This is a genomic window from Psychrobacter sp. Sarcosine-3u-12 (assembly GCF_002836005.1).
GTDB classification, from domain to species: Bacteria; Pseudomonadota; Gammaproteobacteria; order Pseudomonadales; family Moraxellaceae; genus Psychrobacter; species Psychrobacter okhotskensis.
On record NZ_PJBY01000108.1, the window covers coordinates 1 to 57671 of the forward strand.

Below are 57671 nucleotides of genomic sequence, written 5' to 3' on the forward strand. Positions count from 1 at the left end.
ATTGATACAGAAAAATTAATTCAGAAGAATGTTGCTATAAAACAACCAGAAAAGTCGATAAATAATAAAGCACTGCTTAATAAACCTAAGGATTTATTAAGCAGTGCTTCTGTAATAATAGATAATGCGAAAAAAAATGTCCACATAGATAAGAAAAAAGCGTTCAAAGACTACTTTGATGAAGTTGTTGTTTTTACTGAACAGTATGATGTTAATAGTTTGAAACTAGATGGAGAAAATATCTGGCCACACTTTAGAAATAACTTATGGATTCATATGAATTTTGTAGCCATTGGTAAAAACAACTATAAAAATATAACCTCTGTTCATATCCATAATTCTCACCGTATTCAAATTTCTCAGGCTTATAGAGTAAAAGCTATAGATCAATATGGCGCAAAAGAAGTAGAGCATTTGGGAGACGATGATAGAGCGGATGTTCTATTCATGGTAGCACTCAATGCTAGTGAGCAAGTACATTTAGACTCTGGAATATATCATAGAGTTTGCGATCCATTTTATGAAGCTGCATCAAAAATTACCACTACAAAAAAGATTGAGTTGATTAAGTCTGCATCACCAGCTATTTCTAGGAATAAAGAGTTTATACATCCAGCAACACTAATCTTGCCTCCTGTTATTGAAAAACTAGGATATAGTGAAAAACTTGAATTTGATAAGAAAATATTTAGTTGTATGAAGCAATTCATGCCTTCACTTAATACTTTAGATACTAAATCTCTGAAGGAAATTTTTGATTATGACATGAATATGAAAGATTTTTATACAGAAATTTTCAAAAGGGTGAAGCCAAAAGTTGTTTTCTTTTATGCTTTTCATTATAACGCGCCTATGATTGAAGCAGCAGATGAGCTTGGAATTATAACAGTAGACATACAACATGGGTTACAAGTTGGTTGGAATCCACTTTATACAAATTATGATGAGATGCCACCTGAAGGTTATCGCCAAATCCCAGATTTTTTTGCCGTATGGGGTGAAAAAGAATATCAAAGTATTATTAATTCTTTTCCTTCAAAAAAACACCGTCCAATTTATATGGGCAATCCTTGGTTAGAAAAGATAAAAACCTTTCCTACGACTTTTTCTAGAGGTGTTTTAGCTGAATTAGAGTCTGATAAATATGATAAAAAAATCCTTATAATAATGCAAAATCAAACTGATATTCCACAAACTTTTATAGATATAATAGAGCAAACAAAAAATGATAATATCTTATGGATAATTCGACATCATCCAAAAGGAGAAAGATATAAGGCAGAAGATTTTTCTATAAATAACCATAAAATTATTTTGAGTGATGAGATTGATAAAGTTTTATTTAGTGAGCTGTTCAAGTATGTAGATATTACAATTTCTGAAGGATCGACATTAGCAATTGAAGCTAGTTATTTTGGAGTTACCAATATAGTTACCAGTGCGATGGGGGCTGACAACTATAAGCAAGAACTTAAAGATAACGTGTTTTACTATTTGGAAAGTAGTGCAGATTTTCATGAAATTATGGAAAGCATTGATACTAACCAAAACCAAGTGGATACTAGTTATTTATTCAAGAAAGTTGATATAGAGAGTGTCATCCAAGAGCTATTAGATTCTGCAAATGAAAAAAAATCAAAACTGATAGTTAAAGATGTAAACGAAGTTACCAAGGAAAGGCGTCTCAAAAATACCATAGAAGCAGAAATTTCTGCTCAAATTGAAAAATCTTTCTATCTAGCAGACAACTATGACATAGATAATGCAATTGCTTCATTTAAGGAAATTAGAGGTCTATTAACACTTCTTCCTACCGCTAAAGGTAATTACAACGAGGAAGAAATGCGTAATGTTAAAGAAGCTAGAGTATTTCAAAGAAAAGTTAAAGATGAATTTGACATTGTATTTGGTAATGAAGAAGTTTTACTTATTGGTGATTCATTAATCTTACCACGACCACTAGAAACTAGAAATATTAACTATGGAATGACACGCTCTTACGCATATATGTTTAATAAAAATAACCATGGCTTCAAACTATTACCTTGGGCTCAGCGTAATCTGAACACTTCTAAGCTCTTAGATCAATGGGATAACATAGGAAGTAATTTAGCTAATAAGCATATTGTAATTCAATTAGGTAATAATGATTACAAGAAAAATATTTTCTCAGAAACACATTCAGCTGCAATAAATTCTTTGTCAGTTGACCTCAAAAAAAGAGTATACGAGTTTGCTGAATTGTATAGAAAGGATATTATTAAGTCGCAAGATGATCTTAATAATGTACCATTCAATCAGTTTAGAGAAAATGTAGAATCTATTGTTAAACTTGTTTTAGAACAGGGTGTTAAGTCATTAACCTTCATAAGTATCATGGCGGCACCTCAATCTGGTGAAATTAATTTTCCTGGTTCAGTTAAAGACTATCAGCGTTATAACTCAGTATTTAAAGCAGTATCTGAAAAATCGAGTATTGTAAGGTTTTTGGATGTTAATGAATTATTGAGTAACTTAAAAAGGCATCCGGGTATATTAAGCGATAATGTCCATTTGAGTATACCAGGTCACCAAGCATTAGCATCTGCTATTTTTTCAAAACTATCTATAGAAAGTGATGATGAAAAGACTTACAGAGTCGCTTTGATCGGTGTGGGTAATCAAGGTAATATGCATTTGCAAGGTCTAGTAAAATCTAATAACAATCTTGTAATTGAGTGCTTTGATCCAAATCGAATTAGCATGCAAAGTGCTATGGAAGAATTTAAAGCACTGGTTGGTGATGATAAAATAGTTTTGCGATTTGTAGATAGTCGTGAAAGCTTGTCAAACAATCTTGATTTAGTCATAGTTGCAACGAATGCTAATATTAGATCACAAATTGTTGAAGAGTTATTAAATACTAAAAATGTTAAAAACTTAATTTTAGAAAGAGTTTTATTTCAAGATACCCTTTCTTATGATAAGGTAAAAAGTCTGATTGAAGATAAGAATGTAAAAGTTTGGGTTAACCATTCGAAAAGAATGAATGATATTCATAAGATTTTTTTAAAGGAGATTAGGGAGTCAAAAAAGATTTCCTTTCAAGTTTCTGGAGTAAACTGGGGTTTAAGAAGTAAGGGGTTAGATTTCTTAGACTTATTTGTATGGATTACTAATACAGAGCAAAAAGATATTCAGATAGAATGGAATAGGATAGGTCGAGATACTACTCAGACAAAGGATTCAAAGTTTAAAGAGATCTTTGGGACTATTTCAGGTAGTCTCAATGAGGATGTAAATTTTTCAATAACGTCTTTAAAGCCTTCTAGTGATGAAGTTCAACTACCGACAATAACTATAGTATCTGAGTCTATAAAGTTATTCATTGATGAATACAATAGTGTTATTAATTATGCTCTCTCTAATGATGGTTGGCAGTGGCACAAGCTGGAAAGCAAGTTTTCGATCCCATTGCAGAGTGAAATAACGTCAAGGTGTATTGATGATATTTTAGAAGAAGGTAAATGCTTATTGCCGTCTTTTGACACAGCAACTTCCTTGCATCTTGCCTTCGCTAAAGCGATTAAAGAGGGTATTGAACACATATAAGGAAGAGTAATTAATCAGCATCCCATTAATTGACTCCTTGAAGTAAAAGATCTTATGGAAATATTTTGTAGAGTTAAGAGTTATCAAAAATGATAAAAATGAAAGCCTTAATTATATCTGATTATGATTCAAGAATTTCTTGGAGCTGTGGCTTTGCGGCTAGACTTAAGGTAAATGGCTTCTCTAATACATTTGTTTCGTTAAATCCCAATGATAACATCGATAGTTTGAGAATTTATCGTTACTTGGATGAAATATATTATGTGCAATCACTTCAAGAGCTAAGTACGCTCTTAAGTGATGAATTTAGTTTAGTTATACTAGCGGTTGGTGGAACTATGCATTTAAAAATATATGATATATTTCAGGCAGTTTATTTTTTATCTGAGATTCGTCCTATCTTAATTTCTGGTTTTAATGGTATAGAAGATGTATCTGACCCCGAAGGTGTTTTTTGTAGAAGTATTTCTGATTACATTTGTGTAAACAATAGTGACTTTTACGAATATGCTTCAAAGATTTTAAAAGATAGGAACTTGTCATCTCAGCTCTTTCGAACTGGTTTTATCAGAGATTACTGGGATACGGAATTTGAAAAGGCTCACAATATAACTAATGTAATGTTTATTCTTCAGCCAGGTATTTTAGATCATCATAAACAACTTGAGCATTTAGGAATGTGGTTATTAGATTATAGTCAAAGATATCCTAAGCGTAATATTATTTTGAAGGCTCGTGGTCGAAAAGGTATTGAGCATGTAAACTCTAAACACGAAAAAAACTATTTTCATGATTTTTGGAATGATTTTTGTGGAAATTTAGATAGTAGAGTTTCTATAGTTTATGGCGAAATGGAAGATATTCTTCCTAATGTAGATTTAGTTATAAGCTATACTTCTACGAGTCTACTCGAGGCCTTAATTGTTGGTAAAAAAACTGCAGCAATTTCAGACTTTGGGATATCTAAAAGTATTGGAAACGTATATTTATCAGATAGTAATCTTTTAATCAGTACCAATGATGTACTTGATGATAAAATACCTGAAGTTAATTTAAACTGGTATCAAAGGTGGTGTTGTTACAATGGTGACTTAGTTGATGAGCTAATAGATCGAAGTTACAAAGACTTTGAAGCCCAGTATAAGCATGGCAAATTAAATTTTATTGATGGGTATTATTCTGAAAAGAATCATCCTTACCTTTTTAGATTCAGGTACTTTGATACTGAGTCAAAATCATCTAGCGATCCAGGTATGAAAAATATACTGAATAGGATTAAAATTTTTTTTAAAGATATTTTCTGACGCCCCTCTCTTCATAATTAAGGTTTTTCTGATAGCTAGCAATCAAATAAAACTGCTGTCTTCTATCAAGAGTTTTATTTGATTTTTTGCTAATTATCAACTGACTATAAAACGGTCGCCCCAATACAGTAACCTTTTTGCTTCTCAACAATGCCTCAAACCCTCCTAATGACGTAATCGTATACACATGGTCTACCGTTTCTAATGCATCGACTATATGAATAGGCTGGGTGAGTATAAGACAATCTAACTCAGTGAGCGTACTGACTATAGAGGGATCATTAAGCGTCATTGGATGCGGTTTCACGATAATTTGTGCATCAGGATTTTCTTCAATTGCTTTATTAACCACATCAAGCAGCGTAATGCTGACACCACCACCATATTTCAACGAATCATCATGGGGCACTTGTCCTAATACCAATACCCGCTTTTTATTCTTCATCCCATATATGGGTACGACATCGACATAAGATTGATGATTGTATTTACTCACCCGATGCGAGACATAATAGTCCAGCATCTCCTGTGCCAACGCCTCATCATAGCCGTCTTGATTAAAGTCAAAATTAGCGATGAGATCAGTCAAATCGTTCGGGCGAGTGGTATCGAAGTAGGGCGCTTGACTGTCCATCACGATAGAGAGTGGCGGAGCGCTACTATCGTCATCAGGGCCTGAACGAATAAAGCCATCTTCTAAAAAGAAGATATCTAGACCTTGCTCGCGTATATACTCAATAAAATAATCAGGTGCTTTATAACCCCAGATATAAATAACTGGATTAACGCGATTGATAAATGGCTTTAACCACAGCTCAAAGTAGCATTGATTGAAGTGCCGTTGTATTTGGATATGTGACGACTCTAATACCCAGCCACCGACCAAATCCTGCCATGGCAGCATACCAACGACTAAGGCTAAACGCTGGTTTGGCTGCCGATACTGTTTATAATAGCCTAATAATAGTGGCTTAATGTAAGCGTTAAATTTCATAATATGATGGCTGGCTTAAATTGGTAGCAGATGTGCAAGATTGGGACATTTACGTTGGCAATGTTCTATCGTTACCAGTATAGTTGCATTTACGAGTAAAGACGAATACCTACTTCGAAAAACCATAGTTTCGAAAAACCATAGTTTCGAAAAATAATGAGTCAGTAAATGAATAAAAAAATATTAGTCACAGGTGGTGCTGGGTATATTGGTACTCATACCTGTATCGCATTGCATGCAGCAGGCTACGACATAGTAGTATACGATAACTTATCCAATAGTAGTCGTGAAGCGATTAATCGTGTCTCTACTCTTATTGGGCAATCGATTGATTTTATCGAAGGCGATATCCGCGGGGCTGAGTCACTTAGACAAGTATTTTCAGCACATCAGTTCTTCGGCGTCATTCACTTTGCAGGATTAAAGGCGGTTGGTGAATCCGTTGCGCAACCTCTAAAGTATTACGATAATAATGTTAGTGGTACCATTACCTTATTAGAAGTCATGTCAGAGTACGATGTTAAGAATCTTGTTTTCTCTTCATCTGCGACTGTTTATGGTGACCCTGAAAGGCTGCCTATTGACGAGAATTCACCGCGTTCTTGTACCAACCCTTATGGCCAAAGTAAACTGACGGTCGAGCATATTCTAGAAGACTTAGCGGTATCCGATGCTAGCTGGAACCTTATTCCTTTAAGATATTTTAATCCGGTAGGCGCACATTCTTCAGGACAAATCGGTGAAGATCCGAATGACATTCCTAATAACTTAATGCCCTATATCTCACAAGTAGCTGTTGGCAAGCTTGAAAAACTCAGTATCTTTGGCAATGATTATCCTACAATAGATGGTACTGGCGTGCGTGACTTTATTCATGTCACTGATTTGGCGCAAGGTCATGTCGCAGCGCTGAATTATTTAGAAAGTCAAACAAGGACAGCAAAGACAGATTCCATAGGATTTTTACCGATTAACTTAGGTACGGGTAAAGGGACTTCTGTTTTAGAGTTAGTAGCAGCATTTTCCAAAGTGTCGGAGCAGGACATTCCTTATCAGTTTGCAGACCGCCGCGCAGGTGATATCGCCAGCTGTTATGCCAGTGCTGATAAAGCGAAAGATCTGTTAAAGTGGCAAGCTGAATTATCAATTACTGAGATGTGCCAAGACACGTGGCGTTGGCAGAGTATGAATCCGAACGGCTATAACGCCACTTAGATTTTATAAAATATTCTTTTTTAATCTTCCTTTAAGACAGTTTAAACATTATGAAAAAAATCACCCACGCCGTCATCCCTGTTGCTGGCTTTGGCACACGTATGTTGCCATTGTCTAAATCCGTGCCAAAGGAGCTGTTGCCACTTGGCAATCGTCCCGCTATTCATTATGTGGTTGAAGAGGCGATTGCTGCTGGTATTAAGCATATTGTATTGGTCGGTCATGCACAAAAGAGCGCGATTGAAAACTACTTCGATATCAATGCTGAGCTCGACAACCAGCTGCGCCATAAAGGTAAAGATGAGCTGGCCGATAGCTTAAACTGGCTACCGGACGATGTGACGGTATCGATGATACGTCAAGGTAAGCCATTAGGTTTGGGTCATGCGGTACTCGCGGCGCGCCCCGTTATTGGTGAGCATGATTTTGCCGTATTATTGCCCGACGTGGTGCTCGATCCTTTTACGGGTGATATGACTGCTGATAACTTAGCTTTTATGATTGATGCTTTTGCTAAAGACAGTCATTCGCAAATATTGGTCGATAAAGTGGCGGATGAAGACGTGCATAAATACGGTATCGCCCAATTAAATGAAACGTATAGCAATGCGGGCGATATCAATGATAAAACAGAGGTTAATGCTAGCTTTAAAGTCGCTGGCTTTGTAGAAAAACCTAGCTTAGCAGATGCACCTTCACGCTTAGCAGTGGTTGGTCGTTATGTGTTTAGCAATCAAATCTTTGATTATTTGGTAAATACCAAAGCCTCCGTCGGTGGTGAGATTCAGCTGACCGATGCTATTGATGCCTTGATCAGTGAATACGGCGTCAATGTGACGACCATGCGCGGCGATAGTTATGATGCAGGCGATATGCGCTCATATATGCAGGCTTTTATTTATTTTGCCCAGCAGCAATTAGCAGAAGATGAATAGCTGATGGATGAGATAAAACACTATAAGATTTATAGCAGTGCTCGCCGCTCTCAATATTGGCAGCAGTTGCAAAGTCTGGCTAAGCAGCCGTGGTCACTGGCAGCCTTGTTTGCGCAAGATGATGAGCGTGCGACGCGCTTTAGCAGGCAAGCGGGTGCGCTATATATGGACTATAGCAAGCAGTGTATCGATGAGACAGTATTAGCTAATTTGTTGAGTCTTGCTACTAGCTGTGATTTACCGGCTCGTATTAAAGCGCTATTACAAGGCGCGATGGTCAATACCAGTGAAGCGCGTGCCGCCTTGCATACAGCGCTACGTCTCCCAGAAACAGCAACGCTACAACTTGATGGTCAAGATGTCGTCGCGGATGTGCATCAGAGTCTTTCGCAAGTAGCCAGATTATCCGAGCGTGTCCGTAGTGGTACATGGCGCGGGTTTTCGGGTAAGGCGATTACTGATGTGGTGAATATTGGCGTTGGTGGCTCTGATCTTGGGCCACTGATGGCGACTGCGGCGCTCGATGAATGGGCGGATACTGAGATTGAAGTACATTTCGTCTCTAATATGGATGGTACTCAACTTGATAACTTGCTGAAGCACTTAAATCCTGAAACGACTTTGTTTATTATCTCATCTAAATCCTTCGGTACTATTGATACCTTGTCTAACGCTAAGACGGCATTGTCATGGCTGCTTGCCACCGCCAAGCTGCGTGCAGGTACAGAAGACAGTGTGCTACGTCGCCACTTTATTGGTATATCTGCTAATAGTGAAAAAATGAGCGCTTGGGGTATTCATCCTGAGCATCAGCTGCAGCTTTGGGAATGGGTCGGTGGTCGATTTTCTTTATGGTCGGCGATTGGTCTTGCTATTGCCATTCGTATCGGTATGGCAGGGTTTAAAGCGTTGTTAGCTGGTGCGCATAGTATGGATGAGCACTTTGCACAGGCTGATTTTACAGAAAACTTGCCAGTATTATTAGGCTTGCTTGCTGTTTGGAACAGTACCTTTTTACAGGTAAATGCTCATACCGTATTGCCTTATGATGGTCGTCTCAGCTATTTGCCAAGCTACCTAACCCAGCTTGAGATGGAGAGTAATGGTAAGTCGGTCACTCAGCACGGTGATCATATTGATTATGATACTTGTCCGATTCTGTGGGGCGAGATTGGCTCTAACGCGCAGCATGCTTTTTATCAGTTGCTACATCAAGGTACACAGCAGGTATCGTGTGACTTTATTGCTTGTGTGCGCCGTTATAGTGGTCAATCGCAAAACGCGCCATTACAGCAGCAGCATGAGCTGTCGCTAGCCAATTGTTTGGCACAAAGCCGAGTATTGGCCTTTGGTAATGCAGCGCTCCAAGAGTCCGAGGTGCAAGTAGCGTCTGCTGCGGAAAAATATAAATACTACCGTGGCAATCAGCCGTCAACCACGCTACTGATCGACGAGCTAACGCCGCATAGCTTAGGGGCTTTGGTTGCGCTCTATGAACACAAGGTCTATGTCATGGCCAGTATTTGGGATATTAACCCGTTTGATCAGTGGGGTGTCGAGATGGGCAAGCAAATGGCAGAGTCCGTGCATCAAGCCATGCAGCAAGAAACCGAGGGTCAATTTGATACTTCTACGGATCAGCTGCTACAACACATTAGACAGTTGTCTTAATACGGCTGCCGATACGTAATACAGTTAAAAGGGTAACTTATGAGCGCTGATTCTATAAACGACAATACGGCTAAATATACGCATGCATTTACAGCGCAACGTATGAGAAGCAAGCCAGTTTGTGTGCTTGTTGGTCATAGTATTGAAGCCATTACCAGTGCGGTAGTGCTGGCAAGCTTAGGTCAGCGCGTGCATCTTTATGCAGATGTTGAGCTATTGACGCAGCAAATAAAACAGTATGGTTTTGAGCATCATTTGCAAGCGCTATGGCAGATGTATGAGCAGCAGCAGGTTATTAGCAGTCAAGCATTACCAGATAGCGCCGACACGTTGATTCATTACTATGAAACGGCGAATTTTAGTGATAGCCGTCATATCAATGAGAGCAATGAGGACAGTGAACGTGGCGAAGCAAGCAACGTTGCGCTTTATTGGTTGTTTTTGGACAGTGTCAAGCCAGCATGGGCAGAAGACAATTGGATTACCGCATTCAATCACAGTCATCAGCAGTCGCTACCTGTGCTTATGAGCGGTATTGAAAAATTAGGCGTTGTCTCAGCACTGGCTCAGCGTTTGCAGCGTGCATGGGTCTACTATGTGCCGTTTGTATTTTTGCAGGACGGCGATGCTTATAGCTCGATGCTGAACCCTTCATTGTGGTTGCTTGGTGAAAAAACCGCCAACAGTAGCCACCATCTAAATATACTGCAGCCTTTAATGCAGCACGCACGCGCCGCCCATCACGCTGATATCGCAACCATAGAGTTTGCCCGTAGCAGTATTATGGCGATGCTGGCGACGCGAGTGAGTTTTATGAATGAGATGTCACGCTTGGCGGACAGTCAACAGGTCGATATCAAACAAGTCAGTCGTATCATGGGGCTAGACGCGCGCGTTGGTAGCAGTTATCTGCAAGCGGGTTGGGGATTTGGCGGTAACACTCTACCGACTGAGCTTGCTAAGTTGCAGCAGTCTAGCCAAACGCACAGTTTAGATATGCCACTGTTGCAGTCAGTCATGCACATCAACGAAGACCAAAAAGAGCTGATATTCCGTAAATTTTGGCAATATTTTGATGGTTTTATCGATAATAAAACGGTGATGGTTTGGGGCGGTAGTTATAAATCAGGATCGGGACGTACCGCAGGCTCAGCCATACATCCATTACTAGCATTGCTGTGGTCTTATAATATTCGTACTTTGGTCTATAGCGATAAAGCTCAAGATGAGCTTGCCGCGCTTTATCAGCAGCAACCATTACTTAAATTAATGGCTGATCCTTATGGTCAAATCGATGATGCTCAGGCTATCTTTATTGTCAGTTGGTCGCCACGAGATCAGCTAGATATTGCCAAAATCAATCAGCAAGCGATGCCAATATTTGATGCGCAAAATGCACTGACACGCTCGCAGATAGATAGTTTAGTGGGTGACTATTTGGGTATTGGTCGGTCTAAATATAGTCAGTGAAAAGTAATATCGATACATGACGCACTACTGATATCAATTTTTCTTGCTGGCTGTGCCTACGCAGACAGAGGCGACAAAAAATTGATATCAGCAATACCGTCGCGTTTTTAGGGTATTTTTACTATAGCGCTATTCAAGTTTTTCTGTTATTTAAAAAGCTCGTTGATAATTATCAGCGAGCTTTTTTTTGGCTTTAATTAGGGCGTATTAAACGGTATTCATTTACGCTGGTACAGCACCTTGCGCCGCTAGCCACTCTTTTATTTCTCGTATCTTATCGGCCAATAACTTCTCATCACCACGAGTTTCGATATTAAGTCTGATTAGCGGCTCGGTATTGGAAGCACGCAGATTAAAGCGCCACTCGCCAAAGTTAAGACTTAGGCCATCAAGCAGCGACTTGCTTGGGTTCTTAACGCTAAACTTATCCTCGATAGCGCTAATGATAGTTGGCGCATCATTTGTGGTGAGACGAAAGTTAAGTTCACCTGAGCTGGGATAAGCTTTGATATAGCCAGTGACCAACTCAGACAGCGTCTTACCAGTAATGGATAATAGCTCAATCGTTAGCAGCCACGGAATCATACCGCTATCGCAGTAGAAGAAGTCGCGGAAATAATGATGGGCGGACATCTCACCGCCATAGACCGCGCCAGAGTCACGCATCACTTGCTTAATAAATGAATGTCCAGACTTACTGATAACCGCCTTGCCGTTATGTTCTTTAATCACCGCTTCAGTGTTATATATCACGCGAGGATCATAGACGATTGACTCGTTTGGGTATTTATTCAAAAAGGCTTGCGCGAGCATTCCAACGATGTAGCTACCATCGATAAATTCACCATGTTCATCGAATAAAAAGCAGCGGTCAAAATCGCCATCAAAGGCAATACCAAGATCGGCTTTGTTTTTCAAAACGGCTTGCTGAGTCGCTACTCTGTTGGCTTCAATCATAGGATTGGGGATGCCATTGGGGAAGCTGCCGTCTGGCGTATGATGCAGTTTAATCACTTCAATCGGTGCGCCTGCTTGTGCCAGCTTGTCAATTAATAAATCAACCACGGGGCCTGCACTACCATTGCCTGAGTTAATAACCAGTTTCAGCGGTTTTAATTTATCGGTATCTATAAAGCTGATGACGTGATTAACATAAGCACTTTTATCAGTCAATAATTGCAGTTTTCCTAATTCATTTACGGTGGTAAATTGCCCAGATTCTGCCAATGCTTGAATCTCTGCTAAACCATCATCGGCGCTAATGGGTTTTGAATGCTCTTTGACCAGTTTTAAGCCATTATAATTGATAGGATTATGACTGGCAGTGACTTCGATGCCGCCTAATGCTTGATAGTGACTGGTGGCAAAATACACTTCTTCGGTACCGCTCATCCCCAAGTCAATCACGTTCACACCGGCATCTAGCATACCTTTGAGAGTCGCTTGTTTTAATTGCTCGCTTGAATGGCGAATGTCACTACCGATAATGATGGCAGGTTTTAAGTTTTTTAGTTCAGTTGTGGCATCTGCGGCGTGATAACGCTGAGATGAAATCTGCGCAAAGGCACGACCAATACGGTAAGCAATGGCTTCATCGAGATTTACCCCAAGCTCACCGCGAATATCATAGGCTTTAAATGAATCGATAATAATAGGATTGAATTCAGTCGCTGGCTGATAGTTAGTGGTCGCAGACGTAGACATAATGATAAAATTCCTTGCGCGTGAGCAGTGATAAAATAATAAAGTAGATAGCACAATTATAGGCTATTAAGCGTTCAATGCTACACTATCGTCAACTTATTACAAAAGAGTGAAAACGTTAACCTAGCGTGAAATGGCATGTATACAGCTGCACTTGATAGCTTTATCACCTTTGTACATTGAATCAATCACAATTATTACATTAAGCAATAAGCAAAAATAAGAGCCTCCTTTATGAATACTCTCGACAATAAAATCACAGTGCCTGCACCAGTACAAGGAACACCAGAAGCCACAGGACAGCTTGATGATCTTTTAGCATTGATGGCAAGATTGCGCGCTGACTGTCCGTGGGATAAAAAACAAAGCAGTCATAGCCTCATTCCGTATGCCATCGAAGAAGCTTATGAGCTCGGCGAAGCGGTACAAAGCGATGATGATGAAGATATCAAAGGCGAGCTTGGTGATGTGTTGCTGCAAGTGGTTTTTCATTGTCAGATGTACGCAGAGCAAGGGCGTTTTGATATGAGCGATGTCATTACTACTTTACAAGAAAAGTTGATTCGGCGTCATCCGCATGTGTTTGAGGCTGAAAGTCTTGAAGATGACGTGGCGGTAAAAGCTCGTTGGGATGAGATTAAGGCAGAGGAGCAGCAAGCGCGCGAGGCACGTGGTAAACCCAAACGTCGTCTAGACAATACCAAAGCGGGCAGTGCGCTCATGCAGGCGCAGGATGTACAAAAGCAGGCGTCAAAATTAGGCTTTGATTGGGAAGGGGTAGCAGGAGCGTTTGAAAAACTTGAGGAAGAAATTAGTGAGTTAAAGGCTGAACTGACAGAGAACTCTAAAACAGATAAGTCTAAAGAAGCTGACAAATATGACATAAGCAAAGCCAATATTAGAGAGATTGAAAAAGAGCTGGGCGATTGCATGTTTGCGCTGGTCAACGTGGCGCGTAAACTGAACCTTGATGCTGAGACAGCGACCCTTACTTGTGTGCATAAATTCAAATCACGTTTTGGCTATATTGAGGAGCATTTGGCTGCGGCTGGCAAGCGTTTAGAAGACAGCGATATAACAGAAATGGATGCATTATGGGAAGCGGCGAAACGATATGAACGATCGTCATGAACGCTCATTATAACGCCCTGTTTGCTAGGTTTACCAGTTTGAACAGCTTAATATCTAGCGCGGCTTGTTGTCTAGCCTTGATTATCCTGACTTTTAGCAATGCACATGCCGCGCCCTGTTTTGATAATCCACAAAGTGCTTATGCGTACCTGTTGGCACAAGAGAATGCTAAAACTCAAGCGCGCGATCAATCTACCGTCAATATCAATCGTGCTAGTGAAGGTGAGCTCGTTTCATTAAACGGTATCGGTAGTAGTAAAGCCCAAGCGATTATTTTATATCGCGACATGTTTGGCGATTTTAAGACCGTTGATGGGTTAGCAAAGGTTAAAGGTATTGGCGTAAAAACGATTGAGAAAAATCGAGCCCGTTTACGCGTGCAAGATTAATAGCATTATTTTGCATTAATTAACCCCAATATTGACAAAATAGCACGTAACTAAATGTCATAACGCACCTACCACGCGCAAAATTTGTTAAACTAGCAGTTACATCCGCCTGATAAACGCTGTGTTGATCAGGGGTGGTTAAAGAATACCGGCGAGGAGTAGATGCATGGCCGAGCGTGCCGCCAAGCAGTTAGAACTGAATAAATCTGAATTACCCAATTCCATTACTGAAGTAATTGCCACCTTAACCCGAGCAGGGTTTGACGCCTATATCGTCGGCGGCGGTGTGCGTGACACTTTATTGGGTTTGCGCCCAAAAGACTTTGACGCTGTCACTGATGCCAAGCCGCATGAGATCAAAGACGTCTTTGGTAAGCGCTGCCGCATTATCGGTCGCCGCTTTCAGTTGGCGCATGTGTATTCAGGTCGTGAGCTGATCGAAGTCGCTACCTTTCGTGGTCCGCCCACCAGCAGTGGTACCACCAATCAAGACGGTATGATTCTGCGTGATAACGTTTGGGGCGATATCCAACAAGACTTCTCTCGTCGTGATTTTTCGATCAATGCGCTTTATTATCAGCCACTAAAAGGTGTGGTGCATGATTTTTGCGGTGCGCTTGAAGACATTGATAATAGAATCATTCGCCTATTAGGCCATGCGCCCGTTCGTATCGAAGAAGATCCGGTAAGACTATTGCGGGCGTTACGTTTTAAAGCCAAGCTCGGTTTTGAGTTTGATGACGAGTTAGCCGATCAGTTTCATGATGGTAACTGGGCGCTGCTTGAGCAAATATCACCGCATCGCCTCTATGATGAAACGCAAAAGATGTTTACCGGTGGTTATTTGGTGCCATTATTACCGCTATTATTTGAGTCGGGCGCGATTGATAGTTTAATTATTTATCCGCCTTCTGAGCCTAGCGCTTTAGTGAAACAAGTGGCCATTAATACTGACAAACGCATTGCAGCGGGCAAAAGTATCAATCCAGCATTTTTCTATGCAGCCATATTATGGGAAAACTATCTGCATCAGTTAGAAAAAGCTAAAAAGCGCAATATGCCATTTGCTGAAGCGCAGATGCATGCGGCTGGCAAGGTCATTGACCGTCAACGTATTAAAACCGCTATTCCTAAATTTGCTGAGCAATTTATCCGTGATATTTGGATATTGCAGCCAAAACTTGCAGCCCCGCGTAGCAAGCAAATTGTCCAGCTCTCTGAGCATCCTCGCTTCCGTGCAGGCTTTGACTTTTTATTATTGCGTGAGCAGTGCGGTGATGCTGAGCATCCATTATCAGAATCGACCAACGACATGGGCGACTGGTGGCAAACTTATCAAACCTTGTCTGTATCAGAGCAGGAACAAGCGATTGATGAGTTTGATGAAAATATTCGTCGCGGCGCCTATAAAAAAGGGCAGCGTGGTGGACGCGGACGTAATCGTCAAAAGCCAGAATCAAATACAGCCGATGAGTCGGTATCTAATCAACAAAACACTAAGCGTAGCAAAGCCAATGGCAGCACTGAAAAGCATGGCCTTGAAAGAAATGGCACTGAAAAAAATGGCAATGAGCAGAACATGGTGAACGATGCGTCAAATATCCCATCACGTCGTCGCCGGGCCGCCAGCCAGTCTACAGATGCTAAGCAATCTGACAGCAGTAAAGACACAGGTTATAACGCGCAGCAGGTCAAACAAGACAGTAATGAGCTTGCTCAGCTACAGCAGTTGTCTCTTGCTAGTAGCGGTAACCAAGCGGCAAATAAGCGCCATCATTCCAAGCCTGCGCCATTGTTTGTGATCGAGCATGAAAAAGTCGTGCCGCCATTACAAAAGCAGCTAGCAAGTGCTGATAAGCCTAAGCCTCGTCAAGAGTCCGTGCAGAAAAAAGCAGTGATGTCGAGTCCAACAGCTGAGAAAGATCTACCTAGTCAGAATGCTAACTTTGATAGTAAAGCTGATAGTAAAGCTGATCGCTCAAATAAGGCTCAGCAACCTAAGGATAAACAACCAGAGGTTACGTCACCCGCAGCCAATAGTTATCCGACCCGTTCAGTGGCAAGGTCACCGGCGCTAGTCAGTATGAATAACGAGCCGATACCGCATAAGCGTCGTCGCCGTGAGCCTACGGTAGACGTTGATAATAGTGCAAGCACGGCAGAAAAGTCGCCAACTAGCGATAACGGACAAAATGCTAAGAAATACGCGAAGAAAGCGCCTAAGCCAGCTGCTCAACCTGCTAGTAATGCTAATACTAAAGCTGAGAAAACGGTAGAGCATGTAGAAGCTTCGCCAGAAAACAAGACAGGAACTAATAAAGCGACTAATAAAGCGACTACGCCTGCGAAAGCTAAGAGATCAGCTAAAACGACAGGGTCAAAGTCTGCCAATAGCAAGACAGTTACTAGTAAAGCAAGTGACAAGGTTAATGGCAATAAGGCAACTGACATTAAAGTAACTGATAATAAAGGCCCTGTACCATCGAAACGCCGTCGTCGTCAGCCCAGTACCGATAATGTCTAGTATTGATAAACGACCTTAACCGATATTGATGATGGTGATGAACCGCAGGTTTTAGAGTAAAGTGCTCATGATAAAAAATCACTTTAATAAAAGTGCTAAGTGTCATAATAAAACACCTGACGAGACGGACAAGGCGACTTGGGTTAGCTGTTATGTGGGCTTAGGTAGCAATCTAACCAATGAGTTAGGCTCGCCGGTAGAGCACTTACAGCAGGCATTGCAAGGGTTGCGAGAGCATGAGCAAATACGTGAGGTTCGAGTATCCTCATTTTATGCCTCAGCGCCTATGGGGCCACAAGACCAGCCCGACTTTGTTAATGCTGTCGCTGGTTTTAAGACAATATTGCCGCCTTTTGAGTTGCTTACATTTTGCCAGCAGCTAGAAGAGCACGCTAAGCGGGCACGCTTACGTCATTGGGGTGAGCGTAGTTTGGACGTTGATATCTTATTGTATGGCGACGTACAACTTGCGGAGCCGCAGCTGACCATACCGCACGCTGGACTGCTTGAGCGTAATTTTGTCCTGATACCGCTGCGAGAGCTCGCGCCAAAGCTGACGATTGCAGGAAAACCGATAGACAGCTATCCGCAAAGTCATGATCGGACAGGCTTACAATTATTATCGAGCGACTGATAATGCTTCTAATCACAGGCGCGATGATAATTAGAGATATCTATACATAAAAGCATTGATAAATAAAGGCATTGCAGATTAATTGAGAATCATATGACGACGTTATCTACTTTAAAAAAATTCAAAAGAGAAGACACCAAGTTTACTTGCTTAACGTGCTATGACTCGATGTTTGCACGCATGATGGACAAGGCACAGATCGATACTATTTTGATTGGTGATAGCTTGGGTATGGTGGTACAAGGCCACGACTCAACGTTGCCCGTGACCGTTGATGATATGGCTTATCATACAGCCAATATTGCCCGTAGTAATCAGCATGCTCTGATTTTAGCTGACCTACCATTTATGAGTTATGTGACGTTGCCAGAAGCGATCGCTAATAGTCGCAAGTTGATGCAAGCAGGCGCACATGTCATAAAGATTGAAGGTGGTAGTGAGCTTTGTGATTTGGTCACGACCTTAGCGCAAGCAGGCACGCCTACTTGTGTCCATCTTGGCTTGACTCCGCAATCGGTCAACGTTTTTGGCGGCTATAAAATCCAAGGTCGCGGTGATGAAGCGGCTGATAAGTTGCTGGCAGATGCCAAAGCGGTCGTTGCTGCAGGGGCTGCCTTGCTCGTATTAGAATGTGTACCTGCTGAGCTCGCCAAAGCGGTAACAGAAGCGGTTACAGCACCGGTGATTGGCATTGGCGCTGGTGCAGATACGGATGGTCAAGTATTGGTCATGCATGACATGCTGGGTATGGTGCATGGACGCGTGCCGCGCTTTGTCCATGACTTTTTAACTGATGAGCGTAACAGTGCGCGCAGTATTGAAGGCGCCTTTGCCCTTTATCAGCAGTCGGTACGCGAAGGCAGTTTCCCAACAGAGCAGCACCAATTTAGCTAGTCTGTAGCGCTAGTATTAATAAGTCTTTTGGTTTTTACGATTATCAGTAGAAGAATATTTAACGATGCCAATCATTTATCAGCAGATTTCAGAGTTGCGCGCCGCGCTACAGCCTTATCGTGGTCAAAGAAATGATAAGCCAGATAGCGCTCAGCGTATTGCCTTAGTACCAACGATGGGCAACCTGCATGAAGGTCATCTTGAGCTGGTCAGCATTGCTAAACAGCATGCCGATATCGTGGTGGTAAGTATTTTTGTCAATCCTACCCAGTTTGGGGAAGGAGAGGACTTTGAGAGTTATCCACGCACATTAGATGAAGATGTCGCCAAGCTAGCAACGGTTGGTACGGACTATGTTTTTGCACCGAGTATTGATGAGATGTACCCAGTATTACCGCCACCGACTTCCGTTCTTGCCGGTGACATTACTACGCAACTATGTGGTCAATCACGCCCTGGACACTTTGATGGCGTGGGTATTGTCGTCTCAAAATTATTTAACATCGTGCAGCCTGATGTGGCGGTATTTGGACAAAAAGATTATCAACAATTAGCGATTATTAAACAATTGGTACGTGATTTAAGCTATCCCATTGATATTATAGGTGCGCCAATTGTTCGCGCGGCTGACGGCTTGGCGCTATCTTCGCGCAATCAATACCTGAGCGTAGCCGAACGAAAAATAGCTCCTGTACTTCATGCAGAGCTGCAACGTCTAGCACAGCAACTAACGAATTATAAGCCGAGCATGCCAGAATTTGACGCGTTATTGGCAGAGACCTCTCAGCGTATCAGTGAGGCTGGATTCAACATTGACTATCTAGAAGTAAAAACCGATGCATTGAACTCGGTCGTTAATGATGCCGCAGTGTTTAATGTGGAAAACGAGAATTTGATTATCCTCGTCGCGGCTTGGCTAGGGCGGGCACGATTGTTGGACAACCAAGTAGTAACGGTACATTAACCGTTATGACACAGTAATTTGCCGGATGCAATGGACAGGGTAACGGATCATGGATGCCAGTAACGATAAAAGCGACAGTAAAAAAAACAGTAAAAGCAACGAGAAAGCAGAGCAGAAAATGCTTGCTGCCCCGAACGATGAGCGGCTAAGTATTTTAGTCGTATCGGGTCGTTCCGGCTCGGGTAAAACGTCTGTATTAAATATCTTAGAAGATTTGGGTTATTATCCTATTGATAATCTACCCTTGTCGTTAGTGCCTGATGCTGCTAAGAAACTGGTCAGCGATAGTGGTATTAAGCGTATCGCCCTTGGTGTGGATATTCGGACGCCGCGCGCTGATTTGTCTAACTTTGCAGCGACCCATGCTATCCTAAAACAGACTTATGGTAAGCAGGCTGTTGAAGTGCTATATGTGACCGCGCAAGAGAGCACTTTGGTCGCACGCTTTAATGCGACGCGCCGTGTCCATCCGTTAATGTCACAAGATATTGACAGTGATAATGCTCGGCATATTGCTTTTAATCTACCGGCCGCGATCAAAAAAGAGGTCGAGCTGTTAGAACCTATTGCCAGCCATGCCGATATCAAAATTGATACTAGTATGCTGAATATCCATCAGCTCAAAGACACACTGCGTGCTTATGTCGGTATGGACAATCAAATTGTCATTAATTTGCTGTCTTTTGGCTTTAAGTACGGTAACCCAGTGGATGCTGACTTTATATTTGATGTTAGGATTTTGCCAAATCCACACTGGAATCCTGAGCTACGCGCCTTGACTGGTCTTGACTCTGAAGTCGACGCATTCTTTGCAGATTATCCAGAAGTGGCTGAGATGACCGATGATCTCGATAAATTTTTAAGTCGTTGGCTGCCCGACTTTTTACACAATAACCGCCATACGGTGACAGTAGCGATTGGCTGCACGGGCGGTAAGCACCGCTCCGTATTTATTACCGATATCTTACAGCGACGTCTGGCTGCTGCAATGCCGCAAGGCGTGAAAGTTGTAGCGAAACATCGCGAAAAAAGTCGTTGGTAGTGATTATCAATGGCTAAAGAATCTATTCATTTTATTATTTTGGAACGCTTTTATGATTGACTGGTCAGAACATGATATGCGCGTCTCGCGCACAGAACTCAAAAAATCCCATGAGCGCTTGCAACAATTATCGATACCCCTCGCCAGCTTATCGAAAAAACAGCTCAAAAACTTGCCAGCCAGTGATTATTTTATGGCGGAGTTGATGGCATTAGCAGACATTACCAGTGCCAATGCGCGTATTAGACAGACCAAGCGCGTCGGTAAATTGATCAGCGAAGAAAACCGCCATGAATTGGTAAAAGCCTTATTCGATGCTTACTTTCCAAAAGAACAAGTCTCTAAAATAGAAAGCTGGTCTGAACGTCTAAATATCAATGACGAAGGCACGCTAAAGCAGTTTGTCAAACAATATAAAGTCTCTGAGCGTAATAGCCTGTATCAATTATTGCTTTGGATTGAATACGCCAAGCACACGCAGGATGATGAGCTGATGCTGGAGTCTAAAGCAGATTTGGCCAGCTATATCCGCGAAGTGACCATCTTATCGGATTTAAAAGGCTAGTTATTCTATAGTTGATTCAATTTAAAAGTAGTACAAGACAACCGAGTGTAGATGTTTCTATATTACTTTTCACTCACTATACCAATAGCAGCATAGCGATTATCTGCACAACTACTAATAACTGTACTGAAAAATAAGCTTATCAAAATGCAAATACAAAAAAGCCAATCGTTAATGATTGGCTTTTTTAGTGCAGCGTTAATACGGTTTAATTAAATATAATTAACGCTTATTTTTTCTCGGCACGTGCTTTATCAACTAAGTAATCAACCACTTTAGGTACTTTGGCATCTTCACCAGTGACGACATATTTGCCTTGTACCACAACGGCTGGTACACCAGACAGCTGATAGCGCTTAGCGCCTGCTTGTGAGCGACCGATTTTGGTACCTACAGCAAATGAGTTATAAAGGCTGTTGAATTTCTTTTGGTCAACGCCTTGGGCTGCGTACCATTTGCTTAATGAGGCTTGATCAAACAGCTTTTTGCCATCTTTATGAATCGCATCAAAGAGCGCATCATGGGTTTTGTTTTCATAGCCTAACAGCTGAGCGGCATAAAAACCACGGGCACTGGCTTCCCAAACAGGGTTGAGCGCTGCTGGAGTTTTGAAGAAAGCCACATCTTTGTCTTTATTTTTTGCCCATTTTTCCATATGAGGATTAAGCGCGTTACAGTGCGGGCAACCATACCAAAAAAACTCACGGACAATAATAGCATCACCAGTGATTTTTTCTGGATTGTCTAGCACGCGATAGTCTTTTCCGGCGACATAATCGGCTGCTTGGGCGCCCATGCTGGCTATTCCAATAGCAAAAGTCAGACCAGTCAATGCAATGACACGTTTCATACTTTTTCCTTGAGGGGTAGAGGCTGAGAGTTTTTAGGAGTTTCTATAGGTTTGATAATATAAATGACAAAGCGTCTAGTATAATCAACCTATATCAGAGTACCGACTATAATAACGTAAAACAGGTATGGTTGTGAACCCGATTCTTAACTAACGGTTGTAAAGCTGTGAGCTATTATTTAAGGTATCTTACTTAACAGTACCTATGACTCTTATGACTAAAAATTTTATCATATAACGTTTGCAAAGAGGCTTTTTAGATATCGGTTACCATCAAGTTAGCACTGCGCTATAGACATGATATGTAAGTATTTTCTGCTTTTACTCACAATCGGTGACGATGTACTCACGACAAAACTGGCGCTCGCATGCTAATATTAAGGGTATAATTCTGTACTGTATCCGATAATAACTCTAAAGGAAAACGCTATGAGCTCAGCTTTATCTTCTTCGCCTGCTTTGAATGATCAAGCGAACAGCCGTTTCGATACTGCTAATATTGTTGCTAATGATACTATTTCTAACGATACGGCTGCCACGATAAATGTAGATCCTAGCGAAGTCGACAAGTTCAATAAACTGGCGAGCGAATGGTGGAGTAATACGGGCGCGTTTGCGACCTTGCATGAAATCAACCCACTGCGCCTGAACTGGATAGAAGAAAATGTTAAGCGCGGCTATCAAAATAGCGATGATAGTACAAACGCTAATAAGACTGCGGAGATGGGATTGACGGGCAAAAAAGTGCTCGATGTCGGTTGCGGCGGTGGCATATTATCTGAATCGATGGCACGTCGCGGTGCTGATGTGACCGGTATCGACCTAGGGACTGAAAACCTAAAGGCGGCGACGATTCATGCAGAGCAAAGTGGTTTAGACAAGACGCTTCGCTATCAGCATATCCCAGTAGAAGATTTGGCCAAAACCCATGCGGGTCAGTTTGATGTGGTGACCTGTATGGAAATGCTTGAGCATGTGCCTGATCCAAGCTCGATTGTGCAAGCTTGTTTTGCCCTATTAGCGCCTGGTGGTGTTTGTGTGCTATCGACGATTAACCGCAATCCTAAGTCATATCTGTTTGCTATCGTGGGCGCCGAATACGTATTGCGTTTACTGGATCGTGGCACCCATGACTATGCCAAATTTATCACGCCTGCTGAGCTTGATAAGATGGCGGTTACTGCTGGATTTACGCGCCAAGATATTACCGGACTACATTACAATCCACTGACTAAGCGCTATTGGCTGGCACAAAATGTCGATGTCAACTATATGATAGCGGTACAAAAACCAATGGCTTAATAGCTTAACTAATTGCCTACTGTCCCATCATTAATGCGCCAAACACCTCACCAATTAAAAGAGTATGCCTTATGAGCCAATTCGTCAAAGCCGTTTTATTTGACCTTGATGGGACGCTAATCGATACCGCTGCCGACTTCGTACGGATTATTGCTAAAATGAGCCGCGAAAATGATTGGCAAGCCCCACCTGAAGCACTTATTCGAGAGCAAGTCTCTGCTGGTGCGTCAGCCATGGTCAAGCTTATGCTGCATCAAAATGGTCAAGACAGTGTCAGCGAAGAAGCTTTACTTGGCTTTCGCCAGCAGTTTTTAGATGATTATGAAGCAGAGATTTGTGTGGACAGCTGTGTATTTAGCGAGCTAGAAGAGGTCCTGACCACGCTTGAGAAAAAAGGTGTGCCTTGGGGTATTGTGACCAATAAGCCGCGTTATCTAGCAGAGCAGCTGTTACAGAAAATGCAGTTGGATGAGCGCTGTGCTGCCTTGGTCTGTCCTGAAGATGTATCGCGCCCTAAGCCTGATCCAGAGCCGATGTATATGGCATTAGAAAAACTTGGTATCCCGCGCGGCGCTGCTGGTTGCGTGCTCTATGTAGGGGATCATATACGCGATATCGATGCTGGCAATGCCGCTGGTATGTCAACAATTTTGGCCGCTTATGGCTATATTCCGCCGCAAGATCAAAAAAACCTTAAGAAGTGGGGCGCTGATTATATTACGGATACCCCTGAGCAGTTGAATAAGCTATTACTGTCTTCTGGTAAGTTTGAATATTTATAACTAAAACACTTATCAATAAATCAGTCATAAAAAAGCATTTACAAGCAAATATCTTATAAATATGTAATCTTAAATATTTGCTCGTAAACGCGCATCTCTGAAAATAAACGCTTTTGAACGCAAATACCTCTAATAATAAATAATACGCAGTGAGTCATACTATGAGTGACAATGTTAAACAGTCAGCGACCGAGCAAAATCATCAAGCAGCCGCGCAAAATCCTAGACAGCCTTTAACGCACGACGATATTCGTCAGTTTGTGCCACCTGTTGACTGTTTAGACGGCAAGACTATCTTGGTCACAGGGGCAGGTGATGGTATTGGGCGCGTCGCCGCTTTAACCTACGCCCGTTATGGTGCTACGGTACTATTATTGGGTCGCACCAGTAGCAAACTTGAATACGTCTATGATGAGATTGAGAGCTTGGGTGGCAAGCAGCCAGCCATGCTACCGATGAATTTAGAAGGCGCAACTTACGCAGATATGCAGCAGTTAGAAGGCCTGATTAATAAAGAAGTGGGTCAGCTCGATGGTATCTTACATAATGCTGGCATGCTTGGACAATTGACGCCGCTTGAGATGTATGACGTCGATACCTTTGCCCAAGTGATGAAGGTCAACTTTACGGCGACTTTTATGCTCACGCAAGCGTTGTTACCGCTATTAAAAGATGCTGATCATGGCTCTATCGTCTTTACGTCTAGCACGGTTGGTACCCATCCTCGTGCATTTTGGGGCGCTTATGCACTCTCCAAGCAAGCCGTCGAAGGGATGAGTGATATCTTTACTCAAGAGACGCAAAATACCACAAACTTGCGGTTTAACTGTATCAATCCTGGTGGAACGCGTACCAATATGCGCGCTCATGCTTATCCTGGTGAGAACCCTATGTCTCTCAAAACACCTGAGGATATTATGGCAGGTTATGTATGTCTGATGAGTGACGCCAGCATTGGGGTGCGCGGGCAAGTGGTGGATTTACAACCAAAAGATTAGCTAAGCTATGATAATCTGAGAGATATGTTTTAATTGACTTTTAAGCATTGAAAATAGTGTCAATTAGCCTCATCTATTTGTTCTTAAAGACTTTTATCTTATAAGATATTAATAATAATAGACAAAAAGGATAAGATTATGGCTGGTGGTTGGTCAAGAGATGGCGCTGAACACGAACAGATGGATGCAACGGTAAATGATGCGTTAGATCGTGTGCGTAGTGCGATACCTAAAGGTGATAGTGCAGAGTTTTGTGATGAGTGTGGCAATCCTATTCCAGAAGCGCGGCGCCTAGCTTTACCGGGTGTACAGCATTGTGTCAGTTGCCAAAGCGAACTTGAACAAGAGGCGAGAGCAGCTGAGCTGTTTAATCGTCGCGGCAGTAAAGACAGCCAATTGCGCTAATTTGTAAAAGCGAATCAATAAAAAAAGACCACCGTTGCTATTTTACTTAGCAACGGTGGTCTTTTTTGTGAGTGTGGCATTTTTTGAAAGGTAGTCTTTTTATAGGTAACTAGAGTCTGTCTTCAAGCACCAGCGCCATCAGCTGCTGGTCATAAGCCTGCCAATCATCTTTACTAAGACTGATGGTTGACCTAACGTTGTCTATCGGCAAATCATTATCGGTCTGCAAAATGACTTCTAATCGGCTATCGATGTGGGCGCTCGTCGTGGTGATAGTCAAGCTGTCAGGTGTAAAGTTAATCTTTAACCAGCCGTCAGAGGTATGAACCATGCCTTTAATACGTTGCCAGTTAGGCAATTTTAACAACCATTCTTGTAAACCATCAGCGTTAAATACGTAATGTGCAGGCAAGCGCCAGCCCCCTAACAGCATGTCTTGTTGTTGTTCATGATAGCGGTAGGGGAGCTCAGTATCTGACGCTATGTCGTCATGACTTTCGTTGTTCTCTATAGATTGATTAGACATCAAGCCAGTAAGTGGCTGTCTGATGAGTGGCTGTAAAGAAATGCGAGTCTCATCATTAGGTTGGCTTTTATCGGCAGAGCGCTGCCGCGAGATGGTATGGCTTGGTTTGGTCAGCTGTGCTATCAGCATTGATGAGGCAGTATTCAAAGCAGTTATCTTATTTGAGCGATCATCCACGGTGTGAGGCTCAGATTCTGTCCAGATAGTGGTCACGTCAGGATTGAGCCGTGTTATCCATTCTTGTAACGCCTGCCTCTCATTTTCACTCAGCTGCATATAGCGATTGATCACCAAGACATCAGCGTCACGGACATGCGCTTGAAAACCATCGTGCGAGCGATACTTTTGTTGTTGCCATTGCCCGCCACTTAGCACCGTTATTACAGCCTGCATATTGAGTGCTGTTTGCCAATGTGGCGCGCTCAGTTGTTGTATCAACTCGCGTGGGTGTGCCAATCCGGTGGGTTCTATAATAAGGCGCTGCGGACGATGATCGCTAAGCAGGCGGGTAATCGCAATCTGTAGGGGCAGCTGACTGGTGCAACAAATACAGCCACCACTGACCTCGCGAATGGCAATGCTGCCTGTATCAACGTTGTTCTCTTGTGCGCTTGCTAGCAGCGCGCCATCAATGCCAATACGTCCAAACTCGTTAATCAATAGAGCCCAGCGCTCATCGGCGGGCTTGCTAGAGAGTAGCTGGTTGATGACGGTAGTTTTACCCGCACCCAAAAACCCTGTCACCAAGGTGCAGGGTATGTTTTGAATCATGGTAGATGTGGTCAAAGCCATTGTCGTCTAAACTATCGTCATAAGTGGGTGTAAAGCAGCAACTATAAAGTAAATACTATTCACTTTTTGCTGTTTCAACTTCAGCTTCGTCAGGAACGAACACATAGCCTACACCCCAAACGGTTTGGATGTAACGCGCTTGTGACGGGTTGTCTTCAATGAGGCGGCGTAGGCGTGAGACTTGTACATCGATAGAACGCTCCATCGCACCCCATTCACGACCACGGGCAAGATTCATCAATTTATCGCGAGTTAATGGCTCACGTGGATGCTGAACCAATGCTTTTAATACTGAAAATTCACCGGTCGTTAAGGTAACTACATTGCCATCACGTTTAAGCGTACGAGTCGATAAATCAAGCGTCCATGGACCAAATTCAACCACTTCTAGCTGATGACTTGGTGCACCCGGTAGCTCGCGATTTTGACGACGTAATACGGCTTTGATACGAGCAAGCAGCTCTTTTGGATTAAAGGGTTTAGGCAGATAATCATCCGCACCCGCTTCAAGACCAGCGATACGATCGGCGTCGCCACCTTTGGCCGTCAGCATGATGATTGGAATATCGCCATTGTCTTCACGCAGCCGCTTACAGATACTAATGCCATCTTCGCCCGGTAGCATCAAATCCAGTACGACTAAAGAGAAAAGCTCGCGTTGCATCAACTTATCCATCTGACTGCCATCATGGGCAGTACGAACGACGAAGCCATCATCTTCTAGAAAGCGTTGTAATAAAGAACGCAGACGAGCATCATCATCGACCACTAAGATACGCTGAGTTAAAGTATCGGGGCTGTTATTATCAGGCATACAGGCATCCTCTTATAAAAATTATTATTAGTAGAAAGTTTCAGCAAAAACGTTGTCGTTATTTAATCATTAATCTATTAGGTATTAATGAAACCTCGTAAAATTAAAGACTTCTGTTCAATATTTCAGCGCGTAGTAATATTTGCGCTATTGATACTTTAGTGTATAAGATTGCACTGCCAATTGCATCACCCATCGGCATAAATGCTGTATGCGTTTGTTTAACAAGGCTACAGAACTTAGCATAGCAGCCAATTTAGGGTAGAAAACAGCAGATAAATAAGGAAAAGATAAAAAGGATTTTTATTCATGCAGCTTTTGCTATAATGCCAAACACCATTTATCAACGATTGATACGTCTATGAGTAGCACTGATACCTTAACGCCATCTCAAACCTCGACAAATGCACAGGTTTTGGATGCAACCACACACGCGAATATTCACGACAAGCTTGCTCGCGCGCTTGGCATTAAGACTGCTCAAGTCAATGCGTTTGTCAAACTTTACGATGAAGGCGCGACCGTTCCTTTCATTGCGCGTTACCGCAAAGAAAAAACCCAAAACCTTGACGATGCGCAGCTGCGTGCTTTAGAGAAGTCTCTCAATTATGAGCGCGACATGGCAACGCGTCGCCTCAAAATTACTGAGCTGCTCAGCACGCAGGGCAATTTGACTGACGAGCTACAGACGCGTATCGATAACGCGACGTCCAAGCTTGAGCTTGAAGACATCTACTTGCCTTATCGTCCACGTCGCCGTTCACCAGCTGCCAAAGCACGTGCTGCTGGTCTCGACGTTGCTGCTCAGGCGGTACTGACGCAAGAGATTACCCCAACAGAGGCACTGGCTGACTATCAAGCGCCATCTAGCATCTCTGACGACAGCGGTAACGAGATTGAAGTCGACTTTAGCGATATCGATAAGCAATTGGCGGGCGTGCAAGCCATCATCGTTGATGAGTGGACACAAGCACTAGACTTGCTAGATAATTTACGTAGTGGTTTTGCCAAAACGGCGAGTATCGTATCTGCGGTTGCTAGCGAAGAAAAACGCGAAGTCGGTGAGAAATTCAAAGATTATTTTGAACATAGTGAAAGCCTTGCGCGTCTGCCAAACCATCGTTTATTAGCAATGCTACGTGGTCGCCAAGAGAATGTTTTGGGTCTCAAAATCGAAGGCGAAGATGCCCCCTTTATCGAAAAAACTATCAAGCATTTCGATGTTAATGCCAAAGCACCTGACGCGCGCCGTGAGTTTTTAACAGAAGCCGCTAGTAGCTTATGGAAAGAAAAATGGCGTCCGCATATCGAGCATCGCTTATTGACGGAAAAACGCCTAACTGCTGAAGCTGACGCGATTGATGTGTTTGCCAATAATTTACAGCATTTACTCATGTCAGCACCTGCTGGTCGTAAAGTGATTTTAGGTGTGGATCCCGGCATCCGCCATGGCGTTAAAATGGCGATTGTCGATGCCCAAGGCCATGTCATGCTAGACAGCGAAGACAAGCCTGTCGTCGCAACCGTTTATCCATTCGCCCCTGATAATAAGATGGATGAAGCCAAAAAAGTCATTGATGAATTATTAAGTACTTACAACGTCGATCTAGTCGCTATCGGTAACGGTACGGCGAGCCGTGAAACAGATGCGATGATTAAAGAGATTTTGGCCGCCAATTCTGAATTAAAAGCCAAAGCGGTTATCGTTAATGAATCAGGCGCTTCTGTCTATTCAGCCAGTGAGCTGGCCACTGATGAGCTTGGTAATTTAGACGTATCTGTACGCGGTGCGGTTTCTATCGCTCGTCGCTTGCAAGATCCGTTATCAGAGCTGGTCAAAGTAGATCCAAAAGCCATTGGTGTTGGTCAATATCAACATGATGTCAACCAAAACCAGTTGGCTGATAGCTTGGATAAAGTGACCCAAGATAGCGTGAACGCGGTTGGGGTTGATGTGAATACGGCAAGTCCTGCTATCTTGGCGCATATTGCGGGTTTGAATAAAAATGTCGCCCAGCAAATCGTCACTTATCGTAAAGAGCACGGCGCATTTGATAGCCGTGAGGCGCTCAAAAACGTTCCGCGTTTAGGTGCTAAGACCTTTGAGCAGGCAGCAGGCTTCTTACGCATACATGGTGGTAGTAATCCACTTGACGCGACTGGTGTGCATCCAGAAAGCTATGCGCTGGTCGATAGCTTACTGGCGCAAACCGGTAAAGCATTGCCAGAAGTCATCGGTAACGACGGTGTACTAAACACGCTCGACACCACTGCACTAGCGGCAAATGATGATAATATCAGTGTCAAAGCTATCATCGAAGAGCTTGCCAAGCCTGCACGTGACCCACGTCCTGAGTTTAAAACGGCTAACTTCCGTGAAGACGTTAATAGCATTAAAGATTTAAGCGAAGGCATGCAGCTAGAAGGTGTGGTTACTAACGTGACAGCCTTTGGTTGCTTCGTTGATGTCGGTGTCCATCAAGATGGTCTCGTGCATATCTCACAGATGGCCAATGACTTCGTTGCCGATCCGATGAATCGCGTCAAGCCGGGCGATATTGTCTCAGTGCGTGTCATCTCTATCGACGAAAAGCGTGGTCGCATTGGTTTTAGTATGAAGCCTGAATCTGAAAAGCCCGCGCGTCCAGCAGCGAAGTCGACTGCAGAAGGTACAGATAATGATGAGAAAGCCAGTCGTCCACGTAGTAATCAGGCAAATAGCAATCGCCCAAATAACAGCCGTCCATCAGCGGATAAGCGTCCGTCAAAACCGCGCGGTAATCGTCAAGATAAAGACAGCGCCAATAACCGCAGCAAAGCGCCTAAAGCTGAAAAAGTAGAAGCACCTAGCAAAATGGGTACATTGGGTGCATTGTTGCAAGAAGCGGGCGTCACTAAAACTAAGAAGTAATGGGTTTGGTCAGTTTCTTAAGTTAGTTCTAAATAATTAACAGAAATAACCAATAAAAAAGGCAGCCTAATGGCTGCCTTTTTTATTGGAAATATATTTGAGAAATACTTTAGCTATAGTCAAAATTTTTTAAAAACACGACGGTATTGCTGATATCAATTTTTTGTCGCCTCTGTCTGCGCAGGCACAGCAAGCAAGAAAAATTGATATCAGCAGTCTAATATTTAAAGATTCGTTCAACAGACCCTAAGGTGCTGTAGTAAATAAATATTACTGCTTTTATCAGTTAGCAGAAGCGCTTATACCGTATTATAGATTTTCTGTTGCTTCTTGGGGAGTTTGTTATAGCTCTTCTTGTGATTCTGACGAAGCTTCTTCTTCCAGCATTGATTCTTCATCTAGCATATCTTCCTGTGACATATCTTCTTGTAGGTCTTTTTGTGGCATTGCTTCTTCTGAATCTTGCATGGCTTGTTGTTGCGCTTGCTGCATAGCCTGTTGTTGTGCCTGTTGCTCAGGAGCCATCTGTTGTTGAGTGGCGTTGCTATTTACGCTTGCTCTTGAGATGCGCTGGGTTTCGTTAATCTGAACCGAGTTAGATGGGCTTGGTACTGATACATTGGCTGAATTTTCAGCTTCAGTCTCAAGTGTGGTAGTAGCAGCATTTTGCATATCTGCTTGTGCAGTATCAGCAGGTGCAGCCATAGCCAAGCTTGGAATAGTGAGCATAGCGCCAATCAGTAATGATAAAGGTAGAGTACGGTTTTTCATCAGTTTATTCCTCAGTTTGCATTCTCATAGCGTCAGCTCAAAGTATTTCAAACTTGACGCTTATTTGCATGATTTCGTATAGCACAAATTAATGGTGTATTTTGAATCTATATATTTAATATATTTAATATATTTAACATTCAATGTGTAGATAAAACAAAATCATGATAACCATTTGTTGATTATCATGATTGGTGTGGATAAAGAGTTTTATAAAATAATCTAATAAAACTCTAAGCAAGAGAATAGCAACTAAGCGATTATTATTTCAGTAGTACATAGATTAAAAATCTAACAGACATGCGCTCGCAGGTGACTTTGTGCAACTATTGTATTCTTATTGTCAGGCAAATATATAAAGTTTCTTTACCTTAGCTTTAAACACAGTGACTATTAAATATAATCATTCCACTATAAAAGTATTACTGCGTTAACCTCGTTTGAAGTACTAAATATACATCTACACTCGGTGGCCTTGTACTACTTTTAAATTAAATCAACTATAAGAATATAATTTACTTGCATCCAAGATTTTTTTTGTAAAAAAATTATTCAACGATGACATATCTACCAGTATTGGGATCGATAACGCGCTGCTGTAAATCGCTATCAGGAACGCGGATGACAGGGAAGGTCTGACTGATTTCAGTATTATCAATCACTTCATCATCTGCTACCTCGCCAACGATTACAGTACGCCCAGCATCTTCTACCGCAATGGCCGTACCATTTGCTGTATTAACGCGTTTAATTTGATCTTGTGGTGCGATGATGACTTCTTTTACTTTATATTTAGCAGGACGAATAACACGAGTCGTTTCGATAATAACGGGTTCTATACTACGCTCTTCAGTAATGGCAACTTCCGCTTCTAACGCTTCACTTTCCACAGCTTCAGACATAATTGGTGTAGGGAACTTGGCGCCAAAATGATTGTCGCACTGTTGCATACTTAAACGCACAGGATTGCCGTTTTTATCCATGTAGACGTTGACTGGCATATCAGCGGCGATAGCAACATATTTGCCGACCAAAGCACCGGATACGCCATAGCGACCATTCGATTGTCCCACGCCTAAATCACAAGCACCTGCTGAATAATTGTTAGCATTTAAGTTATTGCTGTCGACGACACTCTGTGGAATCATGACTTCAGATAAGCGCATCTTTTTGACAGAGGCTTCACCAGCTTGGCGTTTGGGGTTTTGATAGGTATAAGGGCTATAAAACTTGGCTGAGCCATCTTGGACAGCAGTGACGCATTCGTCGTAACTGTCATAGCCTACGTTACCGTGATTATCGGTTGTCATTGCAGCATTTGCATGGCTCGCAAGCATGGTTAGACCTGATGTAATAACAGCAACGGTCAATATATTCAATTTCATGGTTACATCCTTTTAATGATTAATAAATGTGTTTGAATTAGTATTATTTCTTATATGGCTTATTTTTATATCAAGTTATTAGGGCGTGTCCTCAATTCAAGCGCTTGTATCTGAATGGGCTAAAAATGGCTAAATTTTGCCAAACATCGTCAAATAGCTGATTAACATCCCGATATTATTTGCACTATTTTCCTCGTTTGACGGCAGTTTATCTCACTTTTATGACCATTTTTAAAATGAAGACACACCCTAGTAAAACGAATTAGTTTTTAATAAATAACGTCATAATTTTTGATTCGACGTTTCTGCTTTAATTTATTATTTTAACGTTTTTAATACTACGTCAGTTGCTAAGACATGGCTGTGACATCAGGCTAAGGATGTGTAGCGTAATGTATAAAAAAAGAGAAAACTGGCAACATTGTTCACCAAAAACGTACGTTATTATTATTCATTAACATCTGCTTGAAAATTTTAAAGAGTTTGTCCATAAAAAAACCGTACCTTGTTACCAAGATACGGTTATTAAAAATACGATCATTAAAAATACGGCTATTCAGATTTTAGTCTTCGTTTATTGACAGTTTGTTAAGTGTCATCTGTAAAGGCTAACCATCGACTACCTCAAAGCTAAGACCTGCATGCGCTTCTAAACGTGTTAGCAGCTTATCACCCATCGCGGCTGCTGGCGTCCAAAACCCGCCACCGACATCATCTTTGCTAATATCTTGCGCTAAGCATAAGGCTGCTTGTGCCAGCATGCGTGACGTACTGCCATAACCAGGATCTTTATCGCCCGTTACTTTGGTGTTGATGGTGTCTTTATTGGCAGTTTTTCCAAAGAGACGAATATCGTAGTAACCGTTATCTTGGTCAGACTTCGACGGCCCAGAGCCAGCTTTTGGTAAGACATGCTTGGACAGCAATTCGCGGCTTGGCTTAATCATCATCGCGGTGGCAAATCCTAACAGTCCAGCGCTCAGTGCATAACTTGACAGTTTGCCTTTTACGCCATCTTTCATCCACATCGCTTCATCATACTTAAAGTCGCGACCATATTCGTAGCCGAGCAGTTGGTTGCTGCGATGTACGATACGAGTGTTGATGCTTGCCATCACAAACGGAGCCAACCAGCGTTTGTGCTCATTATCGTATTCTGGCTTACTGACATTGGCTTGGCGCACGCTAGGCGCATCTTTATCATCATTGAGCAGATAAGGGTTTGCCACTTGCTTACGACGTGATTTATCTTTTCCTACTTCTTCAAAAATAGTCGCCATTGAGGCAACCGTACCACCAGATAAGCCACCTTTCGCCGCTTTTACGCGCATATGAATGACATCACAAGTGCTATCGAACTGAGCTTCTGCCTGCTGCTGGGTAAAATAAACGCCTAAATCTGACGGAATAGAGTCGAAGCCACAGGAATTGACGATACGAGCACCGCTTTGCTCAGCGGTCTCTTGGTATTTGTCCATCATATCTTTAATAAAGATGGCTTCACCAGTAAGGTCGACATAATCAGTGCCATTTTCGGCGCAAGATTTGACCAACGCCTCGCCATATCTTAAGTAAGGGCCAACGGTTGAGATGATGACTTGCGCCTGCTTGGTCATCTCATCTAGGCTAGCAGCGTCTTTACTATTAGCGATAATAATATCTACTTTGCTCTCAAGCTTGGACTGTAATTCGTTAAGCTTGTCTTCGTCACGACCCGCTATCGCCCACGTGACGTTAGAGCCATCCTTATTTTTGGCATTAGACAAAAAGCTTGTTAAATAATGAGCAGTAATCTGTCCAACAAAACTGGTCGCTCCGTATAAAATAATGGCGTAAGGGCGCTGGTTACTGTTGGTTTGTTTATTATCATCTGCTGCATTCGTATTCTTTGACGTATCCATATTTATTGTCCTTAATAAGTGTTTTTCTGCATAATTTAATGCTAGAGCCGATCCGTTATAAAAGTGTTATAGCATTAACCTTGCTTGAAGTAGGGTCTATACATCTGCATTCGATGGCTTCGTACCATTTTTAGATTGAAGCGACTATAAATGAGTGATGGGAATAAAAAAAGATCCATATTTACATATCGTTAAATGGATTCTAAGTCGTCAATCTATTCTAAGGCATAGTAATGGTAAGTAGGAACCAGTTAGTGTGAACTGTCATGGTTTATAGTAAATTATAGGGTGAAAATGCTCGGAGTTGAGTGATACCTCACCATCTCTACACATAAGTGCTGCAAAGCCAAGCAAAAATGTCTAAATATTAAGATTTGCTACAAAGATTACATAACCTACCGACATTATTACTAAAATGAACGTTTTTTGGCGAAAAATATTGCTAATCTATCCCCGTACACAGTTGTAAATAGTATTAAAAAAACAACAACTTAAATGGACATTAGATGAAGTAAGACGAATATTAGCAACGATCGCGTTTTAGATCTGCTATTTGTCTTTCTATCTGATTTTTGATAATTATTGAGGAGAAGGTTATGTTTCGCTGGGCTATTATATTTGCAGTAATCGCACTGATTGCAAGTTTCTTAGGGTTTGGTGGTGTCGCTGGACTGTCTGCAAACTTTGCCTACATTCTATTAGCATTGGCGGTGATTTTGTTTATCGTCGCATTTGTTAGCCGTAAAATGTAGCAGTGAATTTGAATAAATAAACGTTATCAAGCAAAAAAGTCCTCAATTGAGGACTTTTTTTATGGAAACTCTTCGCTAATCAATTTACTACCTACTTTACTAATTGTTTTGCTTTAGATATTAAGCCACTGAACATGACTTAATAAAGAATACGTCCGAATGTATTACAAGCGTTTGGGTTGAATAATATGTTCCATTCGTTTGGCCAAACGAATATCAAGACTGGTGATACCGCCCGTATCATGCGTGGTTAGGCGTACGTCTACAACATTATAAACATTGTGCCATTCAGGGTGATGTTCGAGCGCTTCGGCATGAAATGCGGCTTGGTTCATAAAACTGATGGCCTCAATAAAGTCATTAAATTCATAGCTTTTAATAATGCTGTTGCCGTCACGCTGCCAGCCAGCTAAGTCTTCTAGCTGTAAGTCAATTTGTTTGTCAGATAAACTACTCATGGTGGTCTCCCTTATTATTATGTTGGATGATTTGGTCGAGTTTTTATTAACTTTCATTATTTAATGGATTGATAAAAATTCTAATAAGTGCGCTAGCAACTTTATACTCTAAATAGGACAAAAAACCCACCTATATTCGATATCTTGTCATATATTTAAAAATAAATACATGATTGCAGACAGCAAATAAATAGGAGGGTAGTGTGGTAGCAATTGTTAGATCTTAATATAGTTAACCCTATATAGTAGGCTCTAAATAAAATAGGTACAAAGTGTCATAACGCGGAACTGAGACAAATTTTCCTTGCTTGCTGTGTCTACGCTGACAGAGGCTGCAAAAAATGTATCTCAGTTCCGCTGTCTTATTTTTGAATTGAACGGACTATAAGAGGAGCCAGTTATACCAAATCTTGATACTCGGGATGCTTGCTTATATAAGAGGCAACAAATGAGCATTGTGGTACGACTTTTTTACCCTGTTCGCGTGCATAGTTCAAGGCATGTTTGACCAGACCAGAACCAACACCGCGCCCGCCCAATTCTTGCGGTACGATAGTATGGTCGTAGATTAGTTTATCATCGTGTTCCTGATAGCTGAGATAGCCAGTATGACCATCAATTGAGGTCTCAAAACGTTTAGCTTGGTCATCATGGACAATATCTAATGGTTTTTTTTCAGTATTATCGTTCATATATCACTCCATTATTATGATTTTTCTAAAAGGCTAATTTGTCGTTTTTATATTATGGGACATTATCCGTTGTTACACCAGTCATGTACGACTGCTTATGGTAAACACAGATAGGTAAAATGTTACCGTTAATATTATATGAGCGCTACAGACAAAGTTTTTACCATAATTTTTATAACATTTACTTGGAATAAAATAAGGCTTGTTGCACGACAGGTGGCAGATATTTGCTTAAGCCGCGCATAAGTGGTTCATCTTTTGGCGTTGTAACATTACTTGTATGCGCTGGCACGTTAGATTGCGCTTGCAAATGTGCCTGCCACTCTTCTGCACTTGGTTTGCTAAAATGCTTGATACGACCCAGTACTTGTTTGAATTGGCGACCAAACCGACCCGTGTTATAAGACAAGCCATACTTTTGGCATATTGCCTGTACTTGGGGCGCGATACGCGCGTAATGGCGAGCAGGCATATCAGGGAAGATATGATGCTCGATCTGATGTGACAAGTTACCCGTTAAAAGGTGAAACCATTTGCTGCCTTGAATGTTACTAGAGCCAAGGATTTGGCGCACATACCAGTCGCCTTTGCTTTCATTATCAGCCAGATGGGTATAGATATGCGCCTGTTCGGTAAAGTGACCACAAAATATTACTGCCCACGTCCAAATATTGCGAGCGACATTGGCTGTAAGGTTACCACTCAGCGTCGTCATCGCACTACGGCGACCGAAAGCTAAGCTAGCCAGCGTCGGAAAAACAAGATGATCTTTGCCCACTTGCCGGGCGATTTTACTCAGTAACGCATGAGACTTTGGCTGCATGATCTCTGTTAGCTGTGGCGACTCTGCATATTCGTCAACGCTGATTTGGATGTCATGAAAAGCCACCGCCCACTCAAATCCCAATGCCAATATCATGGTCTTCAGTAAATTATAACGGTCGCTTGGCGTCCAAGGCTGTTCATCAGTTACCCGAATCAAATGATAACCAACGTCGTGATCGCGCCCAACAATATTCGTATAAGTATGATGCAGGTAGTTATGCGAATGCTGCCAGAGCGGCGCTGGACAAACGATGTCCCAATCAAACTGCTTACTATTCAGATGCGGATGCTGCATCCAGTCATATTGACCATGCATGACATTATGACCAAGCTCCATATTATTTAAAATTTTGCTAAAACTTAATAGGGAAGTGCCCAGTAACCAAGTGACTACTCTACTTTGTCGTGATGACAGTCGACCTGACACAGCGAGTAGACCACGGGCCAGTATTTCACTATAGACGACGGTGCTATAAACGCGCTGAATATAGCGAGCGTCATCAGCGCCCAGTGAGTCCATCACGCTCTGATACAGCGTGTTTAGCTCAGCAGCCAAGGCTTCTGTACGCGCTGTTGGTAATTGTGCGCCGCTCAGGGTTGGATATAAACCTTGTTTTGGCGATAGATTCGTTAAACCAGCAAATGTAGGCACGGCAGACTGGGCGGTGAACATAGGCGGTAATAAGCGCATAAATAGTCCTTAACCGAGACTGCTTAGGGTGTCAGACGACAGCGCCGGTTTTATGATTCAAGTGGGCTTTAGCATATAATATGCTAAAGCGTTAAGCTATCTAAATCTGGTACAAGTTGCTGTATTTTATTTAGTTTACTTAGGGCATGTCCTCAATCTGAACGAACCTGCCTAAATGGTCTAAAAATGGCTAAATCTTGCCAAACTGCGTCAAATAGCTAGTCAATATCTCGATATTATCTGCGCTACTTTCCTTATTTACCTGCACTTTATCTCATTTTTATCGCCATTTTCAAAATGAGAACACGCCCTAATTAATCAGTAATAATAACAAGAAAATCGTATTTAATTTTGAGTTTGCAAGGTTTTTTCTACACTATAAACCGTGAGTGGAGGCGTACCAACACCTAATAGCTATCTAATAAAAGAAGCCTGCTTTATACATCCAAAATGACGTCTGTCATCGGGATATTGATACAGGTCTGAATAGATTCAACACCATGACTGCTTAGCTTGCCCGTTTGGATATTTTTGACGACACCGCTGATTTTTTGGCAGCGACACAGTTGACAGATTCCTTGTCTACAACCATAGCTCAGTCTGATACCTGCTTGCTCCGCGCCCAAGAGTAAAGTGGTGCCACTACTAAACTGCTGCTGTCGTCCACGTAAATAGACCGTTTGCACTGCTATATCAGCCGTTTCCTCATTTGTACCAAGGCTCATATCAGAATCAGGCAATGCAGTGCCAAACCGTTCGACAATCACGTTATCTCGCAGCGAGCGCTTAGGTGCTAGAGTGTGGTTATCTGAAGGCAGGCTTAACGTCTCTAGAGCACGGTAGAGCCCTGCCAATAACGAGGATGAGCCGCAGGCGAATATCGTTGACTCTGCTAGTGACAACGGCAGCAGTGATAAGGTGTCTACGTCTAAGTGTCGCGAGCCTGCTAGCTGGCTACTGTAGTTATTTGGGTCAGCGGTATTCACCATATAGTAAGCAAAATAGGGATAGGCAGTTGCTAAGTGTTGCCAGTAAGCTTGGAAAGGTGATTTTGCCAATGACGTACGGTGATAATATAACAAAGTGACAGTGCGGCTTTGTGCTAATGCTTGGGTAATCAATCCTAACATCGGGGTAATACCGCTACCACCAGCGATAAATAATAACGGCGATTGCTTAGAGCGTGACAGCTCACTTTTCTGTTTGGTTAATTTTGCTGATGTATCCGCCAAGGTAAAATCACCGCTTGGCAAGCTACTATCGAATACCGTACCAAGTGGCGCTTGTTGAGTCAGATAGTCTGAAACCAACCCTTGCGGTTTGATGGCAATAGTAACGGTGGCACATAAATTATTGCTGGCACTGTCATTAACGGCATTTTTAGCGTTGTTATCAAAGATAGCGTCGTGCAAATCTGCTGGCTGCGGAAACATCCCAACCAGTGAGTAGCTGCGCTGATGGTTGATACCTTCGATAGGCACAGTCAGATGAATATGTTGCCCGCCGTGCCAGCTATCATCGATAGTAAATGCTAGACGTTTAAAGGCCTGATTGGCTTCAAACTTTAGCGCGACCAATTCCTCGTTGATCGTCTGTCGCGCAATAAGGCGTAGTTTGGGCGTGGTCAACGACCAAAACGGATGCAAGCGCGACCCAACAAAATCAACGAACGCGCGTTGGATAATCTCAGGGCGGTAGCCGGTCGTCATAGAATACCTTTTATCATATGCTTTTCAATCATTGTAAAGTCGTGCGTTTGACTGCTCACTTAACTGCTTTTGCCGTCGCTTTTATCAGCGCTTATACATATTAGAACAGATAAAAAAACTCTACAATTATTAAAATATTTTATTAAGAATATCTAATATCTTAACGGCTATTCATTAATTTTGCGAAAAATTTGCTGCAACTTTTTGTGAGGTTTATAAAACAGAAGCGTATCAGGGTAATATGATTATTGTTCAAATTAGAGCTTATACTGACTATTATAGGCTGCATTTAAGCAAATAATCTTGTGCTGATAGGCGTAAAAACTTGCGCTTATAGGTGCAAAAATACGAAATCAATGCCAAAGAGTGCTAAAGCCATCTACTAGCTTGCAGGGTATGCGCCACAATGCGATAATAACCTATAATTTGTAACCCTGATTTTGAGGTACAGCACGCTTAGCATCATTGCTAGGTGATATTTGCTGTTCTCTTCTATGCAGTCTATCGGAGTGTTAATGGCTCAATATATTTACACGATGAACAACGTGTCAAAACTTGTTCCACCTAAGCGTGAAATCCTAAAAAATATCAACCTATCGTTTTTCCCTGGCGCCAAAATCGGTGTACTCGGTATCAATGGGTCTGGTAAATCAACCTTGCTACGCATCATGGCGGGCGTAGATACAGAGTTTAGCGGCGAAGCACGCGCGCAAACGGGCACCAAGATTGGCTATCTGCCGCAGGAACCACAGCTTGATGACAGTAAAGATGTCCGTGGTAATGTCGAAGATGGTATGCGTGAAGCCTTAGATGCGCTGGCACGCCTTGATGCGATTTATGCAGAATACGCTGAACCAGATGCAGACTTTGATAAGCTTGCTGAAGAGCAAGGCAAGATGGAAGACATCATCCAAGCATGGGATGCGCATAACTTAAATACCCAGCTTGAAAAAGCGGCTGATGCATTGCGTCTACCGCCTTGGGATGCTGACGTTAGCAAACTGTCTGGTGGTGAAAAACGCCGTGTGGCACTATGCCGTTTACTATTGTCACGCCCAGATATGCTGTTACTTGACGAACCGACTAACCATTTGGACGCCGAATCTGTCGCGTGGCTAGAGCAGTTCCTACAGAACTACAGCGGTACTATCGTGGCTATTACCCATGACCGTTATTTCTTGGATAACGTTGCTCAGTGGATCTTGGAGCTGGATCGTGGCCATGGCTATCCGTACGAAGGCAACTATACCGAGTGGCTCGAGCAAAAGAACACCCGTCTAGAGCAGCAGAACAAGCAAGAAGAATCCTTTGCTAAAGCGCTGAAAAAAGAGCTTGAGTGGATTCGTAAAAACCAAAAAGGCCAACAAGCCAAGTCGAAATCTCGTGTACAGCGCTTTGAAGAGCTGAACTCAACAGAGTTCCAGCAGCGCAATGAGACGGCTGAGATTTATATTCCACCTGGTCCACGTTTGGGTAACAAGGTTATTGAGATTAATGACATCTCTAAATCATTTGGCGATCGCTTGCTCTATGAAAACCTAAGTTTTAACGTCCCAGCAGGTGCTATCGTTGGTATCATTGGTCCAAATGGGGCGGGTAAAACCACACTATTTAACATGATTACTGAACGTGATACGCCAGATACTGGAACCGTTGATTTGGGTGAAAGTGTCAAAGTCGCTTATGTTGGTCAGGTACGTGACAACTTAGACGACAGTAAAACCGTTTGGGAAGAAGTGTCTGACGGTCTTGATATTATTACGGTTGGCGATTACACCACGCCAAGTCGTGCTTATATCGGTCGCTTTAACTTTAAAGGCTCAGACCAGCAAAAACACGTTGGTCAATTATCAGGTGGTGAGCGTAACCGCTTGCAGCTTGCTAAGACACTAAAACAGGGTGCAAACGTCTTGCTCCTTGATGAACCATCAAACGATTTGGATATCGAAACCTTACGTGCGCTAGAGGATGCAATTCAAGTATTCCCAGGCACGGTCATGGTCGTCTCGCATGATCGCTGGTTCCTTGACCGTATCGCCACCCATATTTTGGCATTCGAAGAAGAAGGTCCAATTTGGTTCGATGGTAACTACTCTGAGTTTGAGACTTATCGTAAAAAGACCATGGGTGATGCTGCCACTCCTAAGCGTATGAAGTATAAAAAGATTTCTACCTAGCATAGTTGCTTCAAGGCTACTGAAAAGCTAGCTATTTAGAAAATTGAAATTGCACTTCACTTGTTCATATAAGCAATAAAAAAGACCTCTAATGAATTAGAGGTCTTTTTTTATACTTAATTTGCTATAAATTAACGCTTGCGCCCAAATTTACGCTGCTTCTTATTACTAATCTCAGTAATCGCATGAGTGATTTCCTCTTCATCTAAGCTGGCCACTTGCTGTAATATTTGCATCATATCAGGGCTGAGCACGTATTTGGCATGATGGGCAATGTCGTTGATACGCTGATCAAAAGTCAACACACCCGTCTCATCATCTTTTTGCAAATAATCTAGACGGGTCAAGGCACTAATAAAGCTGGTGAATAAGGCGCGGTCAAAGAAATCAGGAATATCATCAGCATATAAGACGGACAAGCGCTGCCCAAGTAGATGACACAAATCAACCACTTCGTTTTCGGTCAAATTGCCCGAGCCTTGCTGAGCCAAAAGCGCAAGCGTCATAAAGTAACGCTCAAGGCTTTGTTCGACAGGCGTCGCGAGTACCTGTAGCTGCTGATAGCATTTACTATTAGACTCAGGAACGCTAAGCACACCATCGCCCAACTCGACGATCAGTCCATGACTGAGCAGGTTATCCACTTTTTTATTGAGCGTTTCGGCTAGGCCATGCGCTGGGTAGTATAAAAACAGCTCACTTTGTAAAAACGGATATAACTGCTCGGCAATGCTATTGAGACGACTGCGTTCGATACGACCGTTACGGGCAACCAAAGCGGCTAGGAATGACAGCAGAATAAAGACATGCAAAATGTTATTACGGAAGTAGCTGAGCAGGGCGGCTTGTTTGCCAGCGACTTGAATGATATCCCCTAAAATATGCGGGATACGCTCGATAAGCTTGAGCTTAACCCCATAATCGATGATTTGCTGTGGTGACATATCAGTGACCACCGTATCATCAGAGTAGGGCAACTGCTGAGCCAGACCTTGATATAGGGCGATTTGCTCACGGCAGATCTCTTCATCGAGCGCCGCTTTTGGTGCTGATAGCAGGACTAATGACAATAGTGACACCGGAGTGACGACGGCGGCTTTATTGATATGCTGCATCACTTTGACGCCGATGTTATCGACCATCGCGCCGGTTTTTTCATCGAGTGGGGTATCCGTGCGATCACTAGGTAAGCTGTTGGCGGGTACATCAAATTTTTGCATAAAGTCGCTAAGGTGTAGCGGTGTGCCAAAGCTCAAATGCACGTTACCAAAGATACGCTCAATCTTACGCCCAACTTTGAGTAAGCCTATTAACGACTCAGATTCTTTTGGCTTGCCTTTTAGCTCACCAACATAGGTGCCGCCTTCCATGATGCGCTCATAACCGATATAAGTCGGGATGAAGACTACTGGCTTATTGGTTTGGCGTAACTGACTGTGTACCGTCATGGCCAGCATACCCATCTTCGGTGGTAATAGACGCCCTGAGCGTGAGCGCCCGCCTTCGATGAAGTATTCAATTGGGGTATTACGGGTAATAAGCGTATGCATATACTCACGGAGTACGGCGGTATAAAGCGCATTACCACGGAAGCTTCGACGAATATAAAACGCCACCGCGCCGCGCAACAGTGGGCCTAAGATGGGCACATCTAAGTTATCACCTGCTGCAACATAAGGAATGCTCAGGCCACGTTTATAAATGACATAAGACAGTAGAAGGTAATCGACATGACTACGATGACAAGGGACATATACCAGCTCGTAGTCGGTGGCAAGCTCGCGTACACGCTCGAAGTGATGGACTTCTACACCGTCATAGAGCTGCGTCCATAGCCATGTCAAAAATTTATAAAAACCGCGTATGATAGAGTGCGAGTAGTCATTGACCATCTCGTTTGCATAGCCCTTGGCAAGGATACGGGCATCACGAACATTGGTGCCTGACGCTTTGGCCTCAGCTTCTATCGCATGCTTAATCGCTGGTGAATATATCAGCTTATCCACCAAGTTGCGCCTGTCTGATAAATCAGGACCAAGCATGCTGGCCCGCTGTTTATCTAGGTAAATATTAAGCTGTTGTTGCAGCATGCGCACCAATTCACGATTGCCATCGGCAGCCGCGACTAACGCATAATTCGCTACGGTAGTGGTCTCATTTGTGCTATCAGCAGTTGAATGGCTCGAATCAGTTGAATCAGTGGCAGTAGAATCAAAGACAGCGGGGCCTTCTCCATGACCTTGGAGATTGTCATTGATAAGGGTGCGCAAGTCTTGCGGTGGGTGGAACTGGACAAAGGTATCGCGTCCCATCACTCCGATATTAAATAACTGCTTGGTGATGCTAGGGTCTTCCCAGTTATCAGCGGTCAATAGCTTAAAGAGGGAGTCTTCTTTTTCGGGTGCGCGTCCCCACAGGATAGAGACGGGCACTAAACGAACCTTTAACTCTGGATGCTGTAAAACGGCAGACACCAAGCGTGATAGTCGTGGCGACAGCTGGCTGTCTTTAGAATGTGGATGGTGCAAAAATATAATGGCCGCGTTTTCTTTAATGTTATGGGCGACATCATTCACCCCGACCAATGCTGGTGGTAGGTTGTGCTCTTGCGTCTGCAAGTCGATCAAAATACTGTTGGAGCGCGAATAATCTTGCAGCACATAAAATCTGAGCGTCTGATCATCCGTATCAAACTCCGGCAATTCGCCCAACAGCTTCGGCTTAACGGCGACATCGAGTAGCTGACCCGATACCTTACGATAGAGCTGATTGATGGGCGCATTCGAGTAAGGCTTGGTAACGACTGGCTCGCCGTCAGTTATTGCATCGTTGTCTGTCGCTGACTGGCTATCGGCCGTGACTGGCGCTTTAAAAATCCGTTTTTTTAGGAACTTATTCTTTAAGAAACTGGGTATCATAATGGGTATCAAAATTAGTGAAATGTATTACTCTTATGATGCCATAAAAGCCATCAAAGCGATATATTATGTCTGTATATACTGCTAATATTAATACGAATCGGTAATTATTTTGTGAGTGAAATGCCGCTTAAAAGGCTCAATTATTTGAAGTCTAAAGGCTTTAGCGTAATAATATAATAGCGTCAGCGAGCATGAATGAATATTCAGACCAGTCTGTACACGCACTCACTGCTGTTAAACAAATCTCCTTCAAACAACCAAAAGTTCAACGCCTATGACTCCTGCTATCCAACTTGCCAAACAGCGCGGCCTTGATTATCAGCTGCACGAATATACTCACGACAGCAGTGCCGCATCTTATGGCTTAGAAGCTGCCGAAAAGCTGGGCGTGGAGGTAAAACAAGTATTCAAAACCTTGGTGGTGTCGACTGACCATGGCTCGCTAGCTGTGGCTATTTTGCCCGTTGATAGAACTTTAAATTTCAAAAAAATGGCCAAAGCGTTGTCTGCTAATAAAATGCTGATATGCAAAAAAGTACAGATGGCAGACCCTAAGCAAGTCGAACGTAGCACAGGTTACGTACTGGGCGGGGTCAGTCCATTGGGACAAAAGAAGCGCTTAGCGACTATTATAGACAGTTCAGCTGAGCAGCAGCCAACCATTTATGTGAGTGCGGGGCGTCGCGGCTTAGAGATTGAACTGCCACCGATACAATTGGCTGCCACCCTTGACGCACGTTTTGCCGCCATCACTGATGAATAAGGGTTAGGTTCGTGCTGACCAAGCACACTCATTTTTTATCCGTTTTCCATGCTTTTTAATGTACTTATTTTTTTAAGATATTTATATTTTTAAGGTGCTTATATTTTTAAGGTAATTATATTCTAAGGATAGTCTCATGCCACATTTAACCATTCAAGTCACGCCCAATGTCAGTATCCCTCATGCAGAATCCTTGCTTAAATCTTTGAACAAAGCGCTTTGGGATAGTGGACATTTTGGCAAGCCGACGGATATCAAAGCACGCATCATACCTATTGAGACATTTTTGGTGGGTGTTGAAGACGACGAACAGGCATATGGCTTTGTTTATGCGCATCTAAAAATCATGACCGGTCGTGATGAGGTCGTACGCCATCAGCTTGCTGAGCTATTAACGGCTGCCATAGAAGAGGTGTTAGATACCGAGCAATCAGAGCGCGTAGGCATACAAATCTGTGTTGAGGTGGAAGAAATCAGCGCGATTTATCATAAGAAAATGCTTGGTGACTAGGGCGTATTGAATACTTACAAATACTCGCACAGTGACTCGCTAGCATACTTAGGTAAGACAATCACTTCAACGCTATAACCTGCGGTGCGACCTTGAGTGGCCATCAGATTACGAGCAATGCGCAATCGATACGTGCCAGTGGCAGGCAAGCAGCCTTGATAAATGATACCGCCTTTGGTGCCATCTTGTGTGCCATTCGGCATATGCAGTACGCCGACATTGGCAGTCTCTGGGGTGCCCGTAAGGGGCACAATATTAATGATGGCATATTGCCAACTGCTAGCGTGAAAGCGATACCAGTGCTCGTTTTCATTGGGCTTTAACTGCCCAGTCACCGTACTACTAAGCGCGCCTTTCGTAAAATGAATAGGGGTGTCGCTACTTTTAGCCAACGCGCTATGGGCACTAATCCCTATGAATGTGGCACTAAGCAACAGCGTTTTTAGCACTTGTGCGGTTGTTAAAGTAGTTTTATTTTTAACCAAAAACATCGTACCTCCTAACTGACTTTGTTATTTATCTACTATAGTCAGTGAAAAGTAATATCAGCAATACCATAGCCATTTTTAGCCCATTTAGATACAAGCGTTTGAAGTGAGGACACCCCCTAGTTAAACATAAAAAAGCGCCTAATAAATAGGCGCTTTTTTTATTAATAATCAAGTAACTCGTACAGTCTTAGTCATGATTTTAGTCTAAGAAAGCAAAGTTTTCGATTTTCATGGCAGTCATGCTTTCGCTTGGTGCCACCATACCCTCGGCGTGGCCTGAGGTACGTGGTAGAATCTTATCAAAATAGAACTCAGCCGTTTGGATTTTAGCTTTGTAGAATTCTGGTGACTCAGTGCCGCCATTTTTTAGCTTGTCATAAGCGACAGCCGCCATACGCGCCCAGTGGTAACCCATCATGACATAGCCTGAGTACATCAAGAAATCTTCTGATGCGGCTGAGATGATTTCACGGTCTTTACGTGCCATTAGCATCAAGCGTACGGTTAGGGTGTTCCACTCAGCACAAAGCTTGGTCAATGCCCAAACGAATTTACGCATGTCTTTATCAAGTGCGTACTCGCCACACCATTTCATGATGCTTGAGGTGTAATCACGGATGATTTTACCTTTAGACTGCAAGATAACCTTACGACCTAACAAATCAAGTGCCTGTACGCCAGTGGTACCTTCGTACATAGTGGCAATACGTGCATCACGAGCGATCAGCTCCATGCCCCATTCTTTGATATAGCCGTGACCGCCATATATCTGCTGACCATGCTTGGCCGCTTCGATACCTAGCTCGGTTAAAAAGCCTTTTAGGATAGGCGTATAGAAGCCTAATTTGTCATCCCACTTTTCAAACTCAGCATCATCACCGTTGGCAACGCCTTGCGACATTTTGTCGGCATAACGCGCTGAGTGATAAATCATTGAGCGACCGCCTTCAGCAAAGGCTTTTTGCGTCAATAGCATACGACGAACGTCAGCGTGATGAATGATAGCATCGGCTACTTTTTCAGGATCTTTGGTCCCTGACAACGTACGCATTGAACGACGATCTTTCGCATACGGTAGGGCGTTTTGGAAAGACAGCTCAGTGTGTGCCAAACCTTGGATACCAGTACCGATACGGGCGGTGTTCATAAAGGTGAACATGGCTTTTAGGCCTTTGTTCGGCTCACCGATGAGATAACCTAACGCGCCGTCGAAGTTCAGTACACAAGTCGCTGATGAGCTGATACCCATTTTGTGCTCGATAGAGCCACAAGTAACGCCATTGCGCTCGCCTGCTTCGCCATCGGCATTTGGCAAGAATTTTGGTACGATAAATAATGAGATACCACGGGTGCCTTCTGGCGCATCCGGTAGGCGTGCTAAGACGATATGGACGATGTTGTCAGTTAAGTCATGCTCACCACTTGAGATGAAAATCTTAGTGCCGCTAAGCTTGTAGCTACCGTCTTCTTGCGGAATCGCTTTTGACTTTACTTGTCCTAAATCGGTACCACACTGTGGCTCAGTCAAGCACATCGTACCTGCCCACGTGCCTTCAACCAATTTATGCAAGTAAGTTTCTTTTTGCTCATCAGTACCGTACTGCATGATGGTGTTAATACAACCTGTCGATAGGCCAGGATACATTGCCCACGGCCAGTTCGCCGTACCCATCATTTCAGACTTAATGAGGTTGATTGACATAGGCAAGTTCATACCGCCGTACTCTTCAGGGTACGAAATACCTTGCCAGCCGCCGTCTACAAACTGATCGTAAGCTTCTTTAAAGCCTTTAGGGGTAGTGACAACACCCTCTTCAAAATGACAGCCTTCTGCATCTGCTGGCTGGTACAAAGGGGCTAAGACATTTTCAGAGAAGTCAGCAAAGCTTTGCAAAATCATATCGACCGTTTCAGGATCAGCATTTGCGCCGTTGTCTAAATCTTTGTAATGCGTCTGAAAGTCGAAAACATCATTTATTAAAAACTTGATATCACGTAAAGGTGCTTTGTAAGTTAACATAGTTGGTCTCTTTGGTTGGTTCACTGTCATAGCACTAGGATTCAAACCTAAGTGTATTCAAGTGAATGTTTGCTTATTTTTTGTGGCAAATGAATGATCTTATGGAGGATCGATGGGACTTATGAATAAATTCTTGTCCGCTATAGGTATGGTCAAGCGTTACTTAATAAAAGTCAACTACTATGACGGTGATACGAGTATAAGACTTCTACAGCCACAAATATATAACGTATAACTAATATTCATAATTCGTAAAATTATACATTAAATTAAGTTATAAGTTAATAAAGTAATTTGTGAAGTAGTAGCACCCCGAATGATTTCTGTATAAACAGCCTGCAAAGTCATATAAAACAAGTAATGTCCCATGAATCGAAAAAATCTCGATGCAATGTCAGTAGAATAAGGAAAGCGATTTATGAGCGCATCAAAGCACAAGGCAGGTCTAGCATCTTGGTTAACAGCACTGTTTGCCTCTATTAAGGCTTTAATTGCAGGTGAGCTGGCGCATTTGTTAACGATTAACCGCAGTAAAAGACCTTGGCATATGCCGATTATTGCGGCCATTGCGATTAGCTTTCCAGTCTTTGTCGGTGCTTATTTTGATGCTTTATCCTCAGGTATCAAGGCCTCGTTGGGGGCGATGATTATCCTCAACTTACCATTGTCAGGCACGCTACCGTATCGTCTGGTGACGGTCATGGCGTGGGGCTTTGCCATGGTATTGAGCTTTGCGCTCGGACTTATCGCTCAGCAGATACCTGTGCTCAGACTGCCTATATTTGCGCTGCTTGCTTTTGCTATTATCATATTAGGTCGTTACTATCGGCAGCCGCCACCGGCAGGATTGTTTGTGATGATGGCGGGGGCGATTGCGTTATTTATTCCTGTGCCATTAGCGCAAGTATTGTCAGCAACAGGGCTGGTGATGTTGGGTAGTGGCATTTCGATGTTGTTGGCGCTGCTTTATAGTCTGTTTTTATTGGCCACGCGTCCTATAGTACCTGCGCCGATTTATATCTATGAGCCGGACATGATTAGCGACAGTCTCATTGTGGCTGGCTTTGTGAGCTTGGCGTTGGCAATCGCAATATTGCTAGAGATGCCCTATCCGTATTGGGCGGCTATAAGCTGCTTTATCATTATTCAGGGTATGCAGCTACGCACGATGTGGATCAAACAAGTGCATCGCTTACTCGGTACTTTGGTCGGAATGGCAGTCGCAGGTTGGATGCTGTCGTGGGGGCTATCGATATGGGGCGTTGCGATAGCCGTTCTGATGATGATGCTCTGTATCGAGTCGTTGGTCGATCGTCATTATGGCTTAGCAGTGATATTTATTACGCCATTAACGATATTTATCGCTGAATATGGCAGTGTGTCGCTGGTACAGCCCGTGGCCGAGGAAGTCATTCGTGTGCGCATGCTTGATACCACGATTGGCTGCGTCGTCGGTCTTAGCGGTGGTCTGGCGATTCATTCAAACCGTTTGCGCGTACCGTTACGCCAGATAGAAAACTGGATGCTGGCGCGTTTTAGTCAAACAACGAAACACTAAATCAACACCATAAATTCAAAGCATATGAGAGCGCTTTGTAATTCTGCTTTTCTTACAACAAGTCACTAAATGGTCGTGTAAGTCATTTGACGTTGAGGGCTTTAGTGGCTTGCACTACATCGATACTGTGACCCGTCCAACGCTCAAAACTTAAGGCGGCTTGACCGATAAGCATGCCGTAGCCGTCTGATATTTGCGCACCACGTGCCGCGAAATGCTCCAAGAACGGTAGCGTGCGACCGTACATCATGTCGTAAGCATAGTGACCGTGTAGGGTGTCGCTCAGTGGCAAAGTCTCACCTGATAGACCAATCGATGTGGCATTAATAATAATATCGAACTGTCCGCGCAGCTCGCTAGTGGTACAAGCGGTAATCTGCTGCTGACTAATAGAGGTACTGGCGGCGCTAAGCTCGCTGACTAAGTCACAGGCTTTGCTCACTGTGCGATTGGCAATTGTCAGGGTTCCGATACCTGCTTGAATCAGGGGTAGTATCACCCCGCGTGCCGCACCGCCCGCGCCAATGAGGGCAACGCGTGCACCCTCTAGCGGCCAACCCAAGCTACTGATATGATTGACCAATCCTTGCCCATCAGTATTGTCGCCGTATAGTGCCTCTGCTATTGGCGCGCCGCTTTTTAATAGCGCTTTATTGAGCAGAATCGTATTGACCGCACCAGCGACTTTGGCGTGCTCTGATAAGCCACCACGTGCCTGACAGCACGCATAAGCGACTTGTTTAAAAGGAACCGTCACGTTAGCACCCACACCGCCACCATGAAAAAATGCCTCAATAACCGCCATAAAACTGGCTGCCTCATCGGGACAATACTGGCGCTGATAGCTAATTTCAATCCCTGCCTGCGCGGCGAACTGGGTATGGATTGCAGGGGATTTGCTGTGGGCAATCGGATTGCCAATAACAATAAAGTGCTGGGTCATAAATAGTCCGCTGGCAAAGGGCATGGAGTGGTCAGATTGGTAAGCATTCAAACCCACTCATCATAAGGGATAACGTTATGTTTGACAAATGGAGCGGTTAAGGAATAAATACACGATTAAACACAGCGTTTTAAGACGTGAGGTCTTTAACAAATCTGTACTGTCTGGGAGCGGTATCCGTAACCTAAAGGGTAGTCAAGCGTTCAGCAGTTGGGTAAACTAGTGAGCATAAAAATCGATATCAATAGACGCCAGGAACTGCTAGGTTACAACCAAGCTTTTTAATAACAACATTCTTCATTATCAGTGGCACATCTGCCAGCTCGTTAATACTATTTTGAGACCAATCTAAAAGTGTGAGTAAATTGTCCATGTTGAATAATAACCTACAGACCTTGATGGTCAGTATGATAATGGCAGTTGGCGTGACGTTGAGTGGCTGTGATAGCACCAAAGAAGACGCCCAAAATCCAGAGGCCAGTGCGGCAAGCACTAGCGAGCAGAGCGCTGCGGATACCTCTACGCAAACCACTCCGACCAAAACCGCCGACTTAGATGGTGCCACTGCTCAGCAAGGCATACCAGTAAAATATGAGGTTGCGTCGTGGAGCGCTGCCCCAGTAGACCCGCTTACGGTTGATGCGTTGGATGATATCAAGTCGACCTTTGGTAAAGTGGTCAGCACGGACGAAAACAGCCTAGACTACGCCAGTAATTCGGCCTCTAAGTATCGCTTTATGGATACCGATGCGCCTTATTTAGACCTTATCGACTCCGAAAAATATCTGGAGCTTGGTTGGTATTACGCCAATCCAACCGACTCAAAAAAAGAAAAAGAGCTGAGTCAAAACCATGCCAAAAAATCCTATATGCTAGCGCGTCAGCTGATGGGTGATGAGGGCGGAAAATTAATCGCTGATATGCTGGGCGGTCAAATTATTAAGAATAAAACCGTCGGTGGACAAAAAATAGAGCTGGCGAAATGTGAGTTTTACAGCTGTATGCTGGTGCTGAATAAAGCCGATGCGCAAACAGACAATAGCTAAACGGTGGCCGCCATTATGCCGCCGCCCAACAGCTGGCTACGTCTGCAACCTCTAAGCGCGGCGAGCGATGACGCAGCAGTAACAGCGCTAACCATGCCATTAGACAATCGCGGACTGGCATATGGTGATGGCTTTTTTACCACTATGGGCGTCATCGACGGGCGGATACTGTGGTCGGACTATCATCAGCAGCGTCTTGACTCTCATGCCAGTGCCTTGCATCTCGATATCGATAGCCGAGCACTGTTAGCTACCTTGCATAGACAGGCCAAGCACTTGCAGCAAGGCATGCTTAAGCTTATCGTCACCCGCGCGGTGCAAGATGTCCGTGGTTATGGTTATACGCCAAGCATGTCCGGCAGTGCGTGTGAGATCTGGCTCAAGTCTTCCGCCATGCCTATCGCCACTGCTGAGCAGATGCCTTTACCGAATGGGTTCCTAGTTCCTCTGCAACCAGTGGCTTCTGCCACTTGCTTGTCTTCTCAAATTGCTTGCTTACCGCCACCGCTGGCCGGACTCAAAAGTCTCAATCGTCTGGATAATGTACTGGCAAGCGCTGAGCTACAACGCGTTAAAGCCCAAACATTAACATCCAATCCCTTTTTACTAGCCAATCATTTATCGACCAATAATTTATCAGTGAATGCCGAACCCAGTATCGGTGAGGGGCTGCTGCGTGATATGAGCGGGCAGTGGGTTGAAGGAACGACGAGTAATGTGTTCTATCAATTATCAGAATCGCCATCCGCAAAATCTTCCAATCCTCCACATCCTAAAAACAACAATTATCTAAGCACTGGTCAATGGTACACGCCGTCGTTGACACAATCGGGCGTCGCTGGCGTGATGCGGCAAGCGCTCATCGATGGGCTATCCAGTACAGAGCAGCCAGCCATCATAAGACCATTACAAGATGAGGATTTGCCGCAGTTAAGCCAACTGTTCTTTTGCAATGCGTTACGTGGCATCATGCCAATGAGCAGTCTGACGTTATTGTCGGGTGAAGTGGTGGGTTTTAAAAGTCAAAAAATATCGGCTAAATAAAGCTATTTATTTTCGCGCAAAAATATTAAATTTGGTATCAATAAAATCATCGGGATATAAAACAACCTCTTCATTACGATACATATCTTGCGCTTTTGATAGCGCTTCTTGCTCGCTCCTTGCATCAACTTCTACGATATTACTAAGTGTTTCCACAATTTCTATCTGAAAAACTCTATTCAATTTCTTATCTGTTTTCATCATCGCTATTCTCAATATATTCTTATCAAAATTTCTTTAGCATTTATATCCGCTAGGTTAGCAAAGGTGATTAAAAGAAGTGATCGTCTTTTGTGACAAAGCCTTGTGGGCTCAGGCAAATCGATCAATGATAGTGATTTGATAAGGAGAGAAATCAATGGAATACGTCTACGAAGATAAACGAATCCCCTTACAAATCCGTCGATTATTAATTTTTGATGAGATTTGCAAATTAGCAAAAAAACAACCTGATGAAATTATTCACTTATCGAGATTCACTGAGTTATCGCTCGGTGTTATGTATTTGAAAGACTTTAAAAAGTTTATCGCGTTTGGCGGCGTGTTTGAGTACGCAGAAACAAAAGAAGAAGTTATCGAGCAACGTATTAGAGTTTTTCCTAACGACGAACCAGTCACGCGTGCACTGACAGTCAATTTAAAGCAGTTTACTAAACCTGCTCGCACAGCTATCCAGCTGGTCTGGTATTGGAATAACTACGTTAAAAATAGAATGCACGCTTACGTCGATTATCGTGAAGAAGTGTTTTTTCGGATTAATGATGAAATTGATTCAGACTACCCACCGCATAAGTTTCATGACCGTTTAGTTGCAACGGCACGTTTACCTTTATGGGACGATAGAGACGAGTTAATCGCAGACGTCTACCGTGATAATAAAGGGCAGCCAAAACCTGAACGCTTCAATGAGAAACGTTTAATATAATTTAAAATACGTAGAAATCAATCGTATCTGATTAAAGATTATTTAGCAGGAGATAAAAAATGCGTACTACCTATGAAGAAAAACGTATCCCACTACAAATCCGCCGATTAATGCTATTTAATGAAATATGTCGTAAAGCAAAAAAACACCCTGATGAAATTGTTCACTTAGCTGGTTATTCGAAGATAGTATTCAGTATTATCTATTCTAAGAAAGATAAAAAATATACAGCATTTGGTGATGAGTTTAAGTACGCGCATACACGTCAAGAAGTCATAGAGCAAGGCTTGGATAAGCTACCTCATGATGACACTGTGATGTGTGCGCTTATGGTCAAAAGACAGGCTTTTACCAAAGCTGCTCGTACACCACTAGGACTATTAATAGGATGGAATAAACATGTAAAAAACAGAACTTATATGTGTCTTGAAGGCAATGTAAGAAGTTTTTTTAAAGTAAATGATGAGTTGGAAACGGATTATCCTCCGCACAAATTCTATGGAAAATTAGCGGCAAGCGCAGATTTACCCCTTTGGGATAATAAAAGCGCTTAATATAATTTTCGATAATGCCCACGACCGATAAATTCAACAATGCCTTTATCGCGCAACACTTGTAATTGCTGACGGATTTTATCTTTGATATGGTTGTTTTCAGGATGTTTGAGTTTTAATAAATCAGCAAACGCATAAACTTGATTGAGAGAAAAATTAGCATCCAGTCTATCGATACATTGCCAAACATCTAACGTCCAACCACGTGTCTGCTGTGATTGCTGACGCAGAAACAAGGTTTTTTGAAATTGCTCGGTGACATTATTGCGTGGTATGACTTGCTGGTCTTTTACCAAAAATACTTTTCCCGATTCGGGGACTTTGCGCAAATCAATATTACAGCCGACCCAGCCAGCGCGTTTGGCAGTGGCGGATAATGGTTTGCGCTTTATAATCATGTCCGGCTGAAAGAATTGTTTGGGAATGATTAAAAAGTTATTCACCCTATATTCTTGAGAGTAGGTCAGAAAGAAAAAGCTGGGATTATTATCGCTATTGATACGTTCAATCATGGTGTCATAAGCACCATCATTAATAATGTTGCTCAATTTTGCCTTTTTACTTTTTAGTTCATACTCCTCATGACAGTTTGCACAATAAAAATCAGCGACAGGTTGGTTATTAGTAAATTCAGCCAATGGTTCAGCACTACAATTAGGGCAATAGCTTTGGTTAGAAACCCAGTCTTCGCTGAGCACTCTAATGATTTGGCTTGGTGATTTATAGTTTGCAGCGAGATTTTTATTGAAATTAAGGTTCATAGCCCGTTTTCTTATTAAAGGAAATATTTGAAGGGATAAATAAGCAATATGAGTATTAAGCCATATAATTGACTCTAAACAGCACGTTAATCGATAAGCTAAGCAAATACCATTGAAAAGCGCACGGTTCAGTGCTAAATTCTAGCAAACTTCTGCCTCGCGAGTTGCCATGAGCACGCCCACACCTGAAACGCCTCCTGAACGTCCTAATGATACCCCATCCAATAAGCAAGCGGGAACTGTTGACGAGCGTGTTGCTAGCACGCCATCAGATGCTAGACCAGTCGTCGACGAGGCGGCAGTAGAGGACGTACCGGCAACAGATGTCTCGCTCATCAGCGGCAAAAGTAAGCCACGTAAATATAAAGCAGACAATCAGTCGTTCTTTATGCAGCGCGGTTATCAAGTCTTGCTCGTGCTTGGGCTGATTGCCGCGTTTTTCTTAGTGATGGTCTATCAGACGTTGTTTGGACGGATTGAGCAGCCGCAGCAAATGGTGACGATTGAGTCAGGTCAGACCTATTACGGCTTATTGCCGCAGTGGCAACAGCAGATTCCACTTTTTTCTGCCAGCATTGCCAAGCTCTATATCAAGTCGCAAGTGGACGCGCCATTACATGCCGGTATTTATCAATTACCAGAGAACCCAACCATCGCTGAGGCGCTGCAAGTGCTCGCGCAAGGGGCTAAAGCAGCGATGGTAAAAGTGCAAATTATCGAAGGCAAAACGTCTAAAGATCTATATCAAACGCTACGTGATAATAACACTATCAAAAAAGAAGTGCTGACAGTGAATGGCGCTAATGCTAGCAATGCTAGTATCGCGCAGGCTTTAGATTTGGCAGGTATATTGCCAGACAGCGTGACCAATAGTAACGACCCTATCGTCAATCATAATCTTGAGGGTTGGTTTGCGCCTGATACTTATTATTACGGCGAGGGCACCAGCGACAAGCAGGTATTGACAGATTTGTACAAGCGTCAGCAGCAGGCATTGACCAAAGCATGGGAAAATCGTGCGCCTGACCTGCCTTATAAGAGTCCTTATGAAGCGCTGGTTATGGCCTCTATTATCGAAAAAGAAACCAGCGTGGCAGAAGAGCGTCCTTTAGTCTCTGCGGTGTTTAAAAACCGCTTGGATAAAGGCATGCGCATGCAGACCGATCCGACCATTATCTATGGTATGGGCAGCCGCTATGATGGCAATATTCGCCGTAAAGACATCGACGAAAAGACCTCGTATAACACCTATCAAATTGATGGTTTGCCGCCCACACCGATAGCCTTGCCTTCTGCGGCTTCTATCGAAGCAACCTTACATCCGGCGGATAGCGATGCGTTGTATTTTGTGGCGACAGGCAACGGTGGGCACAAATTCACCAATAGCTTGGCTGAGCACAATCAGGCGGTAAAAGAGTACCTGAGCGTGATGCGTGAAAAGCGCTCGCAAACGCCGCCGTCATAAGCCAGTATGTACCGAAGAGCCACGCCCATTCTCATCAATGACATAAGGTCATAGTATGTCAGCATCTATAGCAGCCAACTTAGCATACAGCAGCCCAGCTCAAGCCACGCCTGAGATTACAGATACCGCGCCCATGCAAGGGCGCTTTATTAGCTTTGAAGGTACCGAAGGCGTTGGCAAGACCACCGCTATCGAGCAGTTATGTGCGCGACTAGAGGCGCATGGTATCGACTATCTGCGTACCCGTGAGCCGGGTGGTAGCCCGTTTGCAGAGCAGTTGCGCGCTATTTTGCTAGACCCTGATACCAAAATTAATGATGATACTGAGCTGCTACTGATGTTTGCGGCGCGCTGTGACCATCTGCAACAAGTAATTTTGCCCGCATTACAGCGTGGTAAATGGGTGATATGCGATCGATTTACCGACTCTACCATTGCCTATCAGGGCTTTGGACGTGCGCATGGTGATGAGGCGGTACGAGCCAAAATTGACAGCCTTATCGGTCAGTTTGTTACCCAGTTGCCCGAGCTGACTCTATGGTTGGATTTGCCAGTATTAGAAGGCATGGCGCGGGCGGGTAAACGTAGCGCTGCCGATCGTTTTGAGCAGCAGGCGACGGCGTTTTTTACTCGGGTGCATAAAGGTTTCAGTGTCCTTGCTGGCGAGCAGCCTGAGCGTATCCAGCGTATCGACGCCTCAGGCAGTGCTGACGAAGTAAGTGTGCGAGTATGGCAAACGGTTGCGACACGATTTCATCTTAGCTAGAGCGCGTCTTCAATTTATTCGATAGTCATCTAAATGGGCTAAAAATGGCTAAATCTTGCCAAACATCGTCAAATAGCACCCTATAAAAAAGCCCTCATAATCATTATGAGGGCTTTTTATTTGCTCGTTAGCTTT

At 43.1% G+C, this 57671-nt stretch carries 48 protein-coding genes; 30 read left to right on the forward strand and 18 right to left on the reverse strand.

Going from position 1 to position 57671, the window contains the following annotated elements:
• Together CXF65_RS11605 and CXF65_RS11610 are read left to right on the forward strand one after the other, a co-directional pair.
• Nucleotides 1-3591 (forward strand): Gfo/Idh/MocA family oxidoreductase (locus tag CXF65_RS11605; RefSeq protein WP_157824075.1); only part of this gene is annotated, 3591 nt, incomplete at its 5' end.
• Between the two features lie 98 nt (nt 3592-3689).
• Nucleotides 3690-4895, forward strand: coding sequence for a DUF6716 putative glycosyltransferase (locus tag CXF65_RS11610; RefSeq protein WP_157824076.1), 1206 nt, complete (start codon nt 3690-3692; stop codon nt 4893-4895).
• On the opposite strand, the gene CXF65_RS11615 is transcribed toward CXF65_RS11610, so the two are convergent.
• Entirely contained in the window at nt 4879-5889 is a 1011-nt protein-coding gene (locus CXF65_RS11615; protein ID WP_101212146.1) for a beta-3-deoxy-D-manno-oct-2-ulosonic acid transferase, read from the reverse strand. The genes CXF65_RS11610 and CXF65_RS11615 overlap by 17 nt on opposite strands.
• 168 nt (nt 5890-6057) lie before the next feature.
• On the opposite strand from CXF65_RS11615, the gene galE reads away from it, so the two are divergent.
• From galE to CXF65_RS11635, 4 genes are all read left to right on the forward strand, one after another.
• Nucleotides 6058-7104 (forward strand): UDP-glucose 4-epimerase GalE, encoded by a 1047-nt coding sequence (gene galE, locus CXF65_RS11620; protein WP_101212147.1) that lies wholly within the window; start codon nt 6058-6060, stop codon nt 7102-7104.
• Between the two features lie 50 nt (nt 7105-7154).
• Entirely contained in the window at nt 7155-8039 is an 885-nt protein-coding gene (locus CXF65_RS11625) for a UTP--glucose-1-phosphate uridylyltransferase (protein ID WP_101212148.1), read from the forward strand.
• A 3-nt stretch (nt 8040-8042) separates the two neighbouring features.
• A complete protein-coding gene (pgi, locus tag CXF65_RS11630; protein ID WP_101212149.1) occupies nt 8043-9710 on the forward strand; it encodes a glucose-6-phosphate isomerase in 1668 nt (555 codons plus the stop codon).
• A 102-nt stretch (nt 9711-9812) separates the two neighbouring features.
• Complete coding sequence (locus tag CXF65_RS11635; RefSeq protein WP_413772505.1) at nt 9813-11180, forward strand: UDP-glucose/GDP-mannose dehydrogenase family protein; 1368 nt, start codon at nt 9813-9815, stop codon at nt 11178-11180.
• A 222-nt stretch (nt 11181-11402) separates the two neighbouring features.
• Here CXF65_RS11635 and CXF65_RS11640 read toward each other — a convergent pair whose 3' ends face one another.
• The gene (locus tag CXF65_RS11640) at nt 11403-12884 is read right to left on the reverse strand and encodes a phosphomannomutase CpsG (protein ID WP_101212151.1); all 1482 of its coding nucleotides are present in this window, start codon (nt 12882-12884) and stop codon (nt 11403-11405) included.
• Nucleotides 12885-13118: 234 nt separating this feature from the next.
• On the opposite strand from CXF65_RS11640, the gene mazG reads away from it, so the two are divergent.
• From mazG to yjgA, 8 genes are all read left to right on the forward strand, one after another.
• The gene (gene mazG / locus CXF65_RS11645) at nt 13119-14015 is read left to right on the forward strand and encodes a nucleoside triphosphate pyrophosphohydrolase (RefSeq protein WP_101212152.1); all 897 of its coding nucleotides are present in this window, start codon (nt 13119-13121) and stop codon (nt 14013-14015) included.
• A complete protein-coding gene (locus CXF65_RS11650) occupies nt 14012-14404 on the forward strand; it encodes a ComEA family DNA-binding protein (RefSeq protein ID WP_101212153.1) in 393 nt (130 codons plus the stop codon). Before mazG ends, CXF65_RS11650 begins: the two co-directional genes overlap by 4 nt.
• A gap of 166 nt (nt 14405-14570) precedes the next feature.
• On the forward strand, nt 14571-16928 hold the full coding sequence (pcnB, locus tag CXF65_RS11655) for a polynucleotide adenylyltransferase PcnB (protein ID WP_101212154.1): 2358 nt from the start codon (nt 14571-14573) through the stop codon (nt 16926-16928).
• A 67-nt stretch (nt 16929-16995) separates the two neighbouring features.
• Nucleotides 16996-17562, forward strand: coding sequence for a 2-amino-4-hydroxy-6-hydroxymethyldihydropteridine diphosphokinase (gene folK, locus CXF65_RS11660; RefSeq protein WP_025651126.1), 567 nt, complete (start codon nt 16996-16998; stop codon nt 17560-17562).
• A gap of 93 nt (nt 17563-17655) precedes the next feature.
• Nucleotides 17656-18456 (forward strand): 3-methyl-2-oxobutanoate hydroxymethyltransferase, encoded by an 801-nt coding sequence (gene panB / locus CXF65_RS11665; protein WP_101212155.1) that lies wholly within the window; start codon nt 17656-17658, stop codon nt 18454-18456.
• A 64-nt stretch (nt 18457-18520) separates the two neighbouring features.
• Nucleotides 18521-19420, forward strand: a complete 900-nt coding sequence (panC, locus tag CXF65_RS11670; protein ID WP_101212156.1) for a pantoate--beta-alanine ligase — start codon at nt 18521-18523, stop codon at nt 19418-19420.
• A 118-nt stretch (nt 19421-19538) separates the two neighbouring features.
• On the forward strand, nt 19539-20462 hold the full coding sequence (rapZ, locus tag CXF65_RS11675; protein ID WP_227523263.1) for an RNase adapter RapZ: 924 nt from the start codon (nt 19539-19541) through the stop codon (nt 20460-20462).
• 52 nt (nt 20463-20514) lie between these two features.
• Nucleotides 20515-21027 (forward strand): ribosome biogenesis factor YjgA, encoded by a 513-nt coding sequence (gene yjgA, locus CXF65_RS11680; RefSeq protein WP_101212158.1) that lies wholly within the window; start codon nt 20515-20517, stop codon nt 21025-21027.
• 229 nt (nt 21028-21256) lie between these two features.
• On the opposite strand, the gene CXF65_RS11685 is transcribed toward yjgA, so the two are convergent.
• On the reverse strand, nt 21257-21877 hold the full coding sequence (locus CXF65_RS11685) for a thiol:disulfide interchange protein DsbA/DsbL (RefSeq protein WP_101212159.1): 621 nt from the start codon (nt 21875-21877) through the stop codon (nt 21257-21259).
• Between the two features lie 429 nt (nt 21878-22306).
• On the opposite strand from CXF65_RS11685, the gene ubiG reads away from it, so the two are divergent.
• The 4 genes from ubiG (at nt 22307) to CXF65_RS11705 (ending at nt 25364) form a co-directional block, all read left to right on the forward strand.
• Nucleotides 22307-23179, forward strand: coding sequence for a bifunctional 2-polyprenyl-6-hydroxyphenol methylase/3-demethylubiquinol 3-O-methyltransferase UbiG (gene ubiG, locus CXF65_RS11690; RefSeq protein WP_025651120.1), 873 nt, complete (start codon nt 22307-22309; stop codon nt 23177-23179).
• A gap of 71 nt (nt 23180-23250) precedes the next feature.
• Nucleotides 23251-23961 carry an HAD family hydrolase gene (locus CXF65_RS11695; protein WP_101212160.1) on the forward strand — a complete coding sequence of 237 codons (711 nt, stop codon included), beginning with the start codon at nt 23251-23253 and terminating at the stop codon, nt 23959-23961.
• 161 nt (nt 23962-24122) lie between these two features.
• Nucleotides 24123-24959, forward strand: coding sequence for a YciK family oxidoreductase (locus CXF65_RS11700; protein ID WP_227523261.1), 837 nt, complete (start codon nt 24123-24125; stop codon nt 24957-24959).
• 138 nt (nt 24960-25097) lie between these two features.
• The gene (locus CXF65_RS11705) at nt 25098-25364 is read left to right on the forward strand and encodes a DksA/TraR family C4-type zinc finger protein (RefSeq protein ID WP_101212161.1); all 267 of its coding nucleotides are present in this window, start codon (nt 25098-25100) and stop codon (nt 25362-25364) included.
• A 109-nt stretch (nt 25365-25473) separates the two neighbouring features.
• On the opposite strand, the gene CXF65_RS11710 is transcribed toward CXF65_RS11705, so the two are convergent.
• Both CXF65_RS11710 and ompR read right to left on the reverse strand, forming a co-directional pair.
• The gene (locus CXF65_RS11710; protein WP_101212162.1) at nt 25474-26682 is read right to left on the reverse strand and encodes a CobW family GTP-binding protein; all 1209 of its coding nucleotides are present in this window, start codon (nt 26680-26682) and stop codon (nt 25474-25476) included.
• A gap of 55 nt (nt 26683-26737) precedes the next feature.
• Nucleotides 26738-27496, reverse strand: coding sequence for a two-component system response regulator OmpR (gene ompR, locus CXF65_RS11715; RefSeq protein WP_025651114.1), 759 nt, complete (start codon nt 27494-27496; stop codon nt 26738-26740).
• Nucleotides 27497-27857: 361 nt separating this feature from the next.
• Between ompR and CXF65_RS11720 the strand changes: the two genes are divergently transcribed.
• Nucleotides 27858-30407 carry a Tex family protein gene (locus CXF65_RS11720; RefSeq protein WP_101212163.1) on the forward strand — a complete coding sequence of 850 codons (2550 nt, stop codon included), beginning with the start codon at nt 27858-27860 and terminating at the stop codon, nt 30405-30407.
• A gap of 342 nt (nt 30408-30749) precedes the next feature.
• Here the strand turns inward: CXF65_RS11720 and CXF65_RS11725 are convergent, their stop codons facing one another.
• From CXF65_RS11725 to CXF65_RS11735, 3 genes are all read right to left on the reverse strand, one after another.
• The gene (locus CXF65_RS11725) at nt 30750-31178 is read right to left on the reverse strand and encodes a hypothetical protein (RefSeq protein WP_101212164.1); all 429 of its coding nucleotides are present in this window, start codon (nt 31176-31178) and stop codon (nt 30750-30752) included.
• Nucleotides 31179-31726: 548 nt separating this feature from the next.
• Entirely contained in the window at nt 31727-32563 is an 837-nt protein-coding gene (locus tag CXF65_RS11730; RefSeq protein ID WP_101212165.1) for a hypothetical protein, read from the reverse strand.
• A 608-nt stretch (nt 32564-33171) separates the two neighbouring features.
• Nucleotides 33172-34470 carry a saccharopine dehydrogenase family protein gene (locus CXF65_RS11735; protein WP_101212166.1) on the reverse strand — a complete coding sequence of 433 codons (1299 nt, stop codon included), beginning with the start codon at nt 34468-34470 and terminating at the stop codon, nt 33172-33174.
• Between the two features lie 590 nt (nt 34471-35060).
• Between CXF65_RS11735 and CXF65_RS11740 the strand changes: the two genes are divergently transcribed.
• On the forward strand, nt 35061-35216 hold the full coding sequence (locus CXF65_RS11740) for a DUF1328 domain-containing protein (protein ID WP_010200882.1): 156 nt from the start codon (nt 35061-35063) through the stop codon (nt 35214-35216).
• 164 nt (nt 35217-35380) lie between these two features.
• On the opposite strand, the gene CXF65_RS11745 is transcribed toward CXF65_RS11740, so the two are convergent.
• From CXF65_RS11745 to CXF65_RS11760, 4 genes are all read right to left on the reverse strand, one after another.
• Nucleotides 35381-35674 carry a 4a-hydroxytetrahydrobiopterin dehydratase gene (locus CXF65_RS11745; RefSeq protein WP_025651109.1) on the reverse strand — a complete coding sequence of 98 codons (294 nt, stop codon included), beginning with the start codon at nt 35672-35674 and terminating at the stop codon, nt 35381-35383.
• A 398-nt stretch (nt 35675-36072) separates the two neighbouring features.
• On the reverse strand, nt 36073-36366 hold the full coding sequence (locus CXF65_RS11750) for a GNAT family N-acetyltransferase (RefSeq protein WP_025651108.1): 294 nt from the start codon (nt 36364-36366) through the stop codon (nt 36073-36075).
• Between the two features lie 181 nt (nt 36367-36547).
• Nucleotides 36548-37882 (reverse strand): fatty acid desaturase family protein, encoded by a 1335-nt coding sequence (locus CXF65_RS11755; protein WP_101212167.1) that lies wholly within the window; start codon nt 37880-37882, stop codon nt 36548-36550.
• Between the two features lie 437 nt (nt 37883-38319).
• Entirely contained in the window at nt 38320-39591 is a 1272-nt protein-coding gene (locus CXF65_RS11760; protein ID WP_101212168.1) for a flavin reductase family protein, read from the reverse strand.
• Between the two features lie 515 nt (nt 39592-40106).
• Here CXF65_RS11760 and ettA point away from each other — a divergent pair.
• Nucleotides 40107-41768 carry an energy-dependent translational throttle protein EttA gene (gene ettA, locus CXF65_RS11765; RefSeq protein ID WP_101212169.1) on the forward strand — a complete coding sequence of 554 codons (1662 nt, stop codon included), beginning with the start codon at nt 40107-40109 and terminating at the stop codon, nt 41766-41768.
• 131 nt (nt 41769-41899) lie between these two features.
• On the opposite strand, the gene plsB is transcribed toward ettA, so the two are convergent.
• Nucleotides 41900-44686, reverse strand: coding sequence for a glycerol-3-phosphate 1-O-acyltransferase PlsB (gene plsB / locus CXF65_RS11770; protein ID WP_101212170.1), 2787 nt, complete (start codon nt 44684-44686; stop codon nt 41900-41902).
• A gap of 277 nt (nt 44687-44963) precedes the next feature.
• Between plsB and ybaK the strand changes: the two genes are divergently transcribed.
• Nucleotides 44964-45452 carry a Cys-tRNA(Pro) deacylase gene (gene ybaK, locus CXF65_RS11775; RefSeq protein ID WP_025651102.1) on the forward strand — a complete coding sequence of 163 codons (489 nt, stop codon included), beginning with the start codon at nt 44964-44966 and terminating at the stop codon, nt 45450-45452.
• 136 nt (nt 45453-45588) lie between these two features.
• Complete coding sequence (locus tag CXF65_RS11780; protein ID WP_101212171.1) at nt 45589-45963, forward strand: 5-carboxymethyl-2-hydroxymuconate Delta-isomerase; 375 nt, start codon at nt 45589-45591, stop codon at nt 45961-45963.
• Nucleotides 45964-45977: 14 nt separating this feature from the next.
• On the opposite strand, the gene CXF65_RS11785 is transcribed toward CXF65_RS11780, so the two are convergent.
• Together CXF65_RS11785 and CXF65_RS11790 are read right to left on the reverse strand one after the other, a co-directional pair.
• Nucleotides 45978-46454: a hypothetical protein gene (locus CXF65_RS11785; RefSeq protein WP_101212172.1), complete on the reverse strand. Its 477-nt coding sequence runs from the start codon at nt 46452-46454 to the stop codon at nt 45978-45980.
• 199 nt (nt 46455-46653) lie between these two features.
• Nucleotides 46654-48474, reverse strand: coding sequence for an acyl-CoA dehydrogenase C-terminal domain-containing protein (locus tag CXF65_RS11790; RefSeq protein WP_025651099.1), 1821 nt, complete (start codon nt 48472-48474; stop codon nt 46654-46656).
• A gap of 418 nt (nt 48475-48892) precedes the next feature.
• Here CXF65_RS11790 and CXF65_RS11795 point away from each other — a divergent pair, with 418 nt between their 5' ends.
• Nucleotides 48893-50032: an FUSC family protein gene (locus tag CXF65_RS11795; RefSeq protein WP_101212173.1), complete on the forward strand. Its 1140-nt coding sequence runs from the start codon at nt 48893-48895 to the stop codon at nt 50030-50032.
• Nucleotides 50033-50114: 82 nt separating this feature from the next.
• Here CXF65_RS11795 and aroE read toward each other — a convergent pair whose 3' ends face one another.
• The gene (aroE, locus tag CXF65_RS11800) at nt 50115-50975 is read right to left on the reverse strand and encodes a shikimate dehydrogenase (protein WP_101212186.1); all 861 of its coding nucleotides are present in this window, start codon (nt 50973-50975) and stop codon (nt 50115-50117) included.
• A 371-nt stretch (nt 50976-51346) separates the two neighbouring features.
• Here aroE and CXF65_RS11805 point away from each other — a divergent pair, with 371 nt between their 5' ends.
• Together CXF65_RS11805 and CXF65_RS11810 are read left to right on the forward strand one after the other, a co-directional pair.
• Complete coding sequence (locus CXF65_RS11805) at nt 51347-52021, forward strand: hypothetical protein (RefSeq protein ID WP_101212174.1); 675 nt, start codon at nt 51347-51349, stop codon at nt 52019-52021.
• 15 nt (nt 52022-52036) lie between these two features.
• Entirely contained in the window at nt 52037-53065 is a 1029-nt protein-coding gene (locus CXF65_RS11810; RefSeq protein ID WP_101212175.1) for an aminotransferase class IV, read from the forward strand.
• A 6-nt stretch (nt 53066-53071) separates the two neighbouring features.
• Here the strand turns inward: CXF65_RS11810 and CXF65_RS11815 are convergent, their stop codons facing one another.
• On the reverse strand, nt 53072-53269 hold the full coding sequence (locus CXF65_RS11815) for a DpnD/PcfM family protein (protein WP_227523262.1): 198 nt from the start codon (nt 53267-53269) through the stop codon (nt 53072-53074).
• Nucleotides 53270-53423: 154 nt separating this feature from the next.
• Here CXF65_RS11815 and CXF65_RS11820 point away from each other — a divergent pair, with 154 nt between their 5' ends.
• Nucleotides 53424-53990 (forward strand): hypothetical protein, encoded by a 567-nt coding sequence (locus CXF65_RS11820; protein WP_101212176.1) that lies wholly within the window; start codon nt 53424-53426, stop codon nt 53988-53990.
• A 59-nt stretch (nt 53991-54049) separates the two neighbouring features.
• Nucleotides 54050-54544: a hypothetical protein gene (locus tag CXF65_RS11825; protein WP_101212177.1), complete on the forward strand. Its 495-nt coding sequence runs from the start codon at nt 54050-54052 to the stop codon at nt 54542-54544.
• On the opposite strand, the gene CXF65_RS11830 is transcribed toward CXF65_RS11825, so the two are convergent.
• Nucleotides 54541-55305 (reverse strand): DpnI domain-containing protein, encoded by a 765-nt coding sequence (locus tag CXF65_RS11830; protein WP_101212178.1) that lies wholly within the window; start codon nt 55303-55305, stop codon nt 54541-54543. The two genes, CXF65_RS11825 and CXF65_RS11830, sit on opposite strands and share 4 nt — an antisense overlap.
• 169 nt (nt 55306-55474) lie before the next feature.
• Here CXF65_RS11830 and mltG point away from each other — a divergent pair, with 169 nt between their 5' ends.
• Nucleotides 55475-56770, forward strand: coding sequence for an endolytic transglycosylase MltG (mltG, locus tag CXF65_RS11835; RefSeq protein WP_025651089.1), 1296 nt, complete (start codon nt 55475-55477; stop codon nt 56768-56770).
• Nucleotides 56771-56903: 133 nt separating this feature from the next.
• A complete protein-coding gene (gene tmk / locus CXF65_RS11840; RefSeq protein WP_025651088.1) occupies nt 56904-57536 on the forward strand; it encodes a dTMP kinase in 633 nt (210 codons plus the stop codon).
• Nucleotides 57537-57671 lie beyond the last annotated feature (135 nt).

Bases quoted from the DNA above. Each gene is read 5' to 3' on its own strand.
- CXF65_RS11700 (WP_227523261.1), top strand. From the start codon at position 24,123: ATGAGTGACAATGTTAAACAGTCAGCGACCGAGCAAAATCATCAAGCA.
- CXF65_RS11740 (WP_010200882.1), top strand. From the start codon at position 35,061: ATGTTTCGCTGGGCTATTATATTTGCAGTAATCGCACTGATTGCAAGT.
- galE (WP_101212147.1), top strand. From the start codon at position 6,058: ATGAATAAAAAAATATTAGTCACAGGTGGTGCTGGGTATATTGGTACT.
- CXF65_RS11755 (WP_101212167.1), bottom strand. From the start codon at position 37,882: ATGCGCTTATTACCGCCTATGTTCACCGCCCAGTCTGCCGTGCCTACA.
- CXF65_RS11650 (WP_101212153.1), top strand. From the start codon at position 14,012: ATGAACGCTCATTATAACGCCCTGTTTGCTAGGTTTACCAGTTTGAAC.
- pgi (WP_101212149.1), top strand. From the start codon at position 8,043: ATGGATGAGATAAAACACTATAAGATTTATAGCAGTGCTCGCCGCTCT.
- CXF65_RS11705 (WP_101212161.1), top strand. From the start codon at position 25,098: ATGGCTGGTGGTTGGTCAAGAGATGGCGCTGAACACGAACAGATGGAT.
- pcnB (WP_101212154.1), top strand. From the start codon at position 14,571: ATGGCCGAGCGTGCCGCCAAGCAGTTAGAACTGAATAAATCTGAATTA.
- rapZ (WP_227523263.1), top strand. From the start codon at position 19,539: ATGCTTGCTGCCCCGAACGATGAGCGGCTAAGTATTTTAGTCGTATCG.
- panB (WP_101212155.1), top strand. From the start codon at position 17,656: ATGACGACGTTATCTACTTTAAAAAAATTCAAAAGAGAAGACACCAAG.
- ompR (WP_025651114.1), bottom strand. From the start codon at position 27,496: ATGCCTGATAATAACAGCCCCGATACTTTAACTCAGCGTATCTTAGTG.
- ybaK (WP_025651102.1), top strand. From the start codon at position 44,964: ATGACTCCTGCTATCCAACTTGCCAAACAGCGCGGCCTTGATTATCAG.
- plsB (WP_101212170.1), bottom strand. From the start codon at position 44,686: ATGATACCCAGTTTCTTAAAGAATAAGTTCCTAAAAAAACGGATTTTT.
- CXF65_RS11610 (WP_157824076.1), top strand. From the start codon at position 3,690: ATGAAAGCCTTAATTATATCTGATTATGATTCAAGAATTTCTTGGAGC.
- CXF65_RS11720 (WP_101212163.1), top strand. From the start codon at position 27,858: ATGAGTAGCACTGATACCTTAACGCCATCTCAAACCTCGACAAATGCA.
- CXF65_RS11725 (WP_101212164.1), bottom strand. From the start codon at position 31,178: ATGAAAAACCGTACTCTACCTTTATCATTACTGATTGGCGCTATGCTC.
- CXF65_RS11760 (WP_101212168.1), bottom strand. From the start codon at position 39,591: ATGACGACCGGCTACCGCCCTGAGATTATCCAACGCGCGTTCGTTGAT.
- CXF65_RS11795 (WP_101212173.1), top strand. From the start codon at position 48,893: ATGAGCGCATCAAAGCACAAGGCAGGTCTAGCATCTTGGTTAACAGCA.
- yjgA (WP_101212158.1), top strand. From the start codon at position 20,515: ATGATTGACTGGTCAGAACATGATATGCGCGTCTCGCGCACAGAACTC.
- CXF65_RS11790 (WP_025651099.1), bottom strand. From the start codon at position 48,474: ATGTTAACTTACAAAGCACCTTTACGTGATATCAAGTTTTTAATAAAT.
- CXF65_RS11820 (WP_101212176.1), top strand. From the start codon at position 53,424: ATGGAATACGTCTACGAAGATAAACGAATCCCCTTACAAATCCGTCGA.
- ubiG (WP_025651120.1), top strand. From the start codon at position 22,307: ATGAGCTCAGCTTTATCTTCTTCGCCTGCTTTGAATGATCAAGCGAAC.
- CXF65_RS11625 (WP_101212148.1), top strand. From the start codon at position 7,155: ATGAAAAAAATCACCCACGCCGTCATCCCTGTTGCTGGCTTTGGCACA.
- CXF65_RS11640 (WP_101212151.1), bottom strand. From the start codon at position 12,884: ATGTCTACGTCTGCGACCACTAACTATCAGCCAGCGACTGAATTCAAT.
- CXF65_RS11785 (WP_101212172.1), bottom strand. From the start codon at position 46,454: ATGTTTTTGGTTAAAAATAAAACTACTTTAACAACCGCACAAGTGCTA.
- folK (WP_025651126.1), top strand. From the start codon at position 16,996: ATGATAAAAAATCACTTTAATAAAAGTGCTAAGTGTCATAATAAAACA.
- CXF65_RS11615 (WP_101212146.1), bottom strand. From the start codon at position 5,889: ATGAAATTTAACGCTTACATTAAGCCACTATTATTAGGCTATTATAAA.
- CXF65_RS11695 (WP_101212160.1), top strand. From the start codon at position 23,251: ATGAGCCAATTCGTCAAAGCCGTTTTATTTGACCTTGATGGGACGCTA.
- ettA (WP_101212169.1), top strand. From the start codon at position 40,107: ATGGCTCAATATATTTACACGATGAACAACGTGTCAAAACTTGTTCCA.
- CXF65_RS11710 (WP_101212162.1), bottom strand. From the start codon at position 26,682: ATGGCTTTGACCACATCTACCATGATTCAAAACATACCCTGCACCTTG.
- CXF65_RS11730 (WP_101212165.1), bottom strand. From the start codon at position 32,563: ATGAAATTGAATATATTGACCGTTGCTGTTATTACATCAGGTCTAACC.
- CXF65_RS11745 (WP_025651109.1), bottom strand. From the start codon at position 35,674: ATGAGTAGTTTATCTGACAAACAAATTGACTTACAGCTAGAAGACTTA.
- CXF65_RS11805 (WP_101212174.1), top strand. From the start codon at position 51,347: ATGTTGAATAATAACCTACAGACCTTGATGGTCAGTATGATAATGGCA.
- CXF65_RS11750 (WP_025651108.1), bottom strand. From the start codon at position 36,366: ATGAACGATAATACTGAAAAAAAACCATTAGATATTGTCCATGATGAC.
- aroE (WP_101212186.1), bottom strand. From the start codon at position 50,975: ATGACCCAGCACTTTATTGTTATTGGCAATCCGATTGCCCACAGCAAA.
- CXF65_RS11825 (WP_101212177.1), top strand. From the start codon at position 54,050: ATGCGTACTACCTATGAAGAAAAACGTATCCCACTACAAATCCGCCGA.
- CXF65_RS11815 (WP_227523262.1), bottom strand. From the start codon at position 53,269: ATGATGAAAACAGATAAGAAATTGAATAGAGTTTTTCAGATAGAAATT.
- CXF65_RS11780 (WP_101212171.1), top strand. From the start codon at position 45,589: ATGCCACATTTAACCATTCAAGTCACGCCCAATGTCAGTATCCCTCAT.
- mazG (WP_101212152.1), top strand. From the start codon at position 13,119: ATGAATACTCTCGACAATAAAATCACAGTGCCTGCACCAGTACAAGGA.
- CXF65_RS11635 (WP_413772505.1), top strand. From the start codon at position 9,813: ATGAGAAGCAAGCCAGTTTGTGTGCTTGTTGGTCATAGTATTGAAGCC.
- mltG (WP_025651089.1), top strand. From the start codon at position 55,475: ATGAGCACGCCCACACCTGAAACGCCTCCTGAACGTCCTAATGATACC.
- CXF65_RS11685 (WP_101212159.1), bottom strand. From the start codon at position 21,877: ATGAAACGTGTCATTGCATTGACTGGTCTGACTTTTGCTATTGGAATA.
- CXF65_RS11810 (WP_101212175.1), top strand. From the start codon at position 52,037: ATGCCGCCGCCCAACAGCTGGCTACGTCTGCAACCTCTAAGCGCGGCG.
- CXF65_RS11830 (WP_101212178.1), bottom strand. From the start codon at position 55,305: ATGAACCTTAATTTCAATAAAAATCTCGCTGCAAACTATAAATCACCA.
- tmk (WP_025651088.1), top strand. From the start codon at position 56,904: ATGCAAGGGCGCTTTATTAGCTTTGAAGGTACCGAAGGCGTTGGCAAG.
- panC (WP_101212156.1), top strand. From the start codon at position 18,521: ATGCCAATCATTTATCAGCAGATTTCAGAGTTGCGCGCCGCGCTACAG.